At 60.5% G+C, this 57516-nt stretch carries 55 protein-coding genes (2 of these 55 cut by a window edge); 25 read left to right on the plus strand and 30 right to left on the minus strand.

Annotated elements, in window-relative coordinates; genetic code table 11:
- A protein-coding gene (locus PMI11_RS29235; protein WP_007824565.1) for a YbfB/YjiJ family MFS transporter crosses the window boundary here: on the minus strand, positions 1-945 show its 5' portion. 261 nt of this gene lie to the left of the window's left edge; the window shows 945 of its 1206 coding nt (coding positions 1-945); it begins with the start codon at positions 943-945; its stop codon lies beyond the left edge, outside the window.
- Between the two features lie 136 nt (positions 946-1081).
- Between PMI11_RS29235 and PMI11_RS29240 the strand changes: the two genes are divergently transcribed.
- On the plus strand, positions 1082-1705 hold the full coding sequence (locus PMI11_RS29240; protein WP_007824575.1) for a PadR family transcriptional regulator: 624 nt from the start codon (positions 1082-1084) through the stop codon (positions 1703-1705).
- 37 nt (positions 1706-1742) lie between these two features.
- On the opposite strand, the gene PMI11_RS29245 is transcribed toward PMI11_RS29240, so the two are convergent.
- A complete protein-coding gene (locus tag PMI11_RS29245) occupies positions 1743-2339 on the minus strand; it encodes a TetR/AcrR family transcriptional regulator (protein WP_007824581.1) in 597 nt (198 codons plus the stop codon).
- A gap of 196 nt (positions 2340-2535) precedes the next feature.
- On the opposite strand from PMI11_RS29245, the gene PMI11_RS29250 reads away from it, so the two are divergent.
- The gene (locus PMI11_RS29250; protein WP_007824582.1) at positions 2536-2934 is read left to right on the plus strand and encodes a RidA family protein; all 399 of its coding nucleotides are present in this window, start codon (positions 2536-2538) and stop codon (positions 2932-2934) included.
- Positions 2935-2973: 39 nt separating this feature from the next.
- On the opposite strand, the gene greA is transcribed toward PMI11_RS29250, so the two are convergent.
- The 5 genes from greA to PMI11_RS29275 form a co-directional block, all read right to left on the minus strand.
- Positions 2974-3456, minus strand: coding sequence for a transcription elongation factor GreA (gene greA, locus PMI11_RS29255; RefSeq protein WP_007824583.1), 483 nt, complete (start codon positions 3454-3456; stop codon positions 2974-2976).
- Positions 3457-3487: 31 nt separating this feature from the next.
- Positions 3488-4237 (minus strand): type I methionyl aminopeptidase, encoded by a 750-nt coding sequence (gene map / locus PMI11_RS29260; RefSeq protein ID WP_007824584.1) that lies wholly within the window; start codon positions 4235-4237, stop codon positions 3488-3490.
- Positions 4238-4276: 39 nt separating this feature from the next.
- A complete protein-coding gene (locus PMI11_RS29265; protein ID WP_007824585.1) occupies positions 4277-5338 on the minus strand; it encodes an LLM class flavin-dependent oxidoreductase in 1062 nt (353 codons plus the stop codon).
- A gap of 184 nt (positions 5339-5522) precedes the next feature.
- Entirely contained in the window at positions 5523-6782 is a 1260-nt protein-coding gene (locus PMI11_RS29270; protein WP_007824586.1) for an RNA polymerase sigma factor, read from the minus strand.
- Entirely contained in the window at positions 6779-7153 is a 375-nt protein-coding gene (locus PMI11_RS29275) for a YciI family protein (protein ID WP_007824587.1), read from the minus strand. Before PMI11_RS29275 ends, PMI11_RS29270 begins: the two co-directional genes overlap by 4 nt.
- A gap of 205 nt (positions 7154-7358) precedes the next feature.
- On the opposite strand from PMI11_RS29275, the gene PMI11_RS29280 reads away from it, so the two are divergent.
- On the plus strand, positions 7359-8321 hold the full coding sequence (locus PMI11_RS29280; RefSeq protein ID WP_007824588.1) for a hypothetical protein: 963 nt from the start codon (positions 7359-7361) through the stop codon (positions 8319-8321).
- 24 nt (positions 8322-8345) lie between these two features.
- Here PMI11_RS29280 and PMI11_RS36105 read toward each other — a convergent pair whose 3' ends face one another.
- From PMI11_RS36105 to glpK, 3 genes are all read right to left on the minus strand, one after another.
- Complete coding sequence (locus PMI11_RS36105) at positions 8346-8759, minus strand: Pepco domain-containing protein (protein WP_007824594.1); 414 nt, start codon at positions 8757-8759, stop codon at positions 8346-8348.
- Between the two features lie 22 nt (positions 8760-8781).
- Positions 8782-10800 carry an SUMF1/EgtB/PvdO family nonheme iron enzyme gene (locus tag PMI11_RS29290; RefSeq protein ID WP_007824596.1) on the minus strand — a complete coding sequence of 673 codons (2019 nt, stop codon included), beginning with the start codon at positions 10798-10800 and terminating at the stop codon, positions 8782-8784.
- Between the two features lie 705 nt (positions 10801-11505).
- Entirely contained in the window at positions 11506-12999 is a 1494-nt protein-coding gene (gene glpK, locus PMI11_RS29295; protein WP_007824598.1) for a glycerol kinase GlpK, read from the minus strand.
- 181 nt (positions 13000-13180) lie between these two features.
- Here glpK and PMI11_RS29300 point away from each other — a divergent pair, with 181 nt between their 5' ends.
- The 4 genes from PMI11_RS29300 to xdhC all read left to right on the plus strand — a co-directional run bounded on the left by PMI11_RS29300 (position 13181) and on the right by xdhC (position 18824).
- Positions 13181-13957: a 3-hydroxybutyrate dehydrogenase gene (locus PMI11_RS29300; RefSeq protein WP_007824600.1), complete on the plus strand. Its 777-nt coding sequence runs from the start codon at positions 13181-13183 to the stop codon at positions 13955-13957.
- A 28-nt stretch (positions 13958-13985) separates the two neighbouring features.
- On the plus strand, positions 13986-15452 hold the full coding sequence (xdhA, locus tag PMI11_RS29305; RefSeq protein ID WP_007824601.1) for a xanthine dehydrogenase small subunit: 1467 nt from the start codon (positions 13986-13988) through the stop codon (positions 15450-15452).
- 181 nt (positions 15453-15633) lie between these two features.
- Positions 15634-17970, plus strand: a complete 2337-nt coding sequence (gene xdhB, locus PMI11_RS29310) for a xanthine dehydrogenase molybdopterin binding subunit (RefSeq protein ID WP_007824602.1) — start codon at positions 15634-15636, stop codon at positions 17968-17970.
- 2 nt (positions 17971-17972) lie between these two features.
- Complete coding sequence (gene xdhC / locus PMI11_RS29315; protein ID WP_007824603.1) at positions 17973-18824, plus strand: xanthine dehydrogenase accessory protein XdhC; 852 nt, start codon at positions 17973-17975, stop codon at positions 18822-18824.
- On the opposite strand, the gene PMI11_RS37510 is transcribed toward xdhC, so the two are convergent.
- Positions 18800-18997: a hypothetical protein gene (locus tag PMI11_RS37510; protein ID WP_007824604.1), complete on the minus strand. Its 198-nt coding sequence runs from the start codon at positions 18995-18997 to the stop codon at positions 18800-18802. The genes xdhC and PMI11_RS37510 overlap by 25 nt on opposite strands.
- 100 nt (positions 18998-19097) lie before the next feature.
- On the opposite strand from PMI11_RS37510, the gene PMI11_RS29325 reads away from it, so the two are divergent.
- A complete protein-coding gene (locus PMI11_RS29325) occupies positions 19098-20006 on the plus strand; it encodes a LysR substrate-binding domain-containing protein (RefSeq protein ID WP_007824606.1) in 909 nt (302 codons plus the stop codon).
- A 4-nt stretch (positions 20007-20010) separates the two neighbouring features.
- Here PMI11_RS29325 and PMI11_RS29330 read toward each other — a convergent pair whose 3' ends face one another.
- Positions 20011-20343 (minus strand): hypothetical protein, encoded by a 333-nt coding sequence (locus PMI11_RS29330; RefSeq protein ID WP_007824608.1) that lies wholly within the window; start codon positions 20341-20343, stop codon positions 20011-20013.
- Between the two features lie 251 nt (positions 20344-20594).
- Between PMI11_RS29330 and PMI11_RS29335 the strand changes: the two genes are divergently transcribed.
- The gene (locus PMI11_RS29335) at positions 20595-22124 is read left to right on the plus strand and encodes a winged helix-turn-helix domain-containing tetratricopeptide repeat protein (protein WP_007824610.1); all 1530 of its coding nucleotides are present in this window, start codon (positions 20595-20597) and stop codon (positions 22122-22124) included.
- 109 nt (positions 22125-22233) lie between these two features.
- A complete protein-coding gene (locus PMI11_RS29340; protein WP_007824612.1) occupies positions 22234-22488 on the plus strand; it encodes a hypothetical protein in 255 nt (84 codons plus the stop codon).
- 1 nt (position 22489) lies between these two features.
- Here PMI11_RS29340 and PMI11_RS29345 read toward each other — a convergent pair whose 3' ends face one another.
- Positions 22490-22681 carry a hypothetical protein gene (locus tag PMI11_RS29345; protein ID WP_007824614.1) on the minus strand — a complete coding sequence of 64 codons (192 nt, stop codon included), beginning with the start codon at positions 22679-22681 and terminating at the stop codon, positions 22490-22492.
- 168 nt (positions 22682-22849) lie between these two features.
- Between PMI11_RS29345 and PMI11_RS29350 the strand changes: the two genes are divergently transcribed.
- From PMI11_RS29350 to PMI11_RS29360, 3 genes are all read left to right on the plus strand, one after another.
- Positions 22850-24088: a urate hydroxylase PuuD gene (locus PMI11_RS29350; RefSeq protein WP_007824616.1), complete on the plus strand. Its 1239-nt coding sequence runs from the start codon at positions 22850-22852 to the stop codon at positions 24086-24088.
- Complete coding sequence (guaD, locus tag PMI11_RS29355; RefSeq protein ID WP_007824618.1) at positions 24085-25407, plus strand: guanine deaminase; 1323 nt, start codon at positions 24085-24087, stop codon at positions 25405-25407. Before PMI11_RS29350 ends, guaD begins: the two co-directional genes overlap by 4 nt.
- 85 nt (positions 25408-25492) lie before the next feature.
- On the plus strand, positions 25493-26626 hold the full coding sequence (locus tag PMI11_RS29360) for an alpha-hydroxy acid oxidase (RefSeq protein ID WP_007824619.1): 1134 nt from the start codon (positions 25493-25495) through the stop codon (positions 26624-26626).
- Between the two features lie 2 nt (positions 26627-26628).
- Here PMI11_RS29360 and PMI11_RS29365 read toward each other — a convergent pair whose 3' ends face one another.
- The 10 genes from PMI11_RS29365 to PMI11_RS29410 all read right to left on the minus strand — a co-directional run bounded on the left by PMI11_RS29365 (position 26629) and on the right by PMI11_RS29410 (position 33490).
- Positions 26629-27378: a metallophosphoesterase family protein gene (locus tag PMI11_RS29365; RefSeq protein ID WP_007824621.1), complete on the minus strand. Its 750-nt coding sequence runs from the start codon at positions 27376-27378 to the stop codon at positions 26629-26631.
- 1 nt (position 27379) lies between these two features.
- Positions 27380-27736, minus strand: coding sequence for a hydroxyisourate hydrolase (gene uraH / locus PMI11_RS29370; RefSeq protein ID WP_007824623.1), 357 nt, complete (start codon positions 27734-27736; stop codon positions 27380-27382).
- Complete coding sequence (locus PMI11_RS29375) at positions 27733-28233, minus strand: ureidoglycolate lyase (RefSeq protein ID WP_037072409.1); 501 nt, start codon at positions 28231-28233, stop codon at positions 27733-27735. The genes uraH and PMI11_RS29375 overlap by 4 nt, the downstream gene beginning before the upstream one ends.
- A 4-nt stretch (positions 28234-28237) precedes the next feature.
- The gene (locus tag PMI11_RS29380) at positions 28238-28600 is read right to left on the minus strand and encodes a HepT-like ribonuclease domain-containing protein (RefSeq protein WP_007824627.1); all 363 of its coding nucleotides are present in this window, start codon (positions 28598-28600) and stop codon (positions 28238-28240) included.
- On the minus strand, positions 28597-28887 hold the full coding sequence (locus PMI11_RS29385; protein WP_007824629.1) for a nucleotidyltransferase family protein: 291 nt from the start codon (positions 28885-28887) through the stop codon (positions 28597-28599). The genes PMI11_RS29380 and PMI11_RS29385 overlap by 4 nt, the downstream gene beginning before the upstream one ends.
- 57 nt (positions 28888-28944) lie before the next feature.
- Positions 28945-29967, minus strand: coding sequence for an allantoicase (gene alc / locus PMI11_RS29390; protein ID WP_007824631.1), 1023 nt, complete (start codon positions 29965-29967; stop codon positions 28945-28947).
- The gene (uraD, locus tag PMI11_RS29395; protein WP_007824633.1) at positions 29968-30465 is read right to left on the minus strand and encodes a 2-oxo-4-hydroxy-4-carboxy-5-ureidoimidazoline decarboxylase; all 498 of its coding nucleotides are present in this window, start codon (positions 30463-30465) and stop codon (positions 29968-29970) included.
- Complete coding sequence (gene puuE / locus PMI11_RS29400; protein ID WP_007824635.1) at positions 30465-31388, minus strand: allantoinase PuuE; 924 nt, start codon at positions 31386-31388, stop codon at positions 30465-30467. Before puuE ends, uraD begins: the two co-directional genes overlap by 1 nt.
- Positions 31389-31487: 99 nt before the next feature.
- Positions 31488-32195 carry a DUF1045 domain-containing protein gene (locus PMI11_RS29405; protein WP_007824637.1) on the minus strand — a complete coding sequence of 236 codons (708 nt, stop codon included), beginning with the start codon at positions 32193-32195 and terminating at the stop codon, positions 31488-31490.
- A 116-nt stretch (positions 32196-32311) separates the two neighbouring features.
- Positions 32312-33490, minus strand: coding sequence for an NAD(P)/FAD-dependent oxidoreductase (locus PMI11_RS29410; protein ID WP_037072411.1), 1179 nt, complete (start codon positions 33488-33490; stop codon positions 32312-32314).
- Between PMI11_RS29410 and mnmD the strand changes: the two genes are divergently transcribed.
- Positions 33489-34211 carry a tRNA (5-methylaminomethyl-2-thiouridine)(34)-methyltransferase MnmD gene (gene mnmD / locus PMI11_RS29415; RefSeq protein ID WP_007824642.1) on the plus strand — a complete coding sequence of 241 codons (723 nt, stop codon included), beginning with the start codon at positions 33489-33491 and terminating at the stop codon, positions 34209-34211. The two genes, PMI11_RS29410 and mnmD, sit on opposite strands and share 2 nt — an antisense overlap.
- On the opposite strand, the gene PMI11_RS29420 is transcribed toward mnmD, so the two are convergent.
- Positions 34205-37636, minus strand: a complete 3432-nt coding sequence (locus PMI11_RS29420; RefSeq protein ID WP_007824645.1) for a response regulator — start codon at positions 37634-37636, stop codon at positions 34205-34207. The two genes, mnmD and PMI11_RS29420, sit on opposite strands and share 7 nt — an antisense overlap.
- A gap of 339 nt (positions 37637-37975) precedes the next feature.
- Here PMI11_RS29420 and PMI11_RS29425 point away from each other — a divergent pair, with 339 nt between their 5' ends.
- The 10 genes from PMI11_RS29425 (at position 37976) to PMI11_RS29470 (ending at position 48723) form a co-directional block, all read left to right on the plus strand.
- Entirely contained in the window at positions 37976-38293 is a 318-nt protein-coding gene (locus PMI11_RS29425) for a hypothetical protein (RefSeq protein ID WP_007824647.1), read from the plus strand.
- Between the two features lie 287 nt (positions 38294-38580).
- On the plus strand, positions 38581-39501 hold the full coding sequence (locus tag PMI11_RS29430; RefSeq protein WP_007824649.1) for a hypothetical protein: 921 nt from the start codon (positions 38581-38583) through the stop codon (positions 39499-39501).
- 14 nt (positions 39502-39515) lie between these two features.
- Positions 39516-40643 (plus strand): DNA alkylation repair protein, encoded by a 1128-nt coding sequence (locus PMI11_RS29435; protein ID WP_007824651.1) that lies wholly within the window; start codon positions 39516-39518, stop codon positions 40641-40643.
- Between the two features lie 206 nt (positions 40644-40849).
- Complete coding sequence (locus PMI11_RS29440; protein ID WP_037072412.1) at positions 40850-42565, plus strand: DEAD/DEAH box helicase; 1716 nt, start codon at positions 40850-40852, stop codon at positions 42563-42565.
- Positions 42566-42864: 299 nt separating this feature from the next.
- Positions 42865-44274, plus strand: coding sequence for a circularly permuted type 2 ATP-grasp protein (locus tag PMI11_RS29445; RefSeq protein ID WP_007824659.1), 1410 nt, complete (start codon positions 42865-42867; stop codon positions 44272-44274).
- A complete protein-coding gene (locus PMI11_RS29450; RefSeq protein WP_007824660.1) occupies positions 44274-45215 on the plus strand; it encodes an alpha-E domain-containing protein in 942 nt (313 codons plus the stop codon). The genes PMI11_RS29445 and PMI11_RS29450 overlap by 1 nt, the downstream gene beginning before the upstream one ends.
- Positions 45216-45227: 12 nt before the next feature.
- Positions 45228-46052 (plus strand): transglutaminase family protein, encoded by an 825-nt coding sequence (locus tag PMI11_RS29455; protein ID WP_007824662.1) that lies wholly within the window; start codon positions 45228-45230, stop codon positions 46050-46052.
- Between the two features lie 196 nt (positions 46053-46248).
- Positions 46249-47307: an HD domain-containing phosphohydrolase gene (locus tag PMI11_RS29460; RefSeq protein WP_007824669.1), complete on the plus strand. Its 1059-nt coding sequence runs from the start codon at positions 46249-46251 to the stop codon at positions 47305-47307.
- A gap of 96 nt (positions 47308-47403) precedes the next feature.
- Entirely contained in the window at positions 47404-48045 is a 642-nt protein-coding gene (locus tag PMI11_RS29465) for a DUF2268 domain-containing putative Zn-dependent protease (protein WP_007824671.1), read from the plus strand.
- 84 nt (positions 48046-48129) lie between these two features.
- Positions 48130-48723 (plus strand): nucleotidyltransferase family protein, encoded by a 594-nt coding sequence (locus tag PMI11_RS29470; protein WP_007824687.1) that lies wholly within the window; start codon positions 48130-48132, stop codon positions 48721-48723.
- Between the two features lie 280 nt (positions 48724-49003).
- On the opposite strand, the gene PMI11_RS29475 is transcribed toward PMI11_RS29470, so the two are convergent.
- Complete coding sequence (locus PMI11_RS29475; RefSeq protein ID WP_037072448.1) at positions 49004-49858, minus strand: DMT family transporter; 855 nt, start codon at positions 49856-49858, stop codon at positions 49004-49006.
- Positions 49859-50061: 203 nt separating this feature from the next.
- Here PMI11_RS29475 and gcvA point away from each other — a divergent pair, with 203 nt between their 5' ends.
- Positions 50062-50970, plus strand: a complete 909-nt coding sequence (gene gcvA / locus PMI11_RS29480) for a transcriptional regulator GcvA (RefSeq protein ID WP_037072413.1) — start codon at positions 50062-50064, stop codon at positions 50968-50970.
- A 136-nt stretch (positions 50971-51106) separates the two neighbouring features.
- On the opposite strand, the gene araD is transcribed toward gcvA, so the two are convergent.
- The 5 genes from araD to mmsA all read right to left on the minus strand — a co-directional run.
- A complete protein-coding gene (araD, locus tag PMI11_RS29485; RefSeq protein ID WP_007824692.1) occupies positions 51107-52846 on the minus strand; it encodes an L-arabinonate dehydratase in 1740 nt (579 codons plus the stop codon).
- Positions 52847-52908: 62 nt separating this feature from the next.
- A complete protein-coding gene (locus tag PMI11_RS29490; RefSeq protein WP_007824693.1) occupies positions 52909-54342 on the minus strand; it encodes an aldehyde dehydrogenase family protein in 1434 nt (477 codons plus the stop codon).
- Between the two features lie 60 nt (positions 54343-54402).
- Entirely contained in the window at positions 54403-55398 is a 996-nt protein-coding gene (gene araD1 / locus PMI11_RS29495) for an AraD1 family protein (RefSeq protein ID WP_007824694.1), read from the minus strand.
- A gap of 107 nt (positions 55399-55505) precedes the next feature.
- On the minus strand, positions 55506-56717 hold the full coding sequence (gene mmsB / locus PMI11_RS29500; RefSeq protein ID WP_007824695.1) for a multiple monosaccharide ABC transporter permease: 1212 nt from the start codon (positions 56715-56717) through the stop codon (positions 55506-55508).
- A protein-coding gene (gene mmsA / locus PMI11_RS29505) for a multiple monosaccharide ABC transporter ATP-binding protein (RefSeq protein ID WP_037072450.1) crosses the window boundary here: on the minus strand, positions 56714-57516 show its 3' portion. 736 nt of this gene lie beyond the right edge of the window; 803 of the gene's 1539 nt are visible here — the last part of the coding sequence; its start codon lies beyond the right edge, outside the window; the stop codon is at positions 56714-56716. The genes mmsB and mmsA overlap by 4 nt, the downstream gene beginning before the upstream one ends.

Here is a 57516-nt window from a genome sequence, read left to right on the forward strand (position 1 = left end):
GATCAATGGTGCCACCGAATGCGGCAGCTCGACCGTTGCGAGCACGCCTAGAGCCTCGATGATGAGCGCCGCAACATAGACACCGCCAAGACCGAGCAAGCGCACGAAAGGTTTCCAGATAAACAGCGCGACCGTCGCCATCAGCCCCGCTATGAACCAGCAGAGGAACTCGACGATCGGCCCGGACGCGCTCGCGCGGGCGATGGCGACGAGGAACGTGGCAGTAATGACATAGCCGAAGCCGAACAAGCCATAGGACAGCGTCAGCAGCACCATCGGCCGGCTCCAGATCAGCGCCGGCTCCTTCACCTGCCCATTGTGCACCGGTGCCTTCGGCAGCATTGCCCAGACGATAACAAGGCTGACCAGGCAGAAGAGCGCTCCTCCGATCCAGTCCGCCCGCCAGCCGCCGGCCGCATCGTCTAAGACATAGCCGAGCGCAAGCACCATGACGGATGAAATCGCAATCCCCGCCCCCGGCCCGCCAAAATGCGTCGCCTGAACGTGATCATTGCCTGCAGCAGCGCCGTGACTCAGCACGATTGCCGAACAGAAGACCAGCGTGAAGGCGCTCGCCACGCCCGCCAGGAAGCGGATGACGGCAAAGAGCAAGACTGAATCCGTCGCCGCCATGGCGGCCAGCAGGGTTGCGGTCGCGAGCAGCGAGAGAAGCGCCACCAGCCGCTCGCGCCCCGCCGCCCAGCCATAGGCGGCAAGAACGGCGCCGACGAGATAACCGACGAAATTGGCGGAAGCGATGAAGCCCGCATCGGCGGCCGAAAGCGGCACGCCGACCATCATGCCGGGCAGGATCGGCGTGAAGGAAAAACGCCCGAAACCCATGGCCGCCGCCATGGCGACGGCGCCTGCAAGCGCTGTGGTGAGGAGATTGACCTGATGGTCGTTATTCGGAGCCAACATGGCCCGTTTATCGCGCTGCAACATGGGTGTCACAAGTGAGTAATTCTGATGCGTGCTTCAATTTCGCGAACAGATTTTTCGCGCCGCCTCTTGAACGACATATCTTACGATATATGTTTAAGACATAGTGAGTGATACATCAGATATAAAGGAGCATGTCATGAGAGGTTTTCGAGGTGGTTTCGTCGGTGAGGCGATGCGCATGGGAATGGGCCGCAGGTTTTCCGCAGGCGAATTGCAGACGATCCTGCTGGCGCTTCTGGAAGAACGTCCCAGCCACGGCTATGAGCTGATCAAGACGCTGGAAGAGCGCTCCGGCGGCTTTTACGTGCCGAGCCCAGGCGTCATCTATCCGGCACTGACCTATCTGGAAGAAACCGGACTGGCCGAAGTCGAAAACGACGGCGCAAAGAAGCTCTACAAGATCACCGAAGCCGGCCGCCAGAAGGTGGAAGATAACCGCGCCGCGATCGACGAGACGCTTGCCAAGCTGGAACGCATTGCCGAGGGCATGGCCTTCGTCAACCGCATGTTCGACCCAGACCAGCCGCAGGGTGGCCATGGCAGAGGTGGCGGTGGCCGCAGCCAGCACCGTCGCGATCATGAGGACGATGAGTTCGGCCGCGACCACAGCAACGTCCATGCCGCACGCCAGCTGCTGCGCTCAGCGCTGCGCATGCGCCATCCCTGGTCGGCAAGCGAAGCCGTCAGGATATCAGGCATATTGGAGCGCGCTGCCATGGAGATCCTGCAGGGCGGCAAGAGCGACCCGCAGCAGGACTAACCTTACCTGACGAGGACGCCCTAAATCGCCGCCCTCGTCAGCTTTCGGTTTTCAATAGACCGCCCGCAAGGCATCGGAACGCTTCGATGACCTTTGCCAGATAAGGATGAGGATCATTCTCTGCGGCGATCCAGAGTGCCGCATTGAGCGCCGCCCCATTGAGCAGGCGGGCGGCGGCCTCGGCATCGACTGACTTGACCGTGCCTTCATCGATCAGCGCCTGGATGGTCTGCGTCGTCGTGCGAAGGCAGGCATTCTGGCTCGGCCATTGCGAGGGATCGCCCAGCACCGCCGGCCCGTCGAGCAGCATGATGCGCTGAATTTCCGGCTCCAGCGACATCTCGATATAGGCGGTATATTCCGCCAATAGCCCGAGCCAGTTTGTCTCCGCCCGATCGCGCGCGATGCGCATCCGCACCACCATCTCGCCATCGATCTGGTCGATGACGGCCTGCAGCAGGCCCTTCTTGTCCCCGAAATTATGATAGAGCGCGCCGCGCGTCAGACCGACATCGGCGGTCAGATCGTCCATGGAGGCTGCCGCATATCCTTTGACCGCGAATGCTTTCCGGGCCGCATGGATAAGCTTCGCCCTCGTCTCCTCCATCATCTGCGCCCGGGTTTTTGCGGCCATTACCATCTCCAAAACTCACATACGCATCGTATGCGTATTGACATACGCGGCGCATCTCCTGATATATCCACATACGGAGCGTATATCAATTGCGGCTCCGCGTAACGGGCTAACCCCGCACCCATAAAGGCGTCACCTCTCTCGACGAACGCAAGTTCGGCGATCCGTGTCCTTTTGTCTGAACAGGAGTAAAACAATGACCAAGCGTGATGCGATTTCCCCCGCCGGCCGGCAGGCGCTCTATGAGATCAACCGCTATTCGGCGGCAATCCGCTCCGGCGATCTTCTCTTCGTCTCCGGCCAGGTCGGCAGCCGCGAAGACGGTTCGCCCGAGCCCGATTTCGCAAAGCAGGTACAGCTTGCCTTCGATAATCTGAAAGCCGTTCTGAAAGCTGCCGGCGCCACGTTCGACGACGTCGTCGACGTCACGACCTTCCACACCGATCCCGAGGCACAGTGGCCGGTAATTTCGGGTATCAGAATGAAGGAAATCGGCGAGGCGCCCTATCCGAACTGGACGGCCGTCGGCGTGAACTGGCTGGCCGGCTTCGATTTCGAGATCAAGGTCATCGCCCGCCTGCCGCAGGCCGCCTGACGCAAACATGAGCGTCGCGCATGAAGCGCGCGCGGCGCTCTACGAAATCTTCATGACCTCAAGTTCCTGATCACCGACAGCAACGACATCGCCAACGGCCTTGCCCATGAGAATCCGGGCGACCGGCGAGATATAGGAAATCGACCCGGCTTTCGGATCGGCCTCGTCCTCTCCGACGATACGATATGTCTGGACACGTCCATCATCGCGGCTGAAGGTTACAGTGCTTCCGAAGGCAACGATTTCAGTCGAAGCCGGAGCAGGAACGAGCTGGGCTGTGCGGACGCGTTCGACAAAATAACGCAGATCACGCAGGGGATTTGCTGCCTGCCGCCGCCGCTCATTCACGTCCTCGATCGTGCTCGCAGCCTCATAGGCTTGCCGCGCTTCCTGCACCTGCAGTTCCAGCGCCTTCAGCCCTGCTTCAGTCACGAGATTTGGATGAGGAGAAATCGTGCGATCGGGCAGCAGCGTTTCTGCTGCGGTTTCGGCACTTTCTTCTTTGGTGAAGGCAACAGCCATCTCGACCTCCAACAGTGAAGGGCGTTACCCTTCAAGCCGCCAATGTCAGAATAATCGGCCCGTTGCGGGTTGCAACGACAGTATGCTCATACTGCACCGTCGGGGCCTTGGGATCGGCATAAAGCGTCCAGGCGTCGTCGCCGCCTTCCGCCCATGTGGCGCCAAGCGACAGGAAAGGCTCGACGGTAAAGACGAGGCCTTCCGTCATCATGCGCCTTTCGGACGGATCGGGCCAGGTGGAAAGCTCCGCCGGCTCCTCATGCAGCGAGCGGCCGACGCCGTGGCTGGCGAGATTGGCGACAAGCGTATAGCGGTTCTTCTGAGCGAAGGCGCCGACGGCATTGCCGATCTTTGCCAGCGGCTCGCCGGCCTTGATCTGGTTGAGGCCAATCCAGAGCGCCCGCTTTCCGTCGCGGCAAAGCTTCTCGATCTTCGATTTAGCCGGTGGCACCGCGAAGGAAGCGCCGGTATCGGCAAAGAAACCGTCCTTTTCCGCCGACACGTCTATATTGACGAGATCGCCCGGGCGGATGATCCGCGGGCCGGGAATGCCGTGGGCAATTTCCTCATTGACGCTGATGCAGGTCGCACCCGGAAACTGGTAGCAGAATTCAGGCGCCGACCGCGCGCCGGCGTCTTCCAGCACCTTGCGGCCGATCTGGTCGAGCTCCAGCGTCGTCATGCCCGGCTCCATCGCCGCCGCCATCACCTGGATGGCGTTGGCGCAGATGCGGCCGATTTCCTTGAGCTTGGAAAGTTCTTCGTCGTGCTCGATGACCATGAATCCGTTCCGGCTTTGCCGAGAGCGACAGGCTCTTCGTTAGCCGGTGGCTTTCGCGCCTTCGGCAGCACCAGTCAATGCCTTTCTGACGATCGGCGCCACTTTTGTCCCGTAGAGCTCGATGCCGCGCATGATCTGATCATGCGGCATCAGGCCGATCGCCATCTGCAGCAGGAAGCGGTCGTTGCGGAAAACCTTGTGGGCGGCAATGATCTTCTCGGCCACCACTTCCGGATCGCCGAGGAAGAGATTGCCGGTCGGGCCGCGCGAGATGTCGAAATGCGCCCGGCTCGTCGGACCCCAGCCGCGCTCGCGGCCGATGCGGTTCATCACTTCTGCTTGCGGGCCATAGAACTGGTCGGCCGCGGCCTCAGTCGTATCGGCAATGAAGCCGTGCACGTTGATGCTGGTCTTCAGCTTCGCCGCATCCTGCCCCGCCCGGCGAGCAGCTTCCCGATAGAGATCCAACAGTGGTGCAAAGCGTGGATATTCGCCGCCGATGATGGCAAGCGCCACCGGCAGGCCGAGCGCACCGGCGCGGGCAACGGATTGGGGCGTACCACCCACCGCGATCCACAGCGGTAGCGGATCCTGCAACGGTCGCGGATAGACGCCGCGTCCCTGGATCGGCGCACGAAGCTCGCCTTTCCAGGTGACGACCTCGTTGTCGCGCAGGGCCAGAAGAAGATCGAGCTTCTCCTCGAAGAGCTGGTCGTAATCTTCGAGATTGTAGCCGAAGAGCGGGAAGGACTCGATGAAGGAGCCTCGTCCCGCCATGATTTCAGCACGGCCGTTGGAGATCAGGTCGAGCGTCGCAAATTGCTGGAACACCCGCACCGGATCGTCGGAGGAAAGCACCGTCACTGCGCTGCTGAGGCGAATATTCCTCGTCTTCGCCGCAGCCGCAGCAAGTGCCACCACCGGCGCCGAGGCCACATAATCAGGCCGATGATGTTCGCCAAGCCCGAAGACGTCGAGGCCAACCTGATCGGCAAGCTCAATCTCTTCAATCAGATGCTTGATCCGTTCGGCCCCTTCCACTCCCTTGCTGCGGGACGGGTTGGGATTGACGTCTGCGAATGTATAAAGGCCCAGTTCCATGGTCGGCATCCTGTTTAACTTGCGCCTGAGATAAGGTCCGGCAAGGTTCGGAGCAAACGGAAATTCTGGAACGGATCGTTCGATAAAGTTGATAGCCGCGTCAGGCTGGCGACTCCCAGGGATTGATGATCTCGATGCCCATGCACTGAGAGTCGCAAGACGCGGTATCCCATCGACACACAGCTTATTTTGCCACCGACCGCCCCGCCTCTTCCTGCATCTTGTCGATCTGCCGGCGGATATGGGCCGCTTCCGCAGCCGAATGGGCAAGTGCAATCGCGCGGTCGAAGGCGACCCGTGCCTGGGCGATGCGGCCGAGTTGCTTCAAGAGATTGCCGTGCAGGCCGTGATAATAGAAGTAACCGTCGAGCTTTTCGCCGAGCGGCTCCATGAGGTCGAGCGCCGCCTGCGGGCCATGAAGTTTGGAAATGACGACAGCGCGGTTCAGTGTCACGACAGGCGAAGGCTGGACACGTTCGAGCGCACGATAAAGCAGATCGATTTCCACCCAGTCGGTATCCTCGGCGCGTTTGGCGCGGGAATGGACGGCGGCGATTGCCGCCTGCAACTGATAGGGACCGGGCTTGCGGTGACGCAGCGCCTTGTCGAGCAGCGCCAGCGCCTCATTGATGAACGGTTGGTTCCAGAGCGAGCGATCCTGATCCTCGAGCAGCACGATCTCGTCTTCCGCACTGAAGCGCGCCTGCCGGCGGGAAATCTGCAAGAGCATCAGGGAAAGCAGCCCCATCAGTTCCGGCTCGGCGGGGAAGATATGCAGCATCAGCCGCGCCAGCCGGATCGCCTCGTCGCTGAAGGCGGCCGCCTCCTGCTCCGGATCAGCCTGGCTGTAGCCCTCATTGAAGATCAGGTAGATCATTGTGCTGACGATGATCAGCCGCTCGGCCCTTTCCTGCGGGCTGGGTGTCTCGAACGGTATGCCAGCCTTTGCCACCCGCGCCTTGGCCCGCGTGATGCGCTGCTCCATGGCGCTTTCGGAGACGAGGAAGGCGCGGGCGATCTGCGTCACCGACAGGCCGGAAACGATGCGCAGCGCCAGCGCGATCTGCTGGGTGGCCGGCAGGTCCGGATGGCAGCAGATGAAGAGCAGCCGCAGGATATCGTCGCGATAATGGGAATCGTCGAGCCGGTCGGCAATATCGCTTTCGGCATCCTCCTTATCGGAAATCTGATCCTCATCCGGCAGCGCCTGGATCTTCGCCCGCTTGCGCACCGCATCGATGCCGCTGTTGCGGCCAACGAAGATCAGCCACGCCGTCGGATCGCGCGGCGGTCCCTTTTCCGGCCAGGTCCGGATCGCCCTCAGGCACGCCTCCTGAAACGCCTCTTCCGCCGTATCGAGATTGCGGAAGTAGCGCAGCAGTGCGCCGAGCGCCTTCGGCCGGGCCGAGGCAAGCGCGAGGTCGATCCAGGCAATGTCTGTCATGATGCGATCTCTCCCGGCCTGAAGGTGTAGAACGGCCGAATTTCGTAAGAGGTGGAACCCGGATTCACTGCCGAAAGCTGCTTCGAGAAGGCGATCGCCTCATCCAGCGTTTCGAAATCAACCGTATAGAAGCCGAGAAGCGCCTCTTTCGTTTCCGCAAACGGACCGTCGACCACAAAGGCCTCGTCCCTGCCCTTGCGCACGGTCGCTGCCGTCGTCGTCGGCATCAGCCTGCCGGTCGGGCCGAGCTTGCCGGCCGCGGCGAGCGGCTCGATCACGGCATGGAGATTTCCCATGACGGCGGCCTCTTCTTCCTCAGTCCAGCCGAAGACGGTTTCCTCATGGGCGTAGCAAAGGATTGCGTAAAGCATCGGTTACTCCTCTTTCCGAATGACGAAGGAGTAGCCGTTTGGCCGACAGGCCGCATCAAAAAATTACGAAGGGGAAAATCAGTAAATCTCATGAATGCAGCGCGGTTAACTATCCGCAAGGGCTCTGCAATCGCCGCCATTGAGTTGCCCAATTTGGTCCAGAGAGCTCTGCACACTTTCCATCACGTTTCCATTCGAGAGCCGCATGAACAAATCTCAGAGACTTCTCGTTGCGCTTGCCACCCTCGTGTTGTCGACGCAGGCTGCCCATGCCGCCTCCGCCCCGGAAAACTTCGTCTATATGGGCTCTGGCGACCTCGCGGCCGCAAAGGCGAAGCTCGCCAGGCCCGATATCGGTGGCGTGCAGGTCGTCTATAACTGGAAGAGCCTGGAGACGGCGAAGGGCCAGTATGATTTCTCGGCAATCGAGCAGGACCTGGCCGTCGCTAAAAGCCTGAACAAGAAGATGTTCATCCAGGTGCAGGACCGCTTTTTCAATCCGAAAGCGCGCAACATCCCTGACTATATGCTGACCGAACCGGAATATGACGGCGGCCTGACCCCGCAATTCGACAATCCGGGCGAGAACAAGCCTGTCGGTTCCGGCTGGGTCGCCCAGCAGTGGAACCCAGTCGTTCGCGAACGGTACCAAGCGCTTCTGAAGGCACTCGCTGAAAAGTTCGACGGCGAGGTCTACGGCATCAACCTGCCGGAAACCTCTATCGATCTCGATCCCAAGAACGAGCCGAAGGGCTTCTCCTGCGACGCTTATTTCTCCGCCGAGATGGAAAACCTTGCCTTCGCCCGCAAGGCCTTCGAAAAGTCATTGGTCGTGCAATATGTGAACTTCTGGCCCTGCGAATGGGAGAACGACCATAATTACATGGGCCGCCTCTTCGATTTCGCTGAAAAGAACAATGTCGGCCTCGGCGGCCCCGATATCGTGCCGAACCGCAAGGCGCAGATGAAGAACTCCTACCCCTTCTTCAACAAGTACAAGGGCAAGCTCGCCTATGTCGGCCTCGCCGTGCAGGAGCCGACGCTGACCTACAAGAACCCGGCGACCAGGAAGCCCTTCACCAAGGAGGAATTCACCGCCTTCGCCCAGGACTATCTCGGCGCCAACGTGATCTTCTGGAGCACGGCGACACCCTGGCTGAAGAAATGACCGGAACCCGAGCCTCGTCGGCAGCTATTGCGGTTTGCTGACCACGGCTTCGGCTCCTGCATGCCCCTCTCCTGCCGCAACCGCAATTTTGGCGACCGGCTGGGGAGGACGCTTGAACACAAGCTTGATCGCGCCTCGGCCGCCGGCCTTGCCTCCAGTGCCGAGAATACTGATCTGCCCTTCCGAACTGATCTCCACAGAAAGCTCGATCTGATCGAGCGAAAGATCGGGCTTCTCCAGCGTATGGCTGAAGACATACTGGACGACCTCGACGAGATTGGAAACCTGATCGCGCAGCCCGTCGGCACTGAGCGTGATCGACCGGAACAGCCCGCCATCAGAGCGAGCGCCGAAACCGCCGCCCACGTCTTCGCTGCCCCTTGCACCATCAGTAACAAGGGGTTCGGCGTCAGTAATAACCTGGATCTGCCTGTCCATCGCAATTCAGCTCCCTTTGAACTCAGACTTCACAAACGATCCTGAAACCGATCCGTCCGGACCAGCCTCGGGAAGTTTCATTCACACGATCCCTGTAAGCCGACCGGCAAATGGCCGGATTGTGCGACCACGAACCGCCGCGAAGCACATGAAGGTCCATCCGGCCGCCCACATAGGGACTGCCATTATCCGGGATGTCCTCCAGCCGGTCGCTCCAGTTGTCGCTGCAATATTCCCAGACGTTGCCATGCATCTCGAAGAGACCAAAGCGGTTCGTCGGGTAGGACCGGACCGGTTTTGTCTGGCCGATGAAGATGCCGGCAGGGCCGCTGCCATAGGTGCCGTCAGGATAGACATTTCCATCATAGGCGAGGTCGGAGATGTCCCTTCCGTCGCTCACCCCGCAGACCGCGCCGCCTGTGCCGCAATAATTGGCGAGCTTCGGCGTCAGCGTCTGTCCAAAATGAAAGGGTGTCGTCGTGCGCGCCCGGCACGCATATTCCCATTCGGCCTGGCTCGGCAGACGGTAGGTGTGGCCGGTCCATGCCGAAAGCCGTGCGCAGAATTCCCACGCATGCTGCCAGGTGATCGTCTCTACCGGCAGGTCGTCCCCCTTGAAGGAGGATGGATCGACCGGCATCACCCAGCGGATCGCGCTGGGTCGCGCCAGCACGACGCTGCGCCACTGTGCCTGCGTAATCGTCGTTCGGCTCATCGCGAAATGTCCGACCTTGACGAACATCGGTCCCTCATTGTCGCTGCGCAACAATTCTCCGTCGGGCGATCCCATGGTGAATTCGCCGGCCGGTATCATGCTGAATTCGATGGCGTTATCGCCACCAAGCGGCTGGTCGAAACAATTTGCCTGCTGCCAGGCCGTCGGCTGCGGCCTGCCCTCGCTATCCACTGTTTCAATCTGCAGCATCTCTTGCCGAAGCTCGGGAAATCGCGGCTTCATCAGCCGAGGCAGAACCAGAAGGCCCCCGCCAGCAGCAAGCGCGGCAGCCCCGGCGGCCGCACCAATCACCAGCCTGCGCCGTGAGGTCTTCACAGTCTGATCCTCCGGCGGCAGCGGAGGTGTGGGAGGATCTGGTGCCGGCGGCTCGGGCTTCTTTGGCTGTGCCGCCAGACGTTCGAATTTCAGCGCGATACGCCTGATGGCAGCTCTCGATTGCGCGTCCGTCGGCTCGACCGCGTTGATCCGCCACCAGAGCTGCTCGGCAAGCGCCAGATCGTCATTGGCCTCCGCTTCCAGCGCCTCCAGTTTGAGCGGCTCCAGGTCTTCCGGCAAGGCAATGTCCGGCAACAGAATGAAATGCCGCTTGGACAGAGGTTCGGCAAAAGTGCACGGCGTCTGCCGCGGCTTGCCGTGCAGCCGGCATATTTCCGGCACGCGCGTCTGAAGATAGGCGTCCAGCCGCTCGACGGTTGCGCAGTTCTGCTCTCCATGCAGCCGCAGCCCTTCGATCAACCCGTAAGTGAACGCTCCGTGCCCTAGGTCATCGATCTCGTAGGAGAATTCGGTGGGACTGCAGGAGCAGATCGTCACCGTGCCGCGCTGGTTGTCCAGACCGACACCCTGACCGTCGCGCGCACCTTCGTTGCGACAGGCATCGAGCAATAGAACGACGTTCTCGGCTCCGCTTCTACGCAGCCTTTCGACGACATATCTCACGGGTATGCCGGTTTCCTCGACATTGCCCGGATCCGCGTCCAGCGGCAGGATATAGTCCTGGTCGCGCTCGCGCCGGCCATGACCCGCGAAGAAGAACCAGAGATTATCGCTCGGCTGCAGAAACGGTTGTTCGAAGCGCACGCGCAGGAACCGCATAAGATTGCCGAATGTCGGCCGTGAATGCAGCGTCTGCCCATAGTCCGCCTTTAGTGGCGGTGCGTCCTCGGCAAGGAAATAGACATTCTTGAAATGGAGCGTGTCCTTGAAAAAGTCATTCACGGCCTCGGCATCCCGCCGGGCGCAATCGAGCGGCTTCAGACTGTCATAGCTGTTGATGCCGATGCAGACGGCCCAGTTTTCGCTCATTCCGACGGCTCATCCCTATAAGCAAAATCAATCGGCATCGCGTGTGATTCTTCAGTTCATAGGATCCGAATCTGATCCACCCATGCCGCTACCGCCTTGGTCGCCCATGGAGCCGTTGTCGCCGGACGTGGACCGGGAATTGCCCATGCTGCCCATATCCGATCCACTCCGGTTGCGCTCGGCCGTGTCGGAACGAAGTGCGGACAACGGGCATGCCCATAATGTCCTGCTGCGGATCTGAACCCGCTGACAACTTGCATATGGCCGCGACGTAGGCCGCCCATCCATCGTGAAGGCTGCGAAATACTTCGCCTGCACGCGCGTCTGCGCATAGAGCAAAGTCGGCGCAACAATGTCTGACAGCAGAGAAAGTACAAGTGCAGTCGCTATTGGGTGTATGCTGTTCATGGCATTATCCCCCAGAGATGCAGAGCAAGAGTATAAGCCAATACCTTAGGAAATTCTACATTAAAGCGTATATTTTTCTACACCACAAAGTGGAGTTGTTTTAATTTGGGAGACGAAAGGGGCAGCCGGCATTGACACCGCCTGCCTGAGACTTAGCCGATCCAGGCTGAATTGCGGCGAGCGAAGGCGACTTTGCCGATGACGATACGCTACGCCGCGCCTTCACGCGCCATCTTGGCGTGACGCCGGCGGAATACCGCAAGCAGTATGCTCATATGAGCTCGCCAAACTGAGCAATCAAAGCTCGCTCAGCGTCCGCTTCACCGCATTCTTCCAACCCTTGAGCTTAGCGGCACGGGTCTTCTCGTCCATCGAGGGCTCGAAGCGCCGGTCACGCTTCCAGGTCGCGGAAAACTTCTCCCTGTCCGGCCAGACCCCGGCCCTGCTGCCGGCCAGCCACGCTGCGCCAAGCGCCGTCGTCTCCAGGATGACGGGACGGTCGACCGGCGCCTCCAGCAGGTCGGCAAGCCGCTGCATCGTCCAGTCCGAGGCGACCATGCCGCCATCGACGCGCAGCACAGTATCGTCGGTACCGTTCTTCCAGTCCTTCTGCATCGCTTCCAAGAGGTCGCGCGTCTGGTAGCAAACCGCTTCCAGCGCCGCACGGGAAAGTTCTGCCGGGCCGCTGTTGCGGGTCAGGCCGTAAATCGCACCGCGTGCCTTCGCATCCCAATGCGGCGCACCGAGGCCGGTAAAGGCCGGCACGAGATAGACGTCCTGTGTCGGATCAGCCTTCTCCGCCAAATCATTGGTATCGGATGCCCTGTCGATGATCCCAAGCCCGTCGCGCAACCACTGAACCGCTGCCCCCGCAATGAAGATGGAGCCCTCCAGCGCATAGGTCGTCTCGCCATTCAGGCGATAGGCAATCGTCGTCAGCAGCCGGTTCTTCGATCGCACCATATCGCTGCCGGTATTGAGCAGCGCGAAGCAGCCGGTACCGTAGGTCGATTTCAGCATGCCCGGCTCGAAGCAGGCCTGGCCGATCGTCGCCGCCTGCTGGTCGCCGGCAACGCCGAGGATCGGAATGGCTGCACCAAACAGCTCCGGATCGACGGTGCCGAAATCATCAGCGCAATCCTTCACCTCGGGCAGCATGGCGGCCGGCACGCGCAGGATGTCGAGCAGATCCTCGTCCCATTCATTGGTCGCGATATTGAACATCAGCGTGCGCGACGCATTGGTCGCGTCGGTCACGAAGCTCTTGCCGCCCGTCAGCCGCCATATGAGGAAAGTATCGATCGTGCCGAAGCAGAGGTCACCGCGCGCTGCCCTTGCTCTGGCGCCCTTCACATTGGCGAGCATCCAGGAAAGCTTCGTGCCCGAGAAATAGGGATCGAGGATAAGGCCGGTCTTTTTCGCGAAGGTACGCTCAAGATCCTGCCGCTTGAGATTGTCGCAATAGCTTGCCGTGCGCCGGTCCTGCCAGACGATGGCGTTCTGGATCGGCTTGCCGGTCTCGCGCTCCCAGACGACGACGGTCTCGCGCTGGTTGGTGATGCCGAGTGCGGCAATATCCTTGGCCGTCACCTTGGCTTCGCGCAGCGCCATGTGGATAGTCGAAACGACCGAATCCCAGATTTCCTCGGGATCGTGCTCCACCCAGCCGGAGCGCGGATAGAATTGCGTGAATTCCTTCTGGCCCATGCCGGCGATCTTCATGTCGCCATCGAAGACGATCGCCCGCGTCGAGGTCGTTCCCTGATCGACCGCCAGAACATATCCACCCATGCGATTCCTCCCGCGCTATCCTGTTGTCGTGGCAAATCAATAGGGCAGGTCCGCCTGGCTTGGAAGGGCGTAAGTGGCAGCCAAGCCCCTCAGCCACTTCCCGATTGCCAGCCCGACGCCTTTGAGCATAACCTCGCTTTGACGCTGCAATGCAGCATCTCATAGTCAGGGAGGAAGAAGCATGAGCAGATCAGTCGTCGTCACCGGCTCCACCAGCGGCATCGGGCTTGCGATCGCCACCGCCTTTGCTGCCAAGGGCGACAATGTCGTCATCAACGGCTTCGGAAAGGACGACGAAATCAAGGCGATAATCGAACGTCTTGAATCATCGTCGAAAGCGAAAGCCCTCTATCACCCGGCCGACATGACGAAGCCGTCAGAGATTGCCGATCTGATCGAGACTGCCGGCAAGACCTTCGGAACGGTCGATGTGCTCGTCAACAATGCCGGCATCCAGCATGTCGAAAAGATCGAGGATTTCCCGATCGAGAAGTGGGACCAGATCATCGCCATCAATCTTTCCAGCTCTTTCCATACGATGCGGGCTGCGATCCCGCTCATGAAGGCGAGGAAATACGGCCGCATCATCAATATCGCCTCGGCCCACGGCTTGGTCGCCTCGCCCTTCAAATCTGCCTATGTAGCGGCGAAGCATGGTATATTAGGCTTGACGAAGACGGCTGCCCTCGAGCTTGCCGAATTCGGCGTGACGGTAAACGCCATCTGCCCCGGCTATGTACTGACCCCGCTGGTCGAAAAGCAGATCCCCGATACCGCCAAGGCGCGCGGCATGACTGAGGAGCAGGTCAAGACCGAGGTCATCCTCAAGGCGCAGCCGACGCATGAATTCGTCAAGGCCGAGGAGATCGGAGCGCTGGCGCTCTACCTCGCAAGCGAGGAAGCCCGGCAGGTGACCGGCACGCACATCTCGATTGACGGGGGCTGGACGGCGGCATAACCATTTTAAGAAAACAACCGGGAATATCATGAACGACAGCATCCGCTTCATCCTCAATGGCGAGGACGTTTCCTTGAGTAACGTCCGGCCGACGGAGACTCTTCTCGATTTTCTCCGGCTGAAGCGACGGCTGACGGGCACCAAGGAAGGTTGCGCCGAGGGCGATTGCGGCGCCTGCACCGTGCTGGTCGGCCGGCTCATCGACGGCAAGCTTTTCTATGAATCCGTCAATGCCTGCATCCGCTTCATCGGCTCCCTGCACGCGACCCATGTAGTGACGATCGAGCATCTGGCAGCCAGGGACGGCACGCTGCATCCGGTGCAGCAGGCCATGGTCGATTTCCACGGTTCACAATGCGGCTTCTGCACGCCCGGTTTCATCATGTCCCTTTACGGCCTCTGGCTCTCCAACGAGAAGCCGGATCGTGCCGAGATCGAAAAGGCGCTGCAAGGCAATCTCTGTCGCTGCACAGGCTATGAGCCCATCGTCAAGGCCGCCGAGCAGGTGAGCCTGCAGCGGCCAAGCACCCTCTTCGATCCGCTCGAAAAGACCCGCGCCGAGATCATCTCTCGCCTCTGGGCCATGCAGGCATCCAATACGATCTCGATTGTGTCAGAAGAAGGCCGCCTCATCGTGCCGCGCTCCGTCGATGCGCTTGCGAGGGTGCTGACGGCCGAGCCGACCGCAACCGTCATTGCCGGCTCGACCGATGTCGGCCTCTGGGTCACCAAGCAGATGCAGCACCTGAACCCCGTGGTCTTCATCAATCATCTGGCTGAGCTTCAGACGATTACTGCAGGTGAATATGGCATCAGCATCGGTGCCGGCGTCACCTACACCCGCGCGCTCGACACAATCGCCAGCAAGATCCCCGCCTTCGCCCGCCTCATCACCCGCATCGGCGGCGATCAGGTGCGCAACATGGGCACGATCGGCGGCAATATCGCCAACGGCTCGCCAATCGGCGACAGCCCGCCGCCCTTGATTGCGCTTGGAGCGCAGCTGACGCTGCGCTCGGCCGGAGGCGCCCGCACGCTGCCGCTGGAAGACTACTTCATCGCCTATGGCAAGCAGGATCGCCGGCCGGGCGAATTCGTCGAAAGCGTCTTCGTGCCCCACCCGGTCGCAGACGCCAAATTTGCCACCTACAAGATCAGCAAGCGCCGCGACGAGGATATCACCGCCGTACTCGGCGCCTTCTACCTGGTGCTTGATGAGGCCGAGCATGTCAGCGAGATCCGCATTGCGCTCGGCGGCATGGCGGCAACGCCGAAACGCGCCCGCTCGGTTGAGGCCGAATTGATCGGCAAGGTCTGGAGCGAAGCGACCATCGAGGCCGCCCGCGCTGCCTTCGATGCGGATTTCCAGCCGCTGACGGACTGGCGCGCCACGGCGGAATATCGCCAACTGACGGCCAAGAACCTGCTGACGCGCTTCTATCTAGAAACGGTCGGTGCGCCGGCTGAGTTGAAGCGGTTCGAGGAGGTGGCGTGATGGGGATGATGCAAACCCGTGCCGTATGGCCCCCTCATCCGGCTGCCGCCACCTTCTCCCCGCTGGGGAGAAGGGGATGCCGCGCCGTCTCCGTTCTCCCTTCTCCCCCGGGGGAGAAGGTGCCCGAAGGGCGGATGAGGGGGCCACACGCGCCAACCTCTCCTCGCGAAGGAGCCATCTGATGGACAAGTCCACCTTCGAGGACCGCAAGCTCATCAACGGCCAGATGCATGTGTCGTTGCGCCATGATTCAGCGCATAAGCATGTCACCGGAAGTGCCGATTATATCGACGATATTCCCGAACCCGCTGATCTCCTGCACGGCGCTCTCGGCATGTCCGATCGCGCCCATGCCGAGATCATCTCGATGGACCTGTCGGAGGTCGCGGCCTGTCCCGGCGTCGTCTGGGTCTTCACCGGCAAGGACATTCCCGGCGTCAACGATGTCAGCTCGAACGGCAGCCACGACGAGCCGCTGCTTGCCGAAACCCTGGTCCAATTCCACGGCCAGCCGATCTTCGCCGTGATAGCCGAAACCCGCGAGGCGGCCCGCCGTGCCGCCCGTAAGGCAAAGATCGAATATCGCGACCTGCCGCATTGGAGCGACATCGACGGCGCGATCGAGAACGGCAGCCCGCTCGTCATCACGCCGATGACGCTGCAGCGTGGCGAAGCCAAGGCGGAAATGGCAAATGCCCCGCGCCGGCTGACCGGCCGCATGCGCATCGGCGGCCAGGAGCATTTCTACCTCGAAAGCCATATCGCCATGGCTATCCCCGGCGAGGATGACGAGGTCGCCGTCTGGTCGTCCACCCAGCACCCGAGCGAGGTCCAGCACATTGTCGGCCATGTGCTGCATATTCCTTCAAACGCGGTCACGGTGAACGTGCGCCGCATGGGCGGCGGCTTCGGCGGCAAGGAAACGCAGGGCAACCAGTTTGCGGCACTGGCTGCAGTCGCCGCCAAGAAGCTGAAGCGCGCCATCAAGTTCCGGCCCGATCGCGACGAGGACATGAGCGCCACCGGCAAGCGCCACGATTTCCGCGTCGACTACGAACTCGGCTTCGATGATGACGGCCGCATCCACGCCGTCGATGCCACCTATTCGGCCCGCTGCGGCTTCTCCTCGGATCTTTCAGGCCCGGTCACAGACCGCGCCTTGTTCCATGCCGATTCCAGCTATTTCTATCCGCATGTGCATCTGATCTCGCAGCCGCTGAAGACCCATACCGTCTCCAACACCGCCTTCCGCGGTTTCGGCGGCCCGCAGGGCATGCTCGGCGCCGAGCGCTTCATCGAAGAGATCGCCTATGCCGTCGGCAAGGATCCGCTCGATATCCGCAAGCTGAACTTCTACGGCCAGCCGGGGTCGGGGCGCACCACCACGCCCTATCATCAGGAAGTCGAGGACAATATCATCGCCCGCGTGGTCGAGGAGCTGGAGGACGGTGCCGACTACCGCGCCCGACGCAACGCCATCGTCTCCTTCAACCGCGACAGCCGCTATATCCGCAAGGGCATTGCCCTGACGCCGGTGAAATTCGGCATCTCGTTCACCATGACCGCCTTCAACCAGGCCGGCGCCCTCGTCCATATCTATCAGGATGGCTCGATCCACCTGAACCATGGCGGGACGGAAATGGGCCAGGGCCTCTATACCAAGGTGGCGCAGGTGCTGGCTGACAGCTTCCAGGTCGATATCGACCGCGTGAAGATAACAGCGACCACGACGGGCAAGGTGCCGAATACCTCGGCCACGGCCGCCTCTTCCGGTTCGGACCTGAACGGCATGGCAGCCTACGATGCGGCGCGCCAGCTCAAGGAACGGCTGGTCGCCTTCGCGGCGGAGAAATGGGAGGTTCCGGTTTCGGAGATTGTCTTCCTGCCGAACCGTGTACGAGTCGGTGAGATCGAAATCCCCTTCCCCGATTTCATCAAGCAGGCCTATTTCGCCCGCGTGCAGCTTTCCGCCGCCGGCTTCTACAAGACGCCGAAGATCCACTGGGACCGCAAGGCCGGCCGCGGCACGCCCTTCTACTATTTCGCCTATGGCGCCGCCTGCACCGAGGTCACGATCGACACGCTGACCGGCGAGTATCTCATTGACCGCACCGACATTCTCCACGATGTCGGCCGCTCGCTGAACCCGGCAATCGATATCGGCCAGATCGAAGGCGCCTTCGTTCAGGGCATGGGCTGGCTGACGACCGAGGAGCTCTGGTGGGATGACAAGGGCCGCCTGCGTACGCATGCGCCCTCTACCTATAAGATCCCGCTCGCCTCCGACCGGCCGAAGATCTTCAATGTACGGCTCGCCGAATGGTCCGAGAATGCGGAAGCCACGATCGGCCGCTCCAAGGCCGTCGGCGAACCGCCCTTCATGCTGGCGATTTCAGTGCTGGAAGCTCTCTCCATGGCCATCGCCAGCGTCGCGAACTACCGCGTCTGCCCCCATCTCGATGCGCCTGCCACGCCCGAACGCGTGCTGATGGCGATCGAGAGGATGAAGAGGGTGTAATCATGACGCGGCGCGAAATCCTTTCCGGTTTTGTGCCCGGCAGCGACTTCCGCGCCTTTCTGGCACTCCAGCCCGAAGCGATCCTCGTCGAAATAACCGGCACGCAGGGCTCGACACCGCGCGAGACCGGCACCTTCATGCTGGTCTCGGCAAGCAGCCTCTGGGGCACGGTCGGCGGCGGCCAGTTCGAATTCATCGCCATCGGCAATGCCCGCGAATTGCTCGGCGGCACCGGCGGTACAGATATCATGGATATTCCGCTCGGGCCGGAAATCGGCCAGTGCTGCGGCGGCCGCACGCAACTGCGCTTCCGTCGTGTGACGGATGCGGTCAAAGACGAATTGGAGAAAAAGCAGGAGAGCGAAGCAGAACGCCTGCCCGAGGTCTACGTCTTCGGCGCCGGCCATGTCGGCCGCGCCCTTGCAGCGGCTCTTGCACCGCTGCCCCTCTCCGTCACCGTCATCGAAACCCGGCGGGATGAGCTTGCCAATCTTCCGGCCTCGACGAAAAGCCTGTTGCTGCCGATGCCCGAGGCGCTGGTGAAGGATATTCCCGCCGGCGCGGCGCTCGTCATCCTGACCCACGATCATGCCCTTGATTTCCTGATCGCCTGTGAAGCGCTCGTCCGCACCGACCTTGCCTATACCGGCATGATCGGCTCGGCGACCAAACGGGCGACCTTTGCGAACTGGCTTTCCCGCGAGGCAGGCGGCGAACGCTCCTGGCTCGAGCGCCTTACTTTGCCGATCGGCGGCTCCTCCGTGAAGGACAAACGCCCCGAAGTGATCGCCGCCATGACAGCGGCCGAAATCCTGACAGCGCTTGCCGCCTATCGCGACCGGTCATCCTCGTAGCGCGGATCGCGTCCATCCAGGAAACCGAGATCGCGCTTGATACGATCGGGTGTGACGTCGATATCCAGCCGCGGCATCCGGCTGCCAATCCCCCGGGCCAGCCGGCGAATGATGACGGTGAACAATGTCTCTCGTGTGGGAGAATGGCTCTCTTCGATAGCTTGGCAATCCATGACATCACCTTGATGGTTTGATGAGATGATTGCAGTTTGCCGGGAAAAATGCTGCAATTCCAATCGAACAACCGTCTGCATCCATAAAGAGAACTTATCCATGAAACTGTCGAAGCAGTTCCCGCTGAATGCGCTGCGCGTCTTCGAAGCCGTGGCCCGGCTCGGCAGTTTCACCCGGGCCGGCGATGAGCTCGGCATGACGCAGACGGCCGTCAGCTACCAGATCAAGCTTCTGGAGGAGAATATCGGCGAGCCGCTCTTCCTGCGCTTACCCCGCCAGATTGAGCTGACGGAAGCAGGCAAACATCTCGCGCCAAGGGTCTCCGAAGCATTCGACATTCTGATCGAAGCCATGGCCTCGATGCGCAAGACGACCGGGGAAACGCTGACGATCCATTCGACGGCGACCTTCGCCCAGCAATGGCTCTCGCGCTACATCGGCGCTTTCCAGCTGCAGTTTCCGGACATTGCCGTCAGGCTCGTCACCTCAGGCACGATCGTCGACTTCCAGAAAGAGGCTGCCGACGTGGCAATCCGTTGGGGTCGCGGCGATTGGCCGGGCCTCATCAGTCATCGGCTGATGAAACTTGATTACTCCCCCATGCTGAGCCCCAAGCTCGCGGCCGAAATCGGTGGCATCAACGAGCCAGCGGATCTTTTGAAACTGTTCCTGATCAGCGCCGGCGATTCCTGGTGGGCAGAATGGTTCGCGGCCGCGGGCGTCAAGGATGCCGATCTCTCCCGCTATCCGAAAAGCGAATTCGGCACCCAGATCCTCGATGCCAGCATCGCGATTGCCAGCGGCGGTGTCGCCATGCTCAATCCCGGCCATTTCCAGGACGATGTCGCCGCCGGAAGGCTTTACCAGCCCTTCGAACTGACCGGCAATGACGGACGCGACTATTGGCTTGCCTATCCTGAAAACAGGCGAAACGTGCCGAAAATCAGGAACTTTCGGAAATGGCTGCTGCAGAAATTCGATGTGGAGCAGGAAAAGCTCCAAGATTGAATCTTCAATAACCCATCTCAGGCGCATAGAAACATCGCGGCGTATCCTCATTCGGGAACAGGCAGAGATGATAATCGCTGTCGCCCGAATGCATCGCCTTGGTCATCGGCAGCAGAAAGACATGGTTACGCGTCACCAGGCGGTGGTCGCCAGGCTTTAATGTCAGCAGATAACCGCCCGGGGTGATGGCCACGGTCTTGGACGGGATCATCTGGCAATCGCCGTTTTCGGCATTTCCATTGCAACAGTAGGGGTCGTAACTCCACCCCGTGGCGGCGTCGTGGGCTGTCGCGAACGACGCATACGCAATCATCACACATGTCAGAATGCTGCGCATCGGCATCTTCTCCGTCGATGAATGCGCCACCGGTCTCTAGCGGTTTCCACCTCATTCCGGCGGCGAGCATTAAAAAACTGTAACCCGATCTTCACATTTCAAGGAATCATCTGCTCCACTTCGGAGCATTCGCGGTGGATAAAATGTCGCAGAAATCTGATGTTTTTTAAGGCATGCGAATGCCACACCCACTCGACAGCGCAGCATGCAACTAGATTGCCACCTCAAATTGCGCGGATATAAGTATTGTGATGGAAGAGCAGCGATATGCTTTCGGCCGTTTCATGCTTGACCCTGGCAGCGGCGTGCTGCGGCGGGACGGCCAGCCAGTTGCGCTCGGCCAGCGCGCGCTTTCACTGCTCAAGGCGCTGCTCGATGCCGACGGACGCCCGGTCGGAAAAGACGCTTTGATCGAAGCGGGCTGGCCGGGGATCATGGTCGAGGAAGGCAATCTTTCCGTCCAGATCGCCCATCTGCGCAAGGCGCTCGGGCAGCGGCCGGACGGGCAGGAATGGATCGTGACGCTGCCGCGCCTCGGCTATCGCCTTTTCAGGAACCAGGCTCCGCTCGCCGACATCGGGGAACAGGTCGTCCCGTCGCTCGCGGTGCTGCCATTCGAAAACCTGAGCGGCGATCCCGAGCAGCAATATTTTGCCGACGGCGTCGTCGATGATGTCATTACGGCGCTCAGTCGCTTCAAATCCTTTGCCGTCATCGCCCGCAATACCAGCTTCGTTTATCGGGACGTGGGCGATATCAGAAAGATCGCCATCGAACTCGGCGTCAAATATGTGCTCGAAGGCAGCCTAAGCAAATCCGGCAACAGACTGCGCATCTATGCCCGGCTGGTGGATGCCTCGGCCAATGTTCAGCTCTGGGCGCAAAGCTTCGACGGCAATCTCGAAGATGTCTTCGAATTTCAGGACCGCATTACCGAATCCGTCGCGATAGGGATCGAGCCCCATCTCCAGCGGGCCGAGCTGGAACGCGCACGCCGGGAGCGGCCGGGCAGCATTTCCGTCTATGATATCTGTCTGCAGACCCCGCCGAAGATTCTTGCAGAAACCTCCACTCAGAATGCCGAGGCCCACGCGCTATTGACTGCGGCGCTTGAGCGCGAGCCGGACAATGCCCGTATCCTGGCGCTCGCCTCCTATACGCTCGAACATCGCAGGACCATGGGCTGGCCGCCCTTTGGAGCGGACGATGCAGAGAGATGCGTGGCACTCGCGCGCCGGGGCATCGAACTGGCGAGAGGCGACGCCACGATCATGGCCACCTGCGGCATGTCGCTCATTCAGGTTGGACGCGAATATGATTGGGGTCTGGCGATCATGCAGGCCGCCGTCGATGTCAATCCTAACAGCCTTGGCGTTGTCGTAAGAGCCGGCATCGCCCATCTGCATTGCGGCAACCTCGACCAGGCACAGCAATATCTCAAGCGTGCCCACCGCCTGAGCCCGCTTGATCCCCACGCCCACATCACCTTCTGCGGTCTCGCCGACATCGAGATGATCCGCGGCAACTACGAGCAATCGCTTCTCTGGGCGTCGCGCTCACTGGCGCTAAACCCGAATTTCGATCCGACAGTCTGGATTCTGATCACCGACAACATGCTTCTCGGGCGGCACGAAGAAGCAAAACGCTTCCTGCAGCATCTGTTGCGCATCGCGCCCGATAGCACACTGGCAAGCATCGCGGCCGGGCAGGCAACCAAAGTCCCCGAGCGCCTGGCCCTTGTCCTGAACGGCCTTCGCGAGGCGGGCCTGCCGGAAGCTTAGGAATCTTTCGTCATTCTTTGGATCTTTTAGGCTGTCGCTAAAGGACCCGATGCATACGGACGGAACAATCTCCTCTCATCGCGCAAACAGCGCATTCCGGGAGGTCCCGATGTTATCACCCTTGATGATCCTGTCGCTCGACCAGGGCAAACTCACCCCTGCCCCACGGTCTGTCGGTCCATTCGATGCCCCCCTGCTGGAGGACATCACCGACTGTATCGCTGAACCCGAAGTGCCACCCGCGGCCGATCCGCAGACCGCCGGATTAATGGCCTTCATCCGCAAAAGATTGCTGCTCTGGCAGGCACGTTCTGTGAACAGGCCCTTCCTGCAGCCGGCACAGCTGCACCGGCTTAAGCCGTAAATTAGTGCTTCTGCTGCCTTTCGGCGGCCGCGACGCGGTTCAGCATCGCCACCATCTTGGCCTTGATCGAACCGTAGGTGCCGAGGTCGAAATTGCAGCTGAAACAGGTGATGATGTCGCTGTCGATCGGCTGCGGGCGCGGAAACTTCATGCGCGTGTTGCGGCACTTCGGGCAAGGGACTTCGATCTGCATGTTTCAGCGGCTCCTTATTAGCGTCGTCGGCGATGCCTTAGCACAAATGCCGCACCCGGCAAGCTCTTCCTGCAATCTCCACTGCGGCAAGAAACCCCACATGCCCCCTTTCCTCGCGCCGGAATTTCTCGCAATCTCACGAGTCGGGAAGAAGAACAGGGGAACTGAATGTATGAATATGCAATAGCCTGGGAGTGGCTGGCCCTTGCGGCGCGCTGGTTCCATGTCGTCACCGCGATCGCCTGGATCGGGTCGTCCTTCTATTTCATCGCGCTCGACCTCGGCCTGGTGAAGCGGCCGCATCTGCCCGCCGGTGTTCACGGCGAGGAATGGCAGGTCCATGGTGGCGGCTTCTACCACATCCAGAAATATCTGGTGGCGCCGGCCGAGATGCCGGAACACCTGACCTGGTTCAAATATGAGAGCTATTTCACCTGGCTCTCCGGCTTCCTGATGCTCTGCATCGTCTATTATGGCGGCGCCGACCTCTTTCTCATCGATCGCCACGTGCTCGATATTTCGAAGCCGATGGCGATCCTGATCTCGCTTGCATCACTCGCCGGCGGCTGGATCATCTACGACCTGCTCTGCAAGTCGCCGCTCGGCAAGAACACCTGGGGCCTGATGGCGGTCCTCTACGTTGTGCTGGTCTTCATGGCCTGGGGCTATACGCAGGTCTTCACCGGCCGCGCCGCCTTCCTGCATCTCGGTGCCTTCACCGCCACGATCATGTCGGCCAACGTCTTCATGATCATCATTCCCAACCAGAAGATCGTCGTCGCCGACCTGATCGCCGGCCGCACGCCAGATGCCAAATATGGCTACATGGCCAAGCAGCGCTCGCTCCATAACAACTACCTGACGCTGCCCGTCATCTTCTTCATGCTGTCGAACCACTATCCGCTGGCCTTCGGTACTGCCTTCAACTGGGTGATCGCCGCTCTGGTCTTCCTGATGGGCGTCACGATCCGCCACTGGTTCAACACCACCCATGCTCGCAAAGGCCGGCCGACCTGGACATGGATCGTCACGGTCGTGCTCTTCATCCTCATCATGTGGCTATCGACCGTGCCCAAATTGCTGACTGGCGAGGATCAGAATGCCTCCGTCACCCCCGCCTTCCAGCAGTTTGCCAGCGATCCGCATTTTCCCGCCGTGAAGCAGCTGATCGGCACGCGCTGTTCCATGTGCCATGCGGCAGAACCGGTCTATGAGGGCATCGCCCGGCCACCAAAGGGCGTGATTCTGGAAAATGACGCGGAAATTGCCGCGCATGCGCGCGAAATCTATATACAGGCCGGTCGAAGCCATGCCATGCCGCCGGGCAACGTGACCGACATTACGCCCGATGAGCGCAAGCTGCTCATCGCCTGGTTCGAAAGCGCAGTCGAAGGCAAACAAGAATGACCACGATACTCCTGCGCGGGCGCCTGCTCTCCTTTCGCCGTGCCCCGCTCAGCCTCGCCGATAGTGAAAGCTATCTCTACGAGACAGACGGCGGTCTGTTGATCGAGGATGGCATCATCGCCGCTGTCGGCACCTATGCTGACGTCAAGGCCAAGGCACCTGCCGAGGTCTCCGAAATCGATCACCGCCCGCATCTGATCATGCCTGGCCTCATCGACATGCACCTGCATTTCCCACAGATGCAGGTCATTGCCTCCTATGCCGCAAACCTTCTGGAATGGCTGAACACCTATACGTTCCCTGAGGAATGCCGCTTCGTCGAAAGCGCCCATGCGCAGAAGATCGCCACGCATTTCTACGACGAGCTGATCCGCCACGGCACGACGACGGCGGTTGCCTATTGCTCTGTTCATAAGACCTCGGCTGACGCCTATTTCGCTGAAGCCATGCGTCGCAACATGCGCATGGTCGGCGGCAAGGTGATGATGGACCGCAACGCGCCGCAGGGCCTGCTCGATACGCCGGAGATGGGTTACGATGAGACCCGGCAGGTAATCGCCGACTGGCACGGCAAAGGCCGCAACCACGTCGCGATCACGCCGCGCTTTGCGATCACCTCGACGCCCGCCCAGATGGAGGCAACGGCAGCGCTCGCCCGCGAATTCCCCGACCTGCACATCCAGACGCATCTGTCGGAAAACCACGACGAGATCAAATTCACCTGCGAGCTCTATCCGGAAGCGACCGACTATACTGATATTTATGCCCGTTACGGCCTGCTCGGGCCGAAGAGCCTGTTCGGCCACGCCATCCATCTTTCGGAGCGCGAAGCCGACGCCATGAGCGAGACCGGCGCGATCGCCGTCCATTGCCCGACATCCAACCTCTTCCTCGGCTCCGGCCTCTTTCCACTGAAGGCATTGGCCCGCCGCGAGAAGCCCGTTCGCATCGGCGTCGCCACGGATATTGGCGGCGGCTCGAGCTATTCCATGTTGCGAACCATGGATGAGGCCTACAAAATCCAGCAGCTTCTCGGTGAACGACTGAATCCGCTGGACAGCTATTACTACATGACGCTCGGCAATGCCGAGGCGCTGTCGCTGGCTGACAAAATCGGCACACTGGAGCTCGGCACCGATGCTGACCTCGTCGTCCTCAATGCGGCGGCGACACCGGCCATGGCGCTGAAGATGGAAGTCGTGAAGACGCTTCCGGAAGAGCTATTCCTGCTGCAGACCATGGGCGACGACCGCGCCGTGGCGGAAACCTATGTGGCCGGCGTGGCGTTGAAGGCCAAGCTTTCGGGACCTGCCGCCTGACGTAAAAACGGCCCTGAAATCAAATGGCAAAGCGCCGAAAAAGCGTGCTACACGAGGGAACCATCCAGATGTGAAGGTTCTCTTCATGGCCCAGCCGCTGACCATCGCCGATCTCAAGAAAATGGCCCAGCGCCGCGTCCCGAAGATGTTCTTCGACTATGCGGATTCCGGCGCCTGGACGGAATCGACCTACGCCGCCAACGAAGCCGATTTCCGTGACATCAAGCTGCGCCAGCGCGTGCTGGTCGACATGACCAACCGCACGCTCGAGACGACGATGATCGGCCAGAAAGTGTCGATGCCGGTGGCCCTGGCACCGACCGGCATGACCGGCATGCAGCATGCCGATGGCGAAATGCTGGCGGCCCGCGCGGCGGAAGAATTCGGCGTGCCCTTCACGCTGTCGACCATGAGCATCTGCTCGATCGAGGATGTCGCCTCCGTCACGACGAAGCCTTTCTGGTTCCAGCTCTATGTCATGCGCGACAGGGGCTTCGTGGTCGATCTCATCAACCGCGCCAAGGCTGCCAAATGCTCCGCGCTGGTGCTGACCGCCGACCTGCAGATCCTCGGCCAGCGCCACAAGGACCTGCGCAATGGCCTCTCTGCACCGCCGAAATTCACGCCCAAACATATCTGGCAGATGGCGACGCGCCCCTTCTGGTGCATGGACATGATGAAGACGAAGCGGCGCAGTTTCGGCAATATTCTCGGCCACGCCAAAGGCGTTACCGATCTCTCATCGATTTCGACCTTCACTCATGAACAGTTCGACCCGCAGCTGTCGTGGAAGGATGTCGCCTGGATCAAGGAACAATGGGGCGGCCCGTTGATCATCAAGGGCATTCTCGATGTCGAGGATGCAAAACAGGCCGTCGATACCGGGGCCGACGCGATTATCGTCTCCAACCACGGCGGCCGCCAGCTCGACGGCGCGCCATCCTCGATCAGCATGCTGCCGCGGATCCTCGATGCGATCGGCAACCGCCTCGAAGTACATCTGGATGGTGGCATCCGCTCCGGCCAGGATGTTCTGAAAGCTGTGGCCCTCGGTGCGCGCGGCACCTATATCGGCCGGCCTTTCCTCTATGGCCTCGGCGCCATGGGCAAAGAGGGCGTGACACTTGCGCTAAACATCATTCGCAAGGAGATGGACATCACCATGGCGCTCTGCGGCAAGCGCGACATCAAGGATGTGGACTCCTCGATTATTGCCTGATGTCAGTAAGATTGCGGCATCCGGCCTGTCGCGAGTGCTGCGGCCCATTCCGGGCGGCCATTGGCTTCCGCTAGCGCCGACATCGCCATGTTGTCGTATCTGATATTGCGGAATTGTGCAGTCCATCCACTGGCCGATTTTTCCAGCACCGCATAACTCGCCATCGCGTGGCCGGTTTCAACCTTGTGCGGATAGGGCTTGTCATCGTCATAGGCCGGGCCGCCGACACTACCGGGATTGACGATAAGACGGCCGCCGGAAAGCGCTGCCATGCGCGGAATATGCGTGTGGCCACACAGGATCAATGGGCTTTGGATACCTTTCGCCAGCGCTTCGATCTCCGCCTGCGGCCTGAGCACCACGCTGCCATCGGCAACGGCCATATCCAGCCAGTAGAGGTTATCATCCTCGGGCGCCGCATGGCAGAGATAGACCTCATGCCGGTAGATCAGGTCGACCGGCAGCGACCGTAGCCAATCGAAATGAGCTGCACCAAGCTGTGCGTAGGCGGCGGCGTCCGAGATATGCATCTCCTCCGGCGGTCCTTCGATCAGATAGCGGTCGTGATTGCCGCGCACGGTCGGAATGGAGAGTGATAGCAGCCGGTCCGCCACCCTGCCCGCCTCCAGCGGACCGCTGAAACAATCGCCAAGATTGACGATATCTGTAATGCCTTGGGCAGCGATGTCAGCCAGCACGGCTTCAAGCGCCAGATAGTTTCCGTGGATATCGGCGATAGCGGCAAAGCGCATGTCAGCTCCCGCGATAGGTGGAATAGCCGTAGGGCGAGATCAGCAGCGGCACATGATAATGCGCCGAGGTGTCGGCTATGCCGAAGCGGATCGGCACGAGATCGAGGAAGGCCGGATGTGGCAGCGCCGTCCCGTTTGCCCTCAGATAATCTCCAGCGTGAAAGAGCAGTTCGTAAGTTCCGGCGCGAAAGCTCTCGCCGATCAGGATCGGCCCGCCATCGACGCGGCCATCGGCATTGGTCTCGACGGTTTTGAGATGGTGACGAAGCTCACCCTCGATGTGAAACAGATCGATCCGCAGCCCCTGTGCCGGCTTGCCGAGCGCAGTATCGAGAACATGAGTGGTCAGTCCGGTCATAGGCCTGGCTCTTTGATGATGAAGGGGATGTCGAGGAAGAATTCTTCCAGATTGTTGCCCGGCCCGTCACGGTCGACAACGAGAAAATCGCTCGGCGCGCCAAGCGCCATCAGCGGATGGTGCCAGACATTGCGCCTGTAATTGACGCCCTGATCGCCGCGCGCAAGAAAAGCCTGCGGACGACCCGGACGACCGCCTTCATCTTCCGAAACGACGACAAGGAAAGGCCGGCCTGATATCGGCGAGAAGCTCTGGCTGCCGAACGGATGCCGTTCCATCATGCCGAGTTCGTAGGGAAAAGCACGCGGCTGGCCGCGGAAGAGACTGATGATGACGCGCGCGCCTTCGCCCACCGCTTCGGGCGCCGCAAGCGCATGGAAACGCTCGGTATTGCCGCCATTGATATAACGCATCGTTGCTGGATCGGCTTCGATCACCTCACCGAAGGGCGCGAAGGCGGATTTCGTGAGAGGCTGTATCTCGAGATATTGGGGCACGGTCTTACTCGCCCTGAACGCGCCAGTGGCGAACATTTTCAAGTTGGGAAACCAGAGCCGGCAAGTCGGTCCGGACCGTCTGCCAGATGACGGGCAATTCTGCCCGATAATAATCGTGAACGATCAGGTTTCGCATGCCCCTGATCCGGGTCCACGGAATTTCCTGATGATCCTGGATAAAGCCGGGGTCGCCTGCCGAAATTCGGGCTGCCGCTTCGCCAACCAGGACCAGCGACATCGTCACCGCCAACTGAGTGCGAATATCACCGAGAAACTGTTCCTGGCTCATGCCCTCTGTCAGGTCGAAAGCCTGCTGTGCGGCCTCCTGCATGCGATCCACATGTTCAAGAAGGCGCTCACGGCTCATATGGCAGAGGCTTCCGATAGAACACGATGCTTGATGCGCTCCGGCAATCCACCAGCAGTAACCAAATCCACCTTAACCCCCAGAATGTCCTGCAATTCTTCCAGCAACCCGCCAAGATCGAACAGCGTCGTCCCGGGCAAAGCGTCCACCAGAATATCCAGATCGCTATCCGACCGATCCTCGCCGCGTGCAACGGAGCCGAAGACACGTGGGTTCGCTGCGTTGAAGCGCTTGGTCGCTTCACGAATCGCCTGCCTGTTCTTCTCCAGCACTTCCGACGGTCTCATCGCGGCATCACTCCTGATGCCGCGAATATAAGGGACGTGGCTGAAAGAGGAAAGAACTCAAGCCTTCACCCCATAGAGCCGAAGCCGCATCGTGCCTCCGTCAGGATGCATGGCGTAGCGCACGTGCGTGATGGGACCGATATCGGCGATCGTATCGCTGCCATATTCATGGATGTGATCCATCTGCAGCTGGCTGCGCGGCAGGATCGGCTTCCAGTTTTCCGATGCGGCAATATCGGCTTCCGAGAGCGTATCGCCGAGATCAGGCAGATAGGCGCCGAAGAGTTCGCAGGTGTCGGGGAAATTGCCCTTGTAGAAGGCCGTATCCACGATCACGCGCTTGATCGTGCCAGCATGGCCGAGGCGGATGATCGCCCAGTCGTGACCCGGGCCGCGGCGACGCTTGGTTTCCCAGCCGTCGCCCATGTTGATGCCGCGGCCGGGGCCGAGCAGCTTGTCGGGATGGCCGTAATGCGCATCCGACCAGGCAAGCGACTTCGCACCGTTGAAGATATAGGCAAGGTCGATCTCCTCGCCCGCGCCGACCTTAGACCAATCAAAATAGGCCGAGCCATAGACGCGCAGACGCGCCACGCCTCCGTCAGGGTAAATATGCAGGCGAAGATGCGTCCAGATCTTCTCCTTGTCGGCATTCTCGAAGAAGTGGTGGGCGCTAGAGCCAAGCGGCGACTTTGCCAGGATTTCGGTCCATGCCGTCGCGTCGGTCGGATCGCCGCTTTCGACAAAGGCCGCCTCGATCGAGCAATGCGGCGGATAGTTGCCGGTGAAATAGCTGGTATCGACATCGAAGCCGAAGATGCGGCCCGGCATGGCGAGCTTCACGATTGCCCAGTCATGGCCGGGAACGCGCTTGCGACGGCTTTCCCAGCCGTCCATGTACTTGCCATTATCGTCATAGAGATCCGGATCGAAGCTTGCCGGCACATCCTGCAGCATGCGCTCCAGCGGCGCGAAGAATTCGTCCGTGGCGTAAAGCCCTTTGGCGCCGAGACGGGCCGAAGCAAGATTGATGGCGCCCGTGGCGAAAGTTGGCAGGCTGGTATCGGTCGTAGCGGTCATTCAGGTCTCCGGAAGCATGGATGTCAGGCGCAGCAACGCGATCTTCTCGACCTGCGCTGCCGCAGTCACGAATTCTTCGTCGCCGATATTGTCGATCCGCTTTTCGAAAGCGGCAAGGATATCGTCCTTGTTCAGCCCCTTCACCGCGATGATGAAGGGAAAGCCGAATTTCTGCGTATAGGCGGAGTTGAGCTCGGTGAAACGCGCATGCTCGGCAGGGCTCAACCGGTCGAGCCCGGCACCAGCCTGTTCCTTTTTGCTGTCTTCAGTCAGCTCACCCGATATCGCCAGCCGCCCGGCAAGATCGGGATGAGCGCGCAAGACACCGAGGCGCTCTTCCCTGCTCGCCGCGCGGAAAATGGCGACGAGCTCCGTGTGCACACGATCCACCGTCAGCTTGTCGCCGACAAAGCCATCGTCATAAGCCCGCTCGGCGATGAAGGGCGAATGCTCGAACACCCCACCGAAGCGGGACACAAATTCGTTGCGCGAAATCATCAGACTGTTTCCGGCTTGTGGTTCGCATGCCAGTGCCGCGCGATCTCGATACGGCGGGGGATCCAGACCTTGTCGTGCTTCAGCACATATTCCATGAAGCGCCTCAGCGACGCCACGCGTCCCGGCCGGCCGACGAGGCGGCAATGCAGGCCGACCGACATCATCTTCGGACTACCCTCCTTGCCTTCCTCGTAGAGCGTATCGAACGCATCCTTGAGGTAGGTGAAGAACTGGTCACCGGAATTGAAGCCCTGCGGCGTTGCAAACCGCATGTCGTTGGTTTCGAGCGTATAGGGAATAATGAGGAAGGGATTTTCGTCGATGCCTTTCACCCAATAGGGCAGATCGTCTGCATAAGAGTCCGACGAATAAAGGAAACCACCCTCCTCCTGAACCAGCTTCAGCGTATTGTCGGAGGGCTTGCCCTGATACATGCCATAGGGCCGCTCACCGGTCAGCTCGGTGTGCAGGCGCACGGCTTCGAGAATATGCTTGCGCTCCAGATCCTCGGGGAAATCCTTGTATTCCAGCCAGCGATAACCGTGGCTGGCGATCTCCCAGCCCGCTTCCTTCATCGCGGCAACCGCTTCTGGATTGCGCGCCATGGCAACCGTCACGCCATAGACGGTCGCCTGCACCTTGAGATCGGTGAAAAGACGCCAAAGCCGCCAGAAGCCGGCGCGGGAGCCGTATTCGTAGATCGACTCCATGTTGAGATTGCGCTGGTTCGGCCAGGGCTGCGCGCCGACGATTTCCGACAGCAGGTTTTCCGAAGCCGGATCGCCGTCGAGGATGGAGCTCTCGCCGCCCTCCTCGTAATTGATGACGAACTGCACTGCGACGCGTGCCTCGCCGGGCCACTTCGGATCGGGCGTATTGCGCCCGTAGCCGATGAGATTGCGCGGATAGGTCTCGGATACCATCAAATCACCTTTTGAAAAGACAGGTGAAACGGTAGCATCCGTGAGCGGAATGTCGAGCCGTAAAAGTGCGTAACTGGCCTTCGGCCCGAGGCGTGCGCCTCAGGCGATTTTGCGCGCGCTTACCTTGCCCATCGGATGCAGCGAGTGCACCCGGAACGGGCCGCCGGTGCCCTCCTCGATCATCAGCGCGACATTCGAGACCGTCACCGGTTCGGCAAGCACCGGATCGAACAGTGACCGCAGCGCCTGCTCGATACGCGGCATGTCGACCGCGTTGACCGGGCCTGTGACCGGCATATGGAAGCGGAACTCGTCCATCACGTAAGGATTGCCCCAGCGATGCAGGTTCGTGAACTGCGCGGCCGACAGTCCATCCGGATCGCTGCGCTCGATATCCGCCTCGGAGAGCGGCGCACGAAACCGGTCGAACTCCTGGACGATAGCAGATGCGAGGTAGTGAACCTGATCGCAAGGACGGATCGGTGACAGGCTGTAGAACGTGCCGAGGCGCGCAACTTCCAGACGCGGAATCTGGAAGGGCGAAAGCGTCCCGCAAAAGCGCATCAAATCGCGCAGCAGTTGCGATTCGGAAACCTCAGACGAGAGGTGGAAAGGGGCCTTCAGCACGCCGTGAAACCCATAGCGACGCGGCACTGCCGTATGAAAGGCGATCTCATGGATCCCGAGGCCGCGGATTGCCGGGGGCTCGACCATATCGCCTGAAAATACGTTGCGGCCAAGCCAATTGGCCGCCACATGCGAGAGCGGATCGCTCGCAGGGGGCGTGAAGCAAATGGCATAGCGCATGCGATTTCCTCCATCGGATGAAATGAGCGCGGGATCACGTCCCGCGCCGTCGATGCGCAAGCAGATAGGTGATTTGCATGACAGAATAACGAAGCGGAGCGGCTTCTAATTCACGTTTAACGTGAAGAGATTACGATGTGGTTTGAAATTGCAAAGCTTTCCGGCAACAAAAATTCTGCATTTGTATCGCTTGCAATGCATATTGCCGCTTCCGCCAGCCGATGCGCGAGCCCGAAACTGACCTTGAAACCACCCGTGAGGGTGATGAGATTGTGATTCTCCGGATGCGCGCCGACCATCGGATCACGGTCGATCGCCTTGGGGCGCAATCCGGCCCAGCGCTCGATGACAGGCGCATCGCGCAGCATTGGCACCATATCACGGGCGGCTTCGATCAGCGCATCGAGTTGTTCATCGGTGGAAAACGGATCGGCAAAGCTGTTCTCGCTGGTGCTGCCGACTGCCACATGCCCGCCCTCATGCGCGACCACGTAAAGCCCATCGCGGAAGATTGTCGGCAAGGCGGGATCGATATCGGCAGCAAGCAGTGCCGCCTGCCCTTTCACAGCTTGCCCAAGAGGTTTCTGCAACCCCGGTGTCAGTTTTTCCAGAAAGGGAAACGAGCGATATCCTGCAGCAAGGATGCAGCGACCGAAGGCGATGGTCCCGGCATCGATCGAAGCCGTTCCCCGCACTGGATCGAGATCTGCTATTTCCGTATTCTCCAGCATCCGCACATGCCGGGCCTCGCGCAAAAAGGCGACAAGCGCTGCCACCAGCGAGCGTGGAGCGACACGAGCGGCAAGCGTGTCGTGGACGAAACCGCTGTCGCCAGCAGAGGGATCAATCCAGCCTTTTCCTGGCGGACAGTCCAGCACATGCCAATGGAAACGCCGTTCTCCCGCTCTCCAGTGAACCTTCGCATCCTCGGAATGGCCTGACGCGATCCTGCGCAGATGCGGCTTCGGCAGTGGGATGAGCCGGCCGGAGCGCCGATAACCAGCCGAGAGCCCGGTTGCCTTCTCGATGGCGGCAATTTCCGCCTCCAGCGAAACCAGCGCATCGAACTGAAACTGCTTCTTTTCCGACCAGCGATCCGGCATATGCGGCATCAGGGCGCCGAGCAGTCCGCCGCTTGCACCACCGCCGGGCCGACCTGCATCGACAAGCAGTGTGCGGATACCGCGACGCTCGGCATGAACGGCCGCCCACAGGCCCATAATGCCGCCGCCGACAATGAGGAGATCGATCGATGATTGACCCGAGGCCGGGCGGGGACTATCGGCTTTTTCCATGACAGACATCAATCCCGATCAGATCGGCGCGGGCAAGCCGCAGCCCCTCGAATGGCGCGACGGCGATATGCCCTATTCGACCGCCTTTGGCGACCATTTTTATTGCCAGACCGATGGAAGGCTAGAATGCGGCCACGTCTTCCTCTCGGGAAACGGCCTGCCTGACCGATGGAGCGGCCGCCCAACGTTTCTCATTGGCGAACTCGGCTTCGGCACCGGGCTGAATTTTTCCGAGACCTGGCGGCAATGGAAACTCTACCGCCAGCCCGGACAGCATCTGCATTTCATGTCCTTCGAGCTCTATCCGATGCGCCGCGCGGAAATCGATCGCGCACTTGCCCATTGGCCTGAGATCGATGCCGAGCGGCAGGCGCTCGCCGCCATCTGGCCGGATATTCCCAAGGGCATCGTCTCGCTCGATCTGGATGAGCAGACGAGGCTCAGCGTCGTCTGCGGCCGTGCGCTCGATGGAGTTTCTGAAGCCGCTCCCGGATTCGAGGCCTGGTATCTCGACGGCTTCGCCCCCTCGCGCAACAGCGAGATGTGGTCGGAAGAACTGATGCGTCTCGTCTGCGAAAAGACAGCCCACGGTGGAAGCTTTGCGACCTATGCGGCCGCGGGTTTCGTACGCCGCAATCTCGCTGCCGCCGGCTTTAGCGTCGAGCGTCGCAAGGGGTTTGCCGGCAAGCGGGAAATGCTCTGCGGGGTAAAGCCTCAGTAGCCGGAGCGACCCGGCTGCAATTCGCCGCCACCAAGCCACTGGCGGATCTTGTCTTCCAGAAGTTCCGGGCTGATCGGCTTGGACATGTAATCGTCCATGCCGGCATCGAGGCAAAGCTCGCGGTCGCTTTCCAGCGCATGTGCGGTGACCCCGATGACAGGCACGCGATGCCCCTGCCCCTGTTCCTTCTCGCGGATCAGCCTGGTCGCCTGATGGCCGTTCATGACAGGCATCGAGACATCCATCATGATCAGCCGCGGAGTATGACGCTCCCAAGCCTCCACAGCCTCCTCGCCATTGTTGACGACGAGAAAGGAAAGCCCGGTTCCCTGCAGAATTTGCGTGAAGACGATCTGGTTGACCTCATTGTCCTCGGCGACGAGCACATCGACGAAATCGGTCGCTCGTCTTTGCGGAGCAGGTGCGGGTGCCGGCGGCGGCACCTCGATCTCTTTCTGCAGCCGCGCAATCTCGGCCTCGGAGGCCTGTTTGACGCGGCTTGCCCGCACCACCTCGACGACCGTATTGCGCAACAAGTTGGCGCGCGCCGGTTTCATCAGATGCGCATGGCCGTTCAGCGCCGCAAACTCCTTCTCCGTCCCGGAAATATCCATCGAGGTCAGGAAGATGATCGGCAGCTCTACGAAACGGCTGTCAGCGCGAAGGCGTCGGGCGACTTCGGCGCCGTTCATGTCGGGCATATGATAATCGAGCACGACGGCATCGACCTTGATGCCGAGATCAGCGGCAGCCTCCAGAATGGCAAAGCCTGTGGCGCCGCCCTCTGCGGCAACGCCGTCAAAGCCCCAGAGGCCGAGCTGTTCGGTGAGGATCCGGCGATTGACCTCATTGTCGTCGACGACGAGGATGCGCGCACCCTGCACGTTGATCGGCAAAGGCTTCGGCTCGATGCGGGCGGCGGCAACGGCGAAAGGCAGCTTGACGGTAAAGACCGAGCCCTTGCCCCATTCGCTTTCAACATCGATGTAACCGCCGAAGAGATCGACGAGACCGGCGGTGATTGCCAGGCCTAGGCCCGTGCCTTCATGCCGCCGGGTCGATGAGGCATCGACCTGCGAGAATTTGTCGAAGACCGTTTCCACCTTCTCGGGCGGAATGCCGATGCCGGTATCCTCGATGCGGATGCTGATCATGATCTCGCCGCCGGCGGATTGCTCCGAGCCGATATCGACGAAGACATGGCCGCGCTCCGTAAATTTCACCGCATTGCCGACGAGGTTCGTAACAATCTGGCGGAAGCGCCCGGCATCACCGATGACGGCTGCAGGCAGATCGGGTGCCGCGCGCACCAGAAGCTCGATATCCTTCTCGGCTGCGGGCGAGGAAAGCAGCGTCGCCACATCCTCGACAGCCTCGATCAGATCGAAGGCCGCCTTGCGCAGCTTCATCTGCCCGGCATCGATCTTCGAGAAATCAAGGATGTCGTTGATGATCGTGAGCAGCGCATTGCCCGACTTGACGATGATGTCGACGAAGGTCTTCTGGCGGGTATCGAGATTGGTCTTGGCAAGCAGTTCCGCCATGCCGAGCACGCCGTTCATCGGCGTGCGGATCTCATGGCTCATATTGGCAAGGAATTCCGACTTGGCGCGGTCTGCGGCCTCGGCGCGCGACAGAAGCTGCGTCAGTTCCTCCTCGCGCCGCTTGAGCTCGGTAACGTCAGTAAACAGCGCCACCCAGTGCTGCCGTTCGCTGATGGTGGCTTCCATGTTCACCCAGCGCTCGCCGCCGACGTGGAAGACAGTGGAGATCGGCTGACGCGCGGCGATATTAGCACGCCACCCCTCCAGCGTTTCGACCGCCTGGTCGTGGAAATCGCCGCGATTGGCGCAGAAGTGGAAGAGATCGATCCATTCCCGGCCAACTTCCGTCAGTTCGGCCGGAATGCGCAGCACCTCGGCTAGCCCGTCATTGGAAAGCTTGATCAGGCCGTCCTGGACGATCGCAAGCCCCTGCGGCATGGCATGCGTCGCATCGCGCATCATCTCGCCGAGATTTTCCAGCGCCGCACGAGCCTCGTGGATTTCCCTCTCGCGCTCACGCACCGAGGAAATATCGGAATAGGTCAGCAGGATACGGTTGCTGGAAATGCGCCGGCTGTCGAAAATGACCGATTTGCCCGCGGCCCAGTCAAGCTCGATCGGCTCCGGATTATCAGCCTCGAAAAGCCCCTTGCGAAATCCGTAGATCTCTTCCGGTGTCTGCGTCTCACCATAGCGGCCGAGTTCGTAATTGCGCTTGATGACATCGATGAACGGCCGCCCATCGAAACGGTCGTCGAGCGGCAGCTCCCAGATGCTGTAGAACTCATCATTGACGTAGAGAATGGTGTGGTCGTTGTCGAGGATGAGCACGCCGACCGGAAGCGAGCGCAGGATGCTCTCGATTTCCTGATGCAGCACTTCCTCATGCTTGCGCGCCTCGATCAGTTCCTTCTCGCGCGCCTTCAGGGGCGTGATGTCGGAGAAGGAGCCGACGACATAGTGCTTGCCATCAGGTGTTACGACCCGGTTGACACGGGAGATCACCTGGAAGATTTCGCCATCGGTATTCGGAAGATAGCTCTCGACCTCGGTCAGCGCGCCGTTTTCCAGCGCCCGCAGGTTTTCCCGGTAGATCGCCTCACCCGCCTCCTGCCCGAACATGTCGTGCTCGGTGAGGCCGAGCACCTTGGAGCGGGCATGGCCGGTGAAGGTCTCGTAATATTGGTTCGCATAGACCAGCCGGTGGTCCTCGTCGCGCACGAAGGCTGCGACCGGAAGATCCTCCATGATGGTGCGCAGCAGATCGCGCTCCCGCACACTTTCATGCCATGCGGTCTCACCCACAGGCGCACACATGCTGTCATCAGGCACAGGTTTGCTGCCGTCTGGCGCAGACCTGCTGCCATCAGGCGCAGACTTGCTGCCCCCGCGATAGGCGGCATTGACGATCAGCGGCCGGCCGTCATCGGCAAAGATACCGATCGGATGATCGAGATTTTCGAGCGCCTCGCGGATGCGGCCGAGATCGGTCGCCATCGTATCGGCGATCTCGGGAATGGCGCGGCGCGGTTCATGCGCATCGAAGATGCCGAGTACATAAGCCCTGTCCTGGGAAGGCGAAAAGCTCTCGATCAGCACGCGCTCATGGCTGAGGCCTGCGGCATCGAAGGAAATGGCGCTCTCTTCCGTACCGAACACCAGCGCACGGCGTTCGCGATCCTCGCGTTCCTCTTCTTCCGGCCGGTCGAAGAGTTCGCGGCTGCGCCGCCCGATGAAATCGGAAATCTCGCGACCAAAGAAGCGGGCATAGGCCTCGTTGACGGCGACATAGCGGAGTTCGCTGTTTTTGACATAGGCCGGGGTATCCAGATCAGCGATCCGGCGGCAGGCCAGCTCCAAGAGTTCCCCGGTAAAATTCAAAAAATCTTCACTCCCGCAATGAACGAAATATCCCCTACAACAACTATAACGCCAAGGCTTTTAACAAGCTGTTAACCATAAAATTCCACAGGCAAAAATTCCAAGCCGGCTTATGAAGTTGATGAATCAGACTGACAACAAAGGCTTGCACGAAGCTGAGATGGTTTGAAGATTCACGGGCAAAACCCCGCCGGGCAACGGCAAACGCCCCGACCCGGCCACAGCCGAGCATGGAGAAAATTTAATCCCGGCACGGCTTGCGCGACCATCAGCGCGCCGCGATCGCGGCAGATTCTGGCAATGGCTTCAATGACGAGCCTACCACGAAAGGAATTCGACATGTCCGTTCTTCATAAGACAATGGCGGCGGGCCTGGTTGCACTGACATTTGCAGGCACCTCGCTGGCAACGGCCGATACTGCAAGCGCTCACTCCGGCAATGCCTTCTGGGGCGGTGTCGCGGGTGGTGTCGTCGGCGGCCTCGTGGGTGGAGCGATCGCCTCGCGTCCCGCTTATCCGGCGCCTTATGCCTATTATCCCCGCCCCTACGCTTATTATCCCGCCTACCCCGCCTATTACGGCCCGCGCTACTGCCATCCGGAATGGCGCTATGACCGCTGGGGCCAGCCCTATCGCATCGAAGTCTGCAGGCGCTGAGGGCTTTCCCGGCGCTTGACCTCCCGGCGGCGCCGGGCCACGCATTGGCGAGTTTCGGCATCAGTGCCGATAGCGCCATGGCCACGGCATCACTCGATCCGATGAAACGCCTTTGGTACACAACGCCGGTCCAACAATTCCGCGCTAAGCAATCCGTTCGTCGCTCTGTCAAATATCATGGAAGGCAGCTAGTAATCTGCCCGTAGCGTTCATGCATCTTGCTTTCGCTATCGATCGCATTTCAAGCATTCAGCCAGACATTGAGCATGCAGATGGGCAGAGACGGAATGGCCACGAACACCCCCGCTGCCGGTTGGGCGGCTGACGTAATCGATTTCCTATCCCGGAACCTCCCCGGCGACGATGAGGAAGGGGGTTGGAATGATATGGCCCTAACGGCCTATCAGATCGGCTGCGAAGCGCTGGTGGCACTTGGTCAGGCCGATGAAACCAGCAGAGGCGCAATCCCGCGCAAGGACGCCAGACTACCTGAAGAGCTACCGCGTTGGGACGACCTGTGCGTCTCAGTGCTTCGACTGGCGGCACAACAGAGGTTGCTATCTTATCGCCTGCCAGACGGCAGCAAGCCCCTACCGACGAGCGGCTGGCGCATTTACCGGATAGGCGCACCACCTCCGCCTCCGCCGAATATCGGGGCTGCAAACGGTCTTGGTCCCGCCTTCGCAGCACCCGAGGTCTTGTCTCTCCTTCGGGCATTGGGGCTGCTGGCCGAAGGCCGTTGGACGGAGATTGCTGAAACCGTGTTCTGGCGAGATTGGCCAGAGGAATGGAAAATGGATTTCGCCTCCGATCCCCGTTTCTCTGCTGCCGTTGAGCAAGCTCTCGCTACGATCCCGGCCGATATCCGCACCGAAATGAACAAACTTGTCACCATCACCGACGCGGATGTCACGGCAGCAGTGAAGCGCAGTGCGGCAGCTGTAGAGGAGTCGCGCGCTAAATTTGGGCCGAACGCGTGGATAGGCCCACCCGACACTCCCGAACAAGCAAGAAGAGGTTTGGAGTTCCTATGCCAGATCGAACTGGACTGGCTGTTCTTCCGCCACTGGCGTCTTGCTGGTGGTTGGCTCGTACCAAACGAAGCGACCAAAGCGCTGGAAATCTTTCACGACGATCTCGCTATCGCCATGCGGTGCGCCGTTATTAAACGGCTCTATCCGAACTTGCCGTTTGCGGCCGCCAGTTAGGTAGGAGGACCACCATGCCGGAACCGCTCAAGAACCTGCTGCATGAAGGGCTGGTCGGCAATATGGCCGATCGCATTGCCGGCAATGCACCGTCCTTCGATAAGGAGCGCTTCGTAAGGCTCGCGACCGACGGCCTCGCAGGTCTGGAGATGATGGAGCGCTCGGCCCTGATCCGCGACGCGTTGTTTACAACCCTTCCCGAGGATTTTCCTGAGGCCGCCGCCATCCTGAAGGCGAGCCTTCCGACATCAGGCAGGGCGGGACTCTCAGGTTGGATGCTCCTGCCGGTCAATCAGTTCATCGCCGCCCGCGGCCCCGATCATTTCGACCTCGGTATCGATCTCCTGAAGGGGTTGACGCCGCATTTCACCGCCGAATTCGGCATCCGCCCCTTCATCCATCGCGATCAGCAGCGCGCGCTCGCCATCATCTCCGGCTGGATCGATGACGCCAACCATCATGTCCGCCGGCTGGCGAGCGAGGGCACCCGCCCGCGCCTGCCCTGGGCGATGCGCCTGCCGCAACTCGTCCGCGATCCCTCTCCCATCCTGCCGATCCTGACAGCGCTGATGGACGATCCCGAAGACTATGTCCGCCGTTCAGTGGCAAACAGCCTGAACGATATTGCCAAGGATCATCCGGATCTCGTCGCGGCCTTTATCGCCGGGCATATCGAGGGCGCCACGGCCGAGCGCCGCTGGTTGCTGAAACACGCTTCCCGCACCCTTCTGAAAAAGGGTCATGCCCGGGCGCTCGCCAATTTCGGCTTCGGTGCGGCCGCATCACTGGAGTGCAACTTGCTGCTCGCGAACCCGGCAGTGCTTTTCGGCGAAGGGCTGGATTTCGAAATCCGCCTGCGCAATGCCGGCGATATCGCGCAATCCCTGATGATCGACTACGCGATCCACCATGTGAAGGCCGACGGCTCGCTCTCTCCCAAGGTTTTCAAATGGAAGACCGTCACGCTGGAAGCGGGTGAAGACCATATCGTGCAGCGCCGCCACGCCATGCGGCCGATCACGACGCGGCGCTACTATCCCGGCGAACATCGCATCGTCATTCTCATCAACGGCACCGAGACGGCCTCGGGAAATTTCGTCCTTTCAATGCCCTCGGAGGTCATTGTCGGCCGATCCCCTTGACTTTCAGTGGGAAATAGACCACATGGCGGTCAGCTTTCACCTTCCGGCCGCCGCGTGAGCGTGCCACTGCGATAGACGCTGAAGAAGGATAGAGCGCATTCTGATGATGCCGCACCCAAGAGCGGCAAGACGCGCTGGAAGCTTTTTCCAACTTACAAGTTCCCATTTCACGCGGGGTTCTTGACGCCAGATTAACACCGGACCGCATTCGGCGATCCGGCGTTTTCGTTTGGCGCGCCCTAAAAGGTTATGACTTGACCAATTTTGAATCGCTCGGTGTCTCCAAGCCGATCGTCGCCACTCTGTTCCAGCTCGGCATCGAAACGCCGACGCCCATCCAGGAACAGGCTATCCCCCTTCTCATCCAGGGCCGTGACCTGATCGGCCTTGCCCAGACCGGCACCGGCAAGACCGCTGCCTTCGGCCTGCCGCTCATCGAGCGCCTGCTCAAGGAAGAAAAGCGTCCCGACAACCGCTCCGTCCGCACGCTGATCCTGGCGCCGACCCGCGAACTGGTAAACCAGATCGCCGACAGTCTCAGAAAATTCATCCGCAAGTCGCCGCTGCGCATCAACGTCGTCGTCGGTGGCGTTTCCATCAACAAGCAGCAGCTTCAGCTCGAGCGCGGCTCCGATATCCTCGTCGCCACTCCCGGCCGCCTGCTCGATCTCTGCAACCGCAATGCCATTACACTGACGGCCGTGCGCTACCTCGTGCTCGATGAAGCCGACCAGATGCTCGACCTCGGCTTCGTGCATGACCTGCGCAAGATCGCCAAGATGGCGCCGAAGCGCCGCCAGACCATGCTCTTCTCGGCAACCATGCCGAAGGCGATTGCCGATCTCGCCGGCGACTACCTGACCGATCCGGTCACGGTCCAAGTGACGCCTCCGGGCAAGGCTGCCGACAAGGTCGAGCAGTATGTGCACTTCGTTCCCGGCAAGAACGACAAGACGGTTCTCTTGAAGAAGTCGCTGACCGAAAACCCTGATGGCCGCGCCATCGTCTTCCTGCGCACCAAGCACGGCGCTGAAAAACTCGCCAAGCATCTGGAGCAGGTCGGCTATTCCGTCGCCTCAATCCATGGCAACAAGAGCCAGGGCCAGCGCGAACGCGCGCTGAAGGGCTTCCGTGACGGCGCCATCAAGACGCTGATCGCGACCGATGTCGCCGCTCGCGGCATCGATATCCCGGCCGTCAGCCACGTCTTCAACTACGATCTGCCGGAAGTGGCGGAAGCCTACGTCCACCGCATCGGCCGCACGGCTCGCGCCGGCCGCGACGGTATCGCGATTGCCTTCTGCGCCCCGGATGAAGCCCGCCTGCTGCGCGACATCGAAAAGCTGATGGGTATCGACATTGCCGTTGCCAGCGGCGAACCGCCGGCTGACATGCGTGCCGCTCCCCGCAGCAACAATCGCGGCCGCGGCCAGAACCAGCAGCGCGGCCCAGGTGGTCGTGGTGAAGGTGGCGAGCGTCGCGAAGGTGGCCGTCGTGACGGCGGACGCAGCGAAACCCGCAATGGCGGCGGCCGTCCCGCCGGCCATGGTGACCGCCGTCCGCGTAACGATGGCGACGTCACCGAAGTGCGTGGCGGTGAAGAGCGTCGTGCTCGCCCCCAGCACAACAACCGCAATCAGGATTTCCGTGGCCAGCGCCGCAATGAGCAGGCGCCGGATCACGGCCCGGACAATGATCTGGTGTCGACCTCGGATTTCCGCCCAGCCCGCAATCAACAGCAGCGCCCGGCTCAGCCGGCTGATGCGTCAGGCCATCATCGCGGTAACAAGCAGCACGTCCATGGTCGCCCGCCGCGCAATCACGGCGACCAGCAGCCGCAGGGCGAACAGCGCCGCGAGGGCAATGGCGGCCTGCGCCGCAAGGGCCGCAATGGCGGCGGCCCGCGTCGCGAACGCGCTTAAGCTAACGATATCAGTGAGGGCTGGAGCGATCCGGCCCTTTTCTTTTGGCCGTCCTTCGGTCACCGGCACGGGCAGAGTTTGATCCGTCACCCGGGCAGGAAATAATCACCTGCTCATCTTTTGGGCGCGACGTCAGGATTGACAGGAATCCGCCTCGCGCCAGATCTCGATAAATGCCCAGTTTTTCACCGGATTTTCGCACTGCAGAAGATTTTATGAATCTTCCATGCGAACTGTGCATGGTTCTTGCATTGCCTTTTGCGTTGTATTCAAATGAAGAAAAAAGGGGAGCCACACCTTTGGCATTTGATGAAATGATCACCGGAGACGAAAGTCCCCGTGCGCCATATGAAAAATACTTTGAGTGGTACAACAGCCAAGACCGGGCACATCTGATTTCAAAGTCCCGTGACGCTGAAAACATCTTCCGCAAAACCGGCATCACCTTCGCGGTTTACGGCCACGCCGATAGTTCCGAAAAGCTCATCCCCTTCGACATCATCCCGCGCATCATCTCTGCCCGCGAATGGCGCAAGCTCGCTCAGGGTATCGAGCAGCGGGTGATCGCGCTCAACGCTTTCCTCGATGATATCTACCACAAGCAGGAAATCATCCGCGCCGGTCGCATCCCGCGCGAGCTGATCGAAAAGAACGTAGCATTCCTGCCCGAGATGATCGGCTTCCGGCCGCCCGGCGGCGTCTATACGCACATCGTCGGCACCGATATCGTACGAACAGGCGAAGACCAGTTCTATGTCCTCGAGGATAATGCCCGCACGCCCTCAGGCGTCAGCTACATGCTGGAAAACCGGGAAACCATGATGCAGATGTTCCCGGAGCTCTTCCATGAGAACAAGGTGCAGCGCGTCGAGGACTATCCCTATCTCCTGCGCCAGAGCCTCGCTTCACTGGCGCCACCCGGCTGCAAGGGCAAGCCGCGCGTCGCCGTTCTGACGCCAGGTATCTATAATTCCGCCTATTACGAACATTCCTTCCTTGCCGACACGATGGGCGTCGAGCTGGTCGAAGGCTCGGATCTGCGCGTCATCGACGGCAAGGTGAAGATGCGCACCACGCGCGGCTACGAGGCGATCGACGTTCTTTATCGCCGCGTCGACGACGACTTCCTCGATCCCCTCACCTTCCGCCCGGAATCGGCCCTCGGCATTCCCGGCATCATGGATGTCTACCGCTCCGGCAATATCACCATCGCCAATGCGCCTGGCACCGGTATCTCCGACGACAAGGCGATCTATTCCTACATGCCCGAGATCGTCGAGTTCTATACGGGCCGCAAGCCGATCCTCGAGAACGTGCCGACCTGGCGCTGTTCGGAAGCCGGCAGCCTGAAATATGTGCTGGAGCACTTGGAAGAACTCGTCGTCAAGGAAGTGCATGGCTCCGGCGGTTACGGCATGCTCGTCGGCCCGACCGCTTCCAAGAAGGAACGCGCCGATTTCGCCGAGAAGCTGAAGGCAAAGCCCAGCAACTACATTGCCCAGCCCACACTTTCGCTCTCCACCGTTCCGATCCTCGTCAACAAGGGTATCGCACCCCGCCATGTCGACCTGCGCCCCTACGTGCTGGTCTCCGACAAGGTGCAGATCATTCCGGGCGGGCTCACCCGCGTGGCGCTGAAGCAAGGCTCGCTGGTCGTCAATTCCAGCCAGGGCGGCGGCACCAAAGACACCTGGGTATTGGAGGACTGATGCTCGGAAGAACTGCAAACGGGCTCTACTGGATGTTCCGGTATATCGAGCGCGCCGAGAATATTGCACGTCTCGTGGATGCCGGCCTGCGCATGTCGCTGACGCGCAGCGACGCCGGTGATGACAATTGGGACGGCGTGCTGCAAAGCGCCGGCGTGCGCGAACTCTACGATGAGACCCATTCGAAGCTGACCGGTCCTGATGTCATCGACTACATGTTGCGCGACCGCCAGAACGCGTCGAGCGTCATGTCCTGCATCGATTTCGGCCGCAACAACGCCCGCATGGTGCGCACCGCGCTGACGCGGGAGACCTGGGAAGCGACCAACGAATGCTGGATCGATCTCAAGGAACTGCTGTCGAAAAAACTGAAGGCAGCAGAACTGCCCGAGGTCATCGATGTCATCAAGCATCGCGCCGGCCTCATCCGCGGCGCCTTCCATGGTTCGATGCTGCGCAACGAGCTCTATAATTTCGCCCGCATCGGCACCTTCATCGAACGTGCGGACAATACGAGCCGCATCCTCGACGTGAAATATTACGTGCTGCTGCCCTCGATCTCGCAGGTGGGCTCTTCGGTCGACAACGTCCAGTGGGAGTCGATCCTGCGTTCGGTCTCCGCCCACCGCTCCTATAGCTGGGCCTATGATGGCGAATACCGTGCCATGAACATTGCCGACTTCCTGATCCTGAACGGTCAGATGCCGCGTTCGCTCGCCTATTGCTACGAGAAGATCGTCAGCAACCTTGGCTATATTGCCAAGGACTATGGCGAGCGGCTTGCGGCACACGATACGGCGGATGCCATTCGCGCCACGCTGCAGACCCTGAAGATCAAGGATGTCATGGATCAGGGCCTGCATGAGTTCCTCGAAGATTTCGTCGCGCATAACAACAAGCTCGGCAACGAAATCTCCGATGGCTACCGGTTCTATGTTTAAGCGGGTCAGATCATGAGACTGAAGATCAGCCACCTCACCGAATACCGCTACGACGAACCGGCGCAGTTTTCCCTGCAGCGGCTGCGCCTGACGCCGCCGACGACGGTCGGCCAGACCGTGCTCAACTGGTCGCTGCATGTCGAAGGCGCGAAGCCCGAAGTCGAATATGACGACCAGTTCGGCAACCATGTGAACCTCGTCTCGCTGGAAGGCGAGCAGCAGGTGACGCGCATCGTTGCCGAGGGCGAAGTCGAAACAGAGGATCGCAACGGCGTGACCGGTCCCCATACCGGCTTCTGCCCGCTCTGGCTCTTCCTGCGCGAGACGCCGCTCACCAAGGCCGGCAAGCTGGTAAAGGAGCTGATCAAGGGCGTGAGCGGCGAGAACGATCTTGCCCGCATGCATGCGCTGATGGCGGCGATCCACGAGGCGGTGGAATACAAGCCCGGCACCAGCGGCACCGAAACGACTGCCGAACAAGCGCTCGAGAGGAAGACCGGCGTCTGCCAGGACCATGCCCATATCTTCGTCGCCGCCGCCCGCACGCTGGATATCCCGGCGCGCTACGTCTCCGGTTACCTGATGATGGAAGAAAAGGTCGATCAGGCCGCCACCCATGCCTGGGGCGAGGCGCATATTCCAGGCCTCGGCTGGGTCGGCTTCGACCCTGCCAACGAGATCTGCCCTGATGAACGCTATGTCCGCATGGCCTCCGGCCTCTGCTACCGCGATGCCGCGCCCGTATCAGGCATGCGCATCGGCACGCCGGGCGAGAAACTGTCGGTGATTGTAAAGGTCGAAGATGGCGGCCAGATGCAGAGCCAAAGCCAGAACTGACAAGGACAGGCCGATTTGCCGCAGCATCATGCGCGTTGAAACACGCAATAATTGCTGTTGCAACCAATTCTCTACTTCAAACTAACCCGATCTTAAATCGGCAGGCGGAAGCTGTGCGCTTATAAGGCCCGCATTTGTGGGCACCGGCGCACAGCGCGCCGGCCTATTTTGTTTTGAGATTTCAGTAGGTCGTTTTATGTCTCTTCTTATTATCGATGACAGCAAATCCAGCCTGCTTGCCCTTGAAACCGCCGTCCGTCGCTTCGCCAGCTGCGAGATCGAAAACTTCACCAATCCGCTGGAAGCCCTCGAGCGCACGAGAACGGTTGAATTCGATCTCGTGCTGGTCGATTACATGATGCCCGAGCTCAACGGTATCGCCGTGATCCACCGCCTGCGCGGCCAGCGCGGCTATGAAACCGTACCCATCGTGATGGTGACCTCCCAGACGGACCGCTCCGTGCGCCTGGAAGCGCTGGAGGCAGGCGCCACGGACTTCCTGGCAAAACCCTTCGATCCGCTGGAGCTCGAGGCTCGCATCCTCAATCTTCTCGCTTTGCGCAGCGCCCAGCTTGCCCTCGTCGACCGTGCCCGCTCGCTCGATCAGGCTTTCCGCCGCGCCACCGAACGAGCCGATATCCGCGAACAAGAGATCGTCTGGTGTCTGGCGCAGGCCATGGCCTCGCGCGACGGCAATACCGGCGATCACATCGAACGCGTCGCCAACATTGCCGAGCTAATCGCCGAAGGCCTCGGCATGGACCGTATCCAGCGCCGCAACATCTATCTCGCCGCACCGCTGCACGATATCGGCAAGATCGGCATTCCCGACGCCATCCTGCAGAAACCCGGCAAACTGGAGCCGCACGAGATCGAGAAGATGCGCGAGCATGTGCCGATCGGCGTTTCGATCCTGCGCAACAGCTCAGCCGAGCTTTCGCGCGTCGCCACCGCCATTATCGGCGGGCATCACGAGAAATGGGACGGCACCGGCTATCCGCAGGGCCTTGCCGGCGAACAGATACCGATCGAGGCGCGCATCGTTGCCGTTGCCGATGTTTTCGATGCGCTCTGCTCCGAGCGCCCCTACAAGCAGGCATGGCCGCTCGACAAGGCCTACCGGGAAATCATCGCCTGCAGCGGCACGCATTTCGATCCGGCTTGCGTTGCCGCCTTCCACCGTAAATGGCCGGAGATCCGTCTGCTCTTCGACCAGTTTGAGATGGAAGAAGACCGCCTGCGCTCCAGCGGTTGACATCCGACCGGGTTCAGCAACGCTTTCCCCACAGATCGGCGATCCGGTAACGGCGGCCATTTGCCGAAATCCTCCGTATGAGCCTATGGTGCAGTCATGTCTCGCATGAACCTTCATTTTCTCGATGCACGCGGCGTGCTCTCGGACCTGCGTGATTGGCTGGATGACCGGCTGTCCGATGCATTCGATAAGGGGAGCGCTTTACTGCGCATGGAGCCCGTCGATGTCGTGGTGAAAGCCGGAGCCCGCGTACTACCCGAGAAAGGTCATGTCGGGTATGCGCCGGAGCCCGGCTTGATCTATGTCACGGTCGACCCCGCCAACCCGGTTCTTGCTGCAAACGCCAACGCATCCCTGGAGCGGATGTTTGTGCATGAACTGCATCACGCTGCCCGATGGGATGGACCCGGATACGGAAATTCATTGGGGGAAGCATTGGTCTCTGAAGGCCTGGCGGGGCATTTTGCGCAGGAAATCTATGGTGGCCCGCTTGAGCCCTGGGAAAGACTGCCGAGGGATCAAATCCGCAAATATGTGATGCATGCGGCTGGGGAGTGGGACAGCCGCAGCTATGACCATGAGGCCTGGTTCTTCGGCACGGCCGATTTCCCCGGCCAGCTGGGATATTCGATGGGCTTCCAGCTCGTCGCTGATCATATGATGCGAACGGGCCAAAGATCATCTGCTCTGGTTCACGAAGCAGCATCGGCATTCAGATCTTCTCTGGATCAAATCTAGAATTCGCTCCGCCCGGCGTTCAGCCAACACAGGTGGCATTTTCGGGATAATTGGTTTGGCGAAACTATAGACGAGGGAGAGGCTATGTCGCTTAGCGAGCAGCAATTCATGGAGTCTGTCCGCCGCAACCCGATAAACGCCGAATTGTTGAGCCGGTTGCGCACCCTGGAGGTTCCCGAGGCCATTCTGACCGCCGGCTGCCTGGTGCAGACGGTCTGGAACCTGAAGTCGGGTTATGATCCCCAGTACGGGATAAAGGATTACGACGTCTTCTACTTCGATGACGCCGACCTGTCATGGGAGGCCGAAGACCTCGTTATTCGCAACGTGCAGCAGGCGGTCGCCGATCTGCCCGCCAAGGTGGAAGTCAGGAACCAGGCCCGGGTCCATCTCTGGTACAAGGACAAGTTTGGAGCCGAATACCCCAAGTTACAAAAGGCCGAGGATGGCATCGACCGTTATCTCACCCTTTGCACAAGGGTCGGCATCCGCCTTCATGACGGCAGCCTTTATGCGCCTGACGGCCTGGAAGACATGTGGAACGGCATCCTGCGCCTGAACCCTGCCAATCCTCAGCGTGGCCTATTTCTGGATAAATGCGCACAGTACGTGCAGCGATGGCCGTGGCTGACGATTGTCGATGATCAGATCGGGGATTGCGATCCGCAGCCACAATGACGCCTCGCATTTTCCGCGTTCCGTCTTCTTTGCAGAGCTCGGAGCCCTCAAAACCGTCAGTCCTGAACTCCGGCAAATTTCTGTCGCGCGCCACCGACGAAGGGCAGAGCCAGATCAATGGCCTCCTGCCCTAGAATATCTTGCCAGCCATGCCTGATAGTGACCAGCGTCGACCAAGGCAGTCTTTGTCCTCCGCACAAAAAAGGCCCGCCAGTGGCGGGCCATTTCGCTCGGGGAGTAACCGAGCGGGGGATATCGAGGTAAGCGGTGCTCGGAACTGCTAAGAGCTTGCGCGCTTTCCGGCCGCGGCCAGACCCAGCCCGGCAAGAACAAATCCCACCCCTGCTGCGAACATCAGCCCCAATTGGTCACCGAAGAGAAACGCACTGGCGCTGATGCCGAACACAGGCTGAAGGTACTGGACGCTCGCAGCAACGCGGGCCGGGACGACCCTCAGAAGATAGAGCCATAATATCAGGCCAACCACTGTGACCACTATTCCAAGATAGGCGATCACGGCTAGAGCCTCGACAGTGATGTGGACCGGTTGCCGGGCCATTTCCCAGCCGGCGAGCGGCAAAACGGTGATAAGTCCGACAAGCATGTTCCATGCCGCTACCGGCATCAGGCCGTACTTCTCAGTCAGTTCCGCGCTCCAGATATAATAGATTGCGATGCCGACGGCGGAGAGCAGCATCAACATGACTCCGGCGGCTGTGGTCCTCGACATGTCGTCAACACCTGGCCCACTCCCGACTGCCACCAGGGCAATACCGAAGAACGCAACCAAAAGGCCACTCCATTGCAGCCGTGTCACGGATTGCTTGAAACGGATTGCCGCCAGAATGACCATGAACACCGGGATGGTCGCCGAGAGGATCGTTGCTACCGAAGCCGATGTGCCTTGCACGCCGAATGACTGAGCGAGGTTGCCGAGTGTAATACCCATGACGCCCAGACCGGCAATTCCACGAATTGCTTTCCTCGGAACCCGCAGTTCGCGCCTTGCCAGGAACATCATGAGCGGCACGGCGACCATGAAGCGCAGCGCCGTGAATGTCGTCGGTGGAATGCTGCCAAGGCCGAGCTTGGTGATCGGGATCGACAGCCCCCACATCAGCGCCAGAAGCAACATGGCCCCCAAGCTCTTCATCGAGAGCGACCTTGCAGGACCGAGCGGAGCAGGCATGACGGCTGTATCAGCGGTGTTCTGAGACATCTTAGGCAGCTTTTACATTGGCGTGTGCGTGAGAATGTGCCATCCATACGCTGCGTGATACCCGCGCGACAAACCATTTGTTCTCACAGGATGTGTGATGTGGCATCACGCATGGGCGCATGACCGACCATCTTCCTCCGCTTCAGACACTGCGGGCCTTTGAGGCAACCGGTCGACGCTTGAGCATGACGCTCGCGGCACAGGAGCTTCATCTCACCCACGGAGCGGTGAGCCGACAGATTAAGGCACTCGAAGACCATCTGGGCGTGCCGCTATTTCGCCGCCTGACGCGACGGATAGAACTGACCGACGCGGGTCATTCCTATTTCAGCACGGTCACCCGTCTCCTGTCGGAACTGCAGCGAGAATCCGAGGGGTTGCGCCGCAAGAGCGACGCATCCCGCCTCGTTGTCAACTGTAGCGTCTCCATTGCGAGCAAATGGCTGACGCCCCGACTGCATCGCCTGATGGCCGATACGCCTGATCTCGACGTCCATCTGGTGGTCACGGATTCAGCCGTCGACTTCGCTACCGATCATGTCGACGTCGCGTTGCGTTATGGTGACGGTCACTACCCCCACGCGGCGGCAGAGCGCATCATGAACGAAACGGTCTCGCCAGTATGCTCATTGGAGTACCGCGAGAAGATGGGCGGCATCGATGCGCCGAGCGACCTGGTCAAGTGCCAACTCATTCATGAGATCGGGATGAACGCGACCTGGGAACGATGGTTCGCGATGAGGGACCTGCCTTATCCAGGCATGCGCGGGCCGGGATACAGCCATGGGAGCATGTCCATTGAAGCCGCCATTCGAGGGCTGGGCGTAGCTCTTGGACGTAGCGTCCTTCTTGTGGAAGACTTGGCCGCTGGCAGGCTGGTATCACTATTTCCCGAGGCAGCCCTTGAGGTCGAGTGGGGCTACGATCTGCTCTACCGTGTCGGCAATCAGGATCACCCAAAGGTCCACGCGTTTCGGAACTGGATGCTGGAGGAGGTGCGGGAATTCACGCGCACCATGCAGACCTGAAGCGTCCGCAAAGCTCAGTCAAGGTGTAACGGGAACGCCGCTTGACGAAGGATGGAATTTCGCGACAGAAGCATTTCGCGACCGGCGGGGTTCTCACCCCGCCTTTCCATCGGCGTATGTTTGGAGGACGGGCCTGTTAGTGGCTATCCTTGCCGACTGCACTTCCGCGACATCCCTTCAGGAAGTCGAGGTCGGCGCCGGTATCGGCACCCTCGACATGCTGCTGATGCAGGAAGGCATAACCGGACGTCGGCAGATCATGGTTCGGCTGCCATTCGGCCAGTCGCTTCGTCAGTTCCTCTTCGGAAATGTCGAGATGCAGGCGGCGGTTCGGCACGTCGAGCTCGATCATGTCGCCGTTCTTGACAACCGCGAGCGGACCGCCGACGGCAGCTTCCGGCGAGGTATGCAGAACGACGGTGCCGTAGGCCGTACCGGACATGCGGGCGTCGGAAATGCGCACCATGTCGGTGATGCCCTTCTTGAGCACCTTCGGCGGCAGTCCCATGTTGCCGACTTCGGCCATGCCCGGATAGCCCTTCGGACCACAGTTCTTCATGACCATGATGCAGTTCTCGTCGATGTCGAGATTGTCATCATTGATCTTGGCCTTGTAGTCGTCAATGTCCTCGAACACCACTGCCCGCCCCTTGTGCACGAGCAGATGCGGCGAGGCTGCCGAGGGCTTCAGCACCGCGCCCTTCGGGGCGAGATTGCCGCGCAGCACGACGATGCCGCCGGAGGAGGTCAGCGCCTTTTCAGCCGGCAGGATGACGTCCTCGTTCCAGTTGACGACGTCCTTGACCTCGTCCCAGACGGTTTCGCCTGACACTGTCAGTGCATCCTTGTGCAGCAGGCCGGCCTCACCGAGGCGCTTGAGCACGACAGGCAGGCCGCCGGCATAGAAGAACTCTTCCATCAGGTATTTGCCTGATGGCATCAGGTTGACGATGGTCGGAACGTCGCGACCACAGCGGTCCCAGTCGTCGAGCGTCAGATCGATGCCGACACGGCCGGCCATGGCGAGCAGGTGGATGACGGCATTGGTCGAACCTCCGATCGCCGCATTGGTGCGGATGGCGTTTTCGAAGGCCTGCTTGGTCATGATGTCGGAAGGCTTCAGGTCATCCTTGACCATCTGCACGATGCGGCGGCCGGTGAGCTGCGCCATCACCTTGCGGCGGGAATCGACGCCCGGGATCGCAGCATTGCCGGAGAGTGCCATGCCGAGCGCTTCGGCCATGGATGCCATCGTGGAAGCGGTACCCATCGTGTTGCAGGTGCCCGACGAACGGCTCATCGACGCTTCGGCCTCGAGGAATTCGGCCTGCGTCATCTCGCCGGCCTTCACCATTTCGGAGAACTTCCACAGATGCGTGCCGGAGCCGACGCGTTCGCCGCGGAAATAGCCGTTCAGCATCGGCCCGCCGGTGACGACGATCGACGGCAGGTCGACGGAGGCAGCGCCCATCAGCAGCGACGGCGTGGTCTTGTCGCAGCCGACGAGCAGCACACAGCCGTCCATCGGCTGGCCGCGGATCGCTTCTTCGACAGCCAGAGCCGCAAGGTTGCGGTACATCATCGCGGTCGGGCGGAAGGTATTTTCGGATGCGGAGAAGACCGGCACCTCGAGCGGGAAGCCGCCGGCTTCCCACACACCAGCCTTCACCTTCTCGGCAAGCTCGCGCAGGTGACCGTTGCACGGCGTCATATCCGACCAGGTATTGAGGATGCCGATGACCGGGCGGCCGTCGAACAGGTCGTGCGGATATCCCTGGTTCTTAAGCCAGCCGCGATGGTAGATCACGTCGCGGCTCGTGCCGCCATACCATTCCTGCGAGCGCAGCTTGCGCGGCCATTCTGCTTTCTTCTTCATAATTTCTGTCCTTCAGGATATCCCCTGATCGCCTCGTACGATCAGGGTTATCGCACTTCGTCTCAAGCCAGCGTGTAGGCGGTCTTGACGGTTGTGTAGAATTCGGCGGCGTACTTGCCCTGCTCGCGCGGGCCGTAGGACGAGCCCTTGCGGCCGCCGAAAGGAACGTGGAAATCGACGCCGGCGGTCGGCAGGTTCACCATCACCATGCCGGCCTCGGAGTTGCGCTTGAAATGCGTCGCATGCTTGAGGCTGGTCGTGGCAATGCCCGCCGACAGGCCGAACGGCGTGTCGTTAGCGGTTGCCAGCGCCTCTTCGTAATCCTTCACGCGGATCACGGAAACGACAGGTCCGAAGATCTCTTCGCGCGAGATGCGCATCTGGTTGGTCGCCTCTGTAAAGAGCGTCGGCTGCAGGTAGAAGCCGGGCGTTTCGCGCGAGATGAGTTCGCCGCCGAAGGCAAGCTTGGCGCCCTCTTCCTTGCCGATCTTGATGTAATCGGTATCGGTCTGAAGCTGGCGGGCGTCGACGACAGGGCCGATATGGGTGCCGGGCTTCATGGCATTGTCGACGACGACGGTCTTCAGCTTTTCGGTGAGTGCTGCAACAAACTTGTCGTGGATGCCCTCGGTGACGATCAGCCGCGACGACGCCGTGCAGCGCTGGCCGGTGGAGAAGAAGCCGGAATTGGCAGCGGCCTCGACGGCCACGGTCAGATCGGCATCGTCAAGCACGACCATCGGATTCTTGCCGCCCATCTCCAGCTGGAACTTGCGGTTATGCTCGATGGAGGAGGTGGCAACGCGCCTGCCGGTGCCTGTCGAACCGGTAAAGGTGATGCCGGCAATGTCGGGGCTGTCGAGCATGGCCTGCCCCACGACCGAGCCTTTGCCCATGACGAGGTTCAGGACGCCCTTCGGCAGGCCCGCGCGGTGCAGGATATCCGCAATCGCCCAGGAACAGCCGGGAACCAGATCGGCAGGCTTGAAGACGACGGTGTTGCCGTAGCAAAGCGCCGGAGCGATCTTCCAGGCCGGAATGGCGATCGGGAAGTTCCAGGGCGTGATGATGCCGATGACACCGAGCGGCTCGCGAGTGATCTCGACGCCAATGTTGGGACGCACCGAGGGAACGACTTCACCGGCAAGGCGCAGCGCTTCGCCAGCGAAGAATTCGAAGATCTGCGATGCGCGGATCGTTTCGCCGATCGCCTCTGGAAGCGTCTTGCCTTCCTCGCGGGCAAGCAGAGCACCAAGCTCATCCTTGCGCGCCATGATCTCGTCGCCGGCCTTCTTCAGGATGACGTGGCGCTCCCAGATGCCGGAGCGCGACCAGGCCGGAAAGGCAGCCTTGGCAGCGGCGATCGCAGCCTTGGCATCCTCGGCGCTCGCCTGAGCGTAGAGGCCGACGACCTCGTTCGTGTCGGACGGATTGATATTCTCGGCGGCGTTCGTGCCGGTCCACTCGCCGGCGATGAGATTCTGATGGACGGTCATGGGCTTGGGTCTCCTCTATGACAAATGACCGGCCGCTTGCGTGGCGGCCGGTCTTGGAAATCAGAGCTGCTTGACGGCGATCTCTTCTTCGGCAGCAACCTTCAGCGGGTTGCGCAGCGGCAAGCCGAATTCGGCCACCTCGATTTCAAAGACATCGCCCTCTTCCGCCTTGATGCCATCGGCAAAGGAAAGCGTCGCCGTACCGAACATATGTACATGCACATCACCCGGCACGCGGAAGAGGCCATATTTGAAATGGTGATATTCCAGATTGGCGAAAGTGTGCGACATATTCGCTTCGCCCGACAGGAACGGTTTCTCGAAGATCACCTGGTTGCCGCGCTTGATGCGCGAGGTGCCACGAATATCCTCTGGAGCCACACCGATGCGGATTTCCGGACCGAAGCTTGCCGGACGCAGCTTGGAATGGGCGAGGAAGAGATAGTTGATCCGCTCGGTGACGTGGTCGGAAAACTCGTTCGACAGGGCAAAACCGATGCGGAACGGCGTACCGTCCTTGGCGATGACATAGATGCCGGCCATCTCAGGCTCCTCGCCGCCGTCGAGCGCGAAGGACGGCGAAACGAGCGGAGCGCCCGGAGCAGCAGCGCCATAGCCATTGCCCTTGTAGAACCACTCGGGCTGCACGCCCTTCTGGCCGGCTGCCGGCTTGCCGCCTTCAAGACCCATCTTGAACATCTTCATGGAGTCGGTCAGCGTTTCCTCTGCTGCCTCGGAGGTCTTCTTGTGCATGGAATCGCGCGTCGCAGCCGAGCCCAGATGCGTCAGGCCCGTACCGGTCAGGTGCAGATGCGCGGCATCCGGATGCGTGATCGGCGGCAGGAAGCGGCCCTCCGCATAGGCCTTTTCAAGATCGACGGTTTCGCCGTATCCGTGGGCCTCGATAACGGAAACGAGCGACTTGCCGCTATCTGCGGCTTCCATCGCCAGAGCGTAAACGCTCGCAGCACCCTTGACGGCCTTGGCGGCGGCACCCGGTTCGCGCACGGCGACGATGATCTCTCCGTTTGCGCCCTTGATCTGCGAAATAAGCACGTTCCTGATCCTTTTCGTTTGGCGATGACAAAGCTTCGCCGCTCCGGCTCCATCCGGAGCCGGAATTCAATTTTCATATGACTGCGATGCGGGGGCCGAGCCGAAGCTCAGCCCTTGTTCTTATTATAGACGTCGAAGAAGACGGCAGCGAGAAGCACCGCACCCTTGACCATCTGCTGGGAGTCGGTGCCAAGGCCGTGGATCGACATGCCGTTGTTCATGATACCCATGATCAGAGCGCCGATGACAGCGCCGGTCACCTTGCCAACGCCGCCCTGTGCCGATGCGCCGCCGATGAAGCAGGCCGCGATCACGTCGAGCTCGAGGCCGAAGCCGCCCTTAGCCGTTGCCGAGTTGAGGCGCAGCGCCACGATCAGACCAGCGAGACCCGCAAGCAGACCCATATTTGCGAAGGTGAGGAAGGTCAGCCGCTCGGTGTTGATACCGGACAGCTTCGTTGCCTTCTCGTTACCGCCCATCGCGTAGATACGGCGGCCGATCGTCGTGCGACGAGTGATGAAAGCATAAGCCGTGATCAGCACCAGCATGATGACGAGCACGTTCGGGAAGCCCTTGTAGATCGACAGCTGATAGCCGAGCGCCAGGATGGCGAGAGCGACGATGCCGTTCTGCGCGATGAAGAAGCCCAGAGGCTCGACGTCGTTGCCATGCTTTTCGTTCGACTTGCGCGCGCGCCATGCCAGATAGACGAGGGTCACGGCGCCGATGACGGTCAGGATGATCGAGGTCGAGTTGATGCCGCCCATGTCGAAAAGGTTGGGCAGGAAGCCGATGCTGATCAGCTGAAAGGCCGGAGGGAACGGACCGATGCTGGTGCCCGTTCCGGCTCCCGTCATCACGGTCAGCGTCAGGCCGCGGAAGACCAGCATGCCGGCAAGCGTGACGATGAAGGACGGTATCTTGTGATAGGCGACGAAATAACCCTGAAGGCCGCCGACCAGCGCACCCACGGCCAGACAAATAACGGTCGCAAGGACATAGTTCATATGCCACTGCACCGTCATAACGGCGGCGATGGCGCCGATGAAACCGACGACGGAGCCGACCGAAAGATCGATATGGCCGGCAACGATCACCAGCAGCATGCCCAGCGCCATGACGACGATGAACGAGTTCTGCAGAATGATGTTCGTCAGATTGAGCGGCCTGAAGAGAACGCCGCCGGTCGAGATCTGGAAGAACACCATGATCGCGATGAGCGCGATGAACATGCCGTATTCACGGATGTTGCCGCGAACAAATTCGCCGATGGAGACGACACGCCCTTGCTCGGTGATGGGTTGATTGATCGGCGTCATTGTTTCTTCTCTCCTGAGCGCATGATGGCGCGCATGATGGTTTCCTGGCTCGCTTCTCCCTTCGGCAGTTCCGCAACGATCCGTCCTTCATTCATGACGTAGATGCGGTCGCACGTACCAAGAAGCTCAGGCATTTCCGATGAAATCATCAGAACGCCTTTGCCGTCAGCCGCGAGCTGGTTGATGATAGTATAAATTTCATATTTGGCGCCAACATCAATGCCGCGCGTCGGTTCGTCCAGGATCAACACTTCGGGATCCGAGAACAACCATTTCGACAGAACGACCTTTTGCTGGTTGCCGCCCGACAGGTTGACCGCTTCCTGGAAGATGCTGGAGGAACGAATGCGCAGCTTCGACCGATAGTCGGAGGCGACGCGCGATTCCCTGACACTGTCGATAACGGTGGCACTCGACACCGCTTCCAGATTGGCAAGCGTCGTGTTGTGAACGATTGTCTCGCCCAGCACGAGGCCAAGGTGTTTCCGGTCCTCGGTCACATAGGCGAGACCGGCGTCGATCGCCTTGCGCACCGTCGTCGTATCGACCTTCTTGCCGTCGACGAAGACGTCGCCGGTGATCTTGTGCCCATAGGACTTGCCGAAGACGCTCATGGCGAATTCGGTGCGGCCGGCGCCCATCAGGCCGGCGATGCCGACGACCTCGCCCTTGCGGACATTCACGTTGATGTCGTGCAGGACCTGGCGGTCGCGATGCTGCTGGTGGAAGGCATTCCAGTTCTTGACCTCGAAGATCGTCTCGCCGATCGGCACGGAGCGCGGCGGATAACGGTCCGCGA

Source organism: Rhizobium sp. CF142 (genome assembly GCF_000281145.1).
GTDB lineage: Bacteria > Pseudomonadota > Alphaproteobacteria > Rhizobiales > Rhizobiaceae > Rhizobium.

Coding starts and splice junctions, on each gene's coding strand:
- PMI11_RS29240 (WP_007824575.1), top strand. CDS start 1,082: ATGAGAGGTTTTCGAGGTGGTTTCGTCGGTGAGGCGATGCGCATGGGA.
- PMI11_RS29245 (WP_007824581.1), bottom strand. CDS start 2,339: ATGGCCGCAAAAACCCGGGCGCAGATGATGGAGGAGACGAGGGCGAAG.
- PMI11_RS29250 (WP_007824582.1), top strand. CDS start 2,536: ATGACCAAGCGTGATGCGATTTCCCCCGCCGGCCGGCAGGCGCTCTAT.
- greA (WP_007824583.1), bottom strand. CDS start 3,456: ATGGCTGTTGCCTTCACCAAAGAAGAAAGTGCCGAAACCGCAGCAGAA.
- map (WP_007824584.1), bottom strand. CDS start 4,237: ATGGTCATCGAGCACGACGAAGAACTTTCCAAGCTCAAGGAAATCGGC.
- PMI11_RS29265 (WP_007824585.1), bottom strand. CDS start 5,338: ATGGAACTGGGCCTTTATACATTCGCAGACGTCAATCCCAACCCGTCC.
- PMI11_RS29270 (WP_007824586.1), bottom strand. CDS start 6,782: ATGACAGACATTGCCTGGATCGACCTCGCGCTTGCCTCGGCCCGGCCG.
- PMI11_RS29275 (WP_007824587.1), bottom strand. CDS start 7,153: ATGCTTTACGCAATCCTTTGCTACGCCCATGAGGAAACCGTCTTCGGC.
- PMI11_RS29280 (WP_007824588.1), top strand. CDS start 7,359: ATGAACAAATCTCAGAGACTTCTCGTTGCGCTTGCCACCCTCGTGTTG.
- PMI11_RS36105 (WP_007824594.1), bottom strand. CDS start 8,759: ATGGACAGGCAGATCCAGGTTATTACTGACGCCGAACCCCTTGTTACT.
- PMI11_RS29290 (WP_007824596.1), bottom strand. CDS start 10,800: ATGAGCGAAAACTGGGCCGTCTGCATCGGCATCAACAGCTATGACAGT.
- glpK (WP_007824598.1), bottom strand. CDS start 12,999: ATGGGTGGATATGTTCTGGCGGTCGATCAGGGAACGACCTCGACGCGG.
- PMI11_RS29300 (WP_007824600.1), top strand. CDS start 13,181: ATGAGCAGATCAGTCGTCGTCACCGGCTCCACCAGCGGCATCGGGCTT.
- xdhA (WP_007824601.1), top strand. CDS start 13,986: ATGAACGACAGCATCCGCTTCATCCTCAATGGCGAGGACGTTTCCTTG.
- xdhB (WP_007824602.1), top strand. CDS start 15,634: ATGGACAAGTCCACCTTCGAGGACCGCAAGCTCATCAACGGCCAGATG.
- xdhC (WP_007824603.1), top strand. CDS start 17,973: ATGACGCGGCGCGAAATCCTTTCCGGTTTTGTGCCCGGCAGCGACTTC.
- PMI11_RS37510 (WP_007824604.1), bottom strand. CDS start 18,997: ATGGATTGCCAAGCTATCGAAGAGAGCCATTCTCCCACACGAGAGACA.
- PMI11_RS29325 (WP_007824606.1), top strand. CDS start 19,098: ATGAAACTGTCGAAGCAGTTCCCGCTGAATGCGCTGCGCGTCTTCGAA.
- PMI11_RS29330 (WP_007824608.1), bottom strand. CDS start 20,343: ATGCGCAGCATTCTGACATGTGTGATGATTGCGTATGCGTCGTTCGCG.
- PMI11_RS29335 (WP_007824610.1), top strand. CDS start 20,595: ATGGAAGAGCAGCGATATGCTTTCGGCCGTTTCATGCTTGACCCTGGC.
- PMI11_RS29340 (WP_007824612.1), top strand. CDS start 22,234: ATGTTATCACCCTTGATGATCCTGTCGCTCGACCAGGGCAAACTCACC.
- PMI11_RS29345 (WP_007824614.1), bottom strand. CDS start 22,681: ATGCAGATCGAAGTCCCTTGCCCGAAGTGCCGCAACACGCGCATGAAG.
- PMI11_RS29350 (WP_007824616.1), top strand. CDS start 22,850: ATGTATGAATATGCAATAGCCTGGGAGTGGCTGGCCCTTGCGGCGCGC.
- guaD (WP_007824618.1), top strand. CDS start 24,085: ATGACCACGATACTCCTGCGCGGGCGCCTGCTCTCCTTTCGCCGTGCC.
- PMI11_RS29360 (WP_007824619.1), top strand. CDS start 25,493: ATGGCCCAGCCGCTGACCATCGCCGATCTCAAGAAAATGGCCCAGCGC.
- PMI11_RS29365 (WP_007824621.1), bottom strand. CDS start 27,378: ATGCGCTTTGCCGCTATCGCCGATATCCACGGAAACTATCTGGCGCTT.
- uraH (WP_007824623.1), bottom strand. CDS start 27,736: ATGACCGGACTGACCACTCATGTTCTCGATACTGCGCTCGGCAAGCCG.
- PMI11_RS29380 (WP_007824627.1), bottom strand. CDS start 28,600: ATGAGCCGTGAGCGCCTTCTTGAACATGTGGATCGCATGCAGGAGGCC.
- PMI11_RS29385 (WP_007824629.1), bottom strand. CDS start 28,887: ATGAGACCGTCGGAAGTGCTGGAGAAGAACAGGCAGGCGATTCGTGAA.
- alc (WP_007824631.1), bottom strand. CDS start 29,967: ATGACCGCTACGACCGATACCAGCCTGCCAACTTTCGCCACGGGCGCC.
- uraD (WP_007824633.1), bottom strand. CDS start 30,465: ATGATTTCGCGCAACGAATTTGTGTCCCGCTTCGGTGGGGTGTTCGAG.
- puuE (WP_007824635.1), bottom strand. CDS start 31,388: ATGGTATCCGAGACCTATCCGCGCAATCTCATCGGCTACGGGCGCAAT.
- PMI11_RS29405 (WP_007824637.1), bottom strand. CDS start 32,195: ATGCGCTATGCCATTTGCTTCACGCCCCCTGCGAGCGATCCGCTCTCG.
- mnmD (WP_007824642.1), top strand. CDS start 33,489: ATGACAGACATCAATCCCGATCAGATCGGCGCGGGCAAGCCGCAGCCC.
- PMI11_RS29410 (WP_037072411.1), bottom strand. CDS start 33,490: ATGGAAAAAGCCGATAGTCCCCGCCCGGCCTCGGGTCAATCATCGATC.
- PMI11_RS29425 (WP_007824647.1), top strand. CDS start 37,976: ATGTCCGTTCTTCATAAGACAATGGCGGCGGGCCTGGTTGCACTGACA.
- PMI11_RS29430 (WP_007824649.1), top strand. CDS start 38,581: ATGGCCACGAACACCCCCGCTGCCGGTTGGGCGGCTGACGTAATCGAT.
- PMI11_RS29435 (WP_007824651.1), top strand. CDS start 39,516: ATGCCGGAACCGCTCAAGAACCTGCTGCATGAAGGGCTGGTCGGCAAT.
- PMI11_RS29450 (WP_007824660.1), top strand. CDS start 44,274: ATGCTCGGAAGAACTGCAAACGGGCTCTACTGGATGTTCCGGTATATC.
- PMI11_RS29455 (WP_007824662.1), top strand. CDS start 45,228: ATGAGACTGAAGATCAGCCACCTCACCGAATACCGCTACGACGAACCG.
- PMI11_RS29460 (WP_007824669.1), top strand. CDS start 46,249: ATGTCTCTTCTTATTATCGATGACAGCAAATCCAGCCTGCTTGCCCTT.
- PMI11_RS29465 (WP_007824671.1), top strand. CDS start 47,404: ATGTCTCGCATGAACCTTCATTTTCTCGATGCACGCGGCGTGCTCTCG.
- PMI11_RS29470 (WP_007824687.1), top strand. CDS start 48,130: ATGTCGCTTAGCGAGCAGCAATTCATGGAGTCTGTCCGCCGCAACCCG.
- PMI11_RS29475 (WP_037072448.1), bottom strand. CDS start 49,858: ATGTTGCTTCTGGCGCTGATGTGGGGGCTGTCGATCCCGATCACCAAG.
- gcvA (WP_037072413.1), top strand. CDS start 50,062: ATGACCGACCATCTTCCTCCGCTTCAGACACTGCGGGCCTTTGAGGCA.
- araD (WP_007824692.1), bottom strand. CDS start 52,846: ATGAAGAAGAAAGCAGAATGGCCGCGCAAGCTGCGCTCGCAGGAATGG.
- PMI11_RS29490 (WP_007824693.1), bottom strand. CDS start 54,342: ATGACCGTCCATCAGAATCTCATCGCCGGCGAGTGGACCGGCACGAAC.
- mmsB (WP_007824695.1), bottom strand. CDS start 56,717: ATGACGCCGATCAATCAACCCATCACCGAGCAAGGGCGTGTCGTCTCC.